The organism is Terriglobales bacterium (genome assembly GCA_035651995.1).
In the GTDB taxonomy this organism is placed as follows: domain Bacteria; phylum Acidobacteriota; class Terriglobia; order Terriglobales; family Acidobacteriaceae; genus DASRER01.
The window spans coordinates 1-57,050 of sequence record DASRER010000046.1 but is presented as its reverse complement, the minus strand read 5'-3'; the positions used below and the strand labels follow the sequence as shown (position 1 = coordinate 57,050).

The 57,050-nt window shown below is 65.1% G+C and carries 53 protein-coding genes (1 of these 53 running past the window's edge); 23 read left to right on the top strand and 30 right to left on the bottom strand.

Annotation, left to right across the window (positions count from 1 at the left end; all coding sequences use genetic code 11):
• The 9 genes from VFA60_15585 to VFA60_15545 form a co-directional block, all read right to left on the bottom strand.
• Window positions 1-641: the 5' portion of a type II CAAX endopeptidase family protein gene (locus VFA60_15585; protein ID HZQ93214.1), read on the bottom strand. The gene continues 265 nt to the left of window position 1, outside the view; 641 of the gene's 906 nt are visible here — the first part of the coding sequence; its start codon is at window positions 639-641; the stop codon falls past the left edge of the window.
• A gap of 104 nt (window positions 642-745) precedes the next feature.
• Entirely contained in the window at window positions 746-1,765 is a 1,020-nt protein-coding gene (locus VFA60_15580) for a hypothetical protein (protein HZQ93213.1), read from the bottom strand.
• 149 nt (window positions 1,766-1,914) lie between these two features.
• Complete coding sequence (locus VFA60_15575) at window positions 1,915-2,904, bottom strand: YncE family protein (protein ID HZQ93212.1); 990 nt, start codon at window positions 2,902-2,904, stop codon at window positions 1,915-1,917.
• A gap of 84 nt (window positions 2,905-2,988) precedes the next feature.
• Window positions 2,989-4,578 (bottom strand): ATP-binding protein, encoded by a 1,590-nt coding sequence (locus VFA60_15570; GenBank protein HZQ93211.1) that lies wholly within the window; start codon window positions 4,576-4,578, stop codon window positions 2,989-2,991.
• Window position 4,579: 1 nt separating this feature from the next.
• Window positions 4,580-5,026 (bottom strand): response regulator, encoded by a 447-nt coding sequence (locus tag VFA60_15565; protein ID HZQ93210.1) that lies wholly within the window; start codon window positions 5,024-5,026, stop codon window positions 4,580-4,582.
• Between the two features lie 8 nt (window positions 5,027-5,034).
• Window positions 5,035-7,269 carry an ATP-binding protein gene (locus VFA60_15560; GenBank protein HZQ93209.1) on the bottom strand — a complete coding sequence of 745 codons (2,235 nt, stop codon included), beginning with the start codon at window positions 7,267-7,269 and terminating at the stop codon, window positions 5,035-5,037.
• A gap of 395 nt (window positions 7,270-7,664) precedes the next feature.
• Complete coding sequence (locus VFA60_15555; GenBank protein HZQ93208.1) at window positions 7,665-8,669, bottom strand: D-2-hydroxyacid dehydrogenase; 1,005 nt, start codon at window positions 8,667-8,669, stop codon at window positions 7,665-7,667.
• 495 nt (window positions 8,670-9,164) lie between these two features.
• Window positions 9,165-10,769: a 2,3-bisphosphoglycerate-independent phosphoglycerate mutase gene (gpmI, locus tag VFA60_15550; protein ID HZQ93207.1), complete on the bottom strand. Its 1,605-nt coding sequence runs from the start codon at window positions 10,767-10,769 to the stop codon at window positions 9,165-9,167.
• Window positions 10,770-11,070: 301 nt separating this feature from the next.
• The gene (locus VFA60_15545) at window positions 11,071-12,111 is read right to left on the bottom strand and encodes an ATP-binding protein (GenBank protein HZQ93206.1); all 1,041 of its coding nucleotides are present in this window, start codon (window positions 12,109-12,111) and stop codon (window positions 11,071-11,073) included.
• 278 nt (window positions 12,112-12,389) lie between these two features.
• Between VFA60_15545 and gap the strand changes: the two genes are divergently transcribed.
• From gap to tpiA, 3 genes are all read left to right on the top strand, one after another.
• Complete coding sequence (gene gap, locus VFA60_15540) at window positions 12,390-13,397, top strand: type I glyceraldehyde-3-phosphate dehydrogenase (GenBank protein HZQ93205.1); 1,008 nt, start codon at window positions 12,390-12,392, stop codon at window positions 13,395-13,397.
• A gap of 126 nt (window positions 13,398-13,523) precedes the next feature.
• The gene (locus VFA60_15535) at window positions 13,524-14,735 is read left to right on the top strand and encodes a phosphoglycerate kinase (protein HZQ93204.1); all 1,212 of its coding nucleotides are present in this window, start codon (window positions 13,524-13,526) and stop codon (window positions 14,733-14,735) included.
• A 93-nt stretch (window positions 14,736-14,828) separates the two neighbouring features.
• Window positions 14,829-15,581, top strand: a complete 753-nt coding sequence (gene tpiA / locus VFA60_15530) for a triose-phosphate isomerase (GenBank protein HZQ93203.1) — start codon at window positions 14,829-14,831, stop codon at window positions 15,579-15,581.
• A 141-nt stretch (window positions 15,582-15,722) separates the two neighbouring features.
• Here tpiA and VFA60_15525 read toward each other — a convergent pair whose 3' ends face one another.
• Window positions 15,723-17,390 carry a CCA tRNA nucleotidyltransferase gene (locus VFA60_15525; GenBank protein HZQ93202.1) on the bottom strand — a complete coding sequence of 556 codons (1,668 nt, stop codon included), beginning with the start codon at window positions 17,388-17,390 and terminating at the stop codon, window positions 15,723-15,725.
• Between the two features lie 395 nt (window positions 17,391-17,785).
• Here VFA60_15525 and VFA60_15520 point away from each other — a divergent pair, with 395 nt between their 5' ends.
• The 5 genes from VFA60_15520 (at window position 17,786) to VFA60_15500 (ending at window position 21,791) form a co-directional block, all read left to right on the top strand.
• Window positions 17,786-18,265 carry a hypothetical protein gene (locus VFA60_15520; protein ID HZQ93201.1) on the top strand — a complete coding sequence of 160 codons (480 nt, stop codon included), beginning with the start codon at window positions 17,786-17,788 and terminating at the stop codon, window positions 18,263-18,265.
• Between the two features lie 132 nt (window positions 18,266-18,397).
• A complete protein-coding gene (lpxD, locus tag VFA60_15515) occupies window positions 18,398-19,405 on the top strand; it encodes a UDP-3-O-(3-hydroxymyristoyl)glucosamine N-acyltransferase (protein HZQ93200.1) in 1,008 nt (335 codons plus the stop codon).
• Between the two features lie 93 nt (window positions 19,406-19,498).
• Window positions 19,499-20,332, top strand: coding sequence for a response regulator (locus VFA60_15510; protein ID HZQ93199.1), 834 nt, complete (start codon window positions 19,499-19,501; stop codon window positions 20,330-20,332).
• 83 nt (window positions 20,333-20,415) lie between these two features.
• Window positions 20,416-21,273: an ABC transporter substrate-binding protein gene (locus tag VFA60_15505; protein ID HZQ93198.1), complete on the top strand. Its 858-nt coding sequence runs from the start codon at window positions 20,416-20,418 to the stop codon at window positions 21,271-21,273.
• A 113-nt stretch (window positions 21,274-21,386) separates the two neighbouring features.
• Window positions 21,387-21,791 (top strand): (deoxy)nucleoside triphosphate pyrophosphohydrolase, encoded by a 405-nt coding sequence (locus VFA60_15500; protein HZQ93197.1) that lies wholly within the window; start codon window positions 21,387-21,389, stop codon window positions 21,789-21,791.
• Window positions 21,792-21,954: 163 nt separating this feature from the next.
• Here VFA60_15500 and VFA60_15495 read toward each other — a convergent pair whose 3' ends face one another.
• Both VFA60_15495 and VFA60_15490 read right to left on the bottom strand, forming a co-directional pair.
• Complete coding sequence (locus tag VFA60_15495; GenBank protein HZQ93196.1) at window positions 21,955-23,205, bottom strand: divalent metal cation transporter; 1,251 nt, start codon at window positions 23,203-23,205, stop codon at window positions 21,955-21,957.
• Between the two features lie 272 nt (window positions 23,206-23,477).
• A complete protein-coding gene (locus tag VFA60_15490) occupies window positions 23,478-24,722 on the bottom strand; it encodes a CBS domain-containing protein (GenBank protein HZQ93195.1) in 1,245 nt (414 codons plus the stop codon).
• Window positions 24,723-24,976: 254 nt separating this feature from the next.
• On the opposite strand from VFA60_15490, the gene VFA60_15485 reads away from it, so the two are divergent.
• The 3 genes from VFA60_15485 (at window position 24,977) to VFA60_15475 (ending at window position 26,339) form a co-directional block, all read left to right on the top strand.
• Window positions 24,977-25,435, top strand: coding sequence for an ATP-binding protein (locus tag VFA60_15485; protein ID HZQ93194.1), 459 nt, complete (start codon window positions 24,977-24,979; stop codon window positions 25,433-25,435).
• Window positions 25,432-25,779, top strand: a complete 348-nt coding sequence (locus VFA60_15480; protein HZQ93193.1) for an STAS domain-containing protein — start codon at window positions 25,432-25,434, stop codon at window positions 25,777-25,779. The genes VFA60_15485 and VFA60_15480 overlap by 4 nt, the downstream gene beginning before the upstream one ends.
• Before the next feature lie 125 nt (window positions 25,780-25,904).
• Window positions 25,905-26,339: a hypothetical protein gene (locus VFA60_15475; GenBank protein ID HZQ93192.1), complete on the top strand. Its 435-nt coding sequence runs from the start codon at window positions 25,905-25,907 to the stop codon at window positions 26,337-26,339.
• Between the two features lie 43 nt (window positions 26,340-26,382).
• Here VFA60_15475 and VFA60_15470 read toward each other — a convergent pair whose 3' ends face one another.
• The 3 genes from VFA60_15470 to VFA60_15460 all read right to left on the bottom strand — a co-directional run bounded on the left by VFA60_15470 (window position 26,383) and on the right by VFA60_15460 (window position 29,040).
• Window positions 26,383-27,591, bottom strand: coding sequence for an MFS transporter (locus VFA60_15470; GenBank protein HZQ93191.1), 1,209 nt, complete (start codon window positions 27,589-27,591; stop codon window positions 26,383-26,385).
• A gap of 51 nt (window positions 27,592-27,642) precedes the next feature.
• Window positions 27,643-28,041, bottom strand: a complete 399-nt coding sequence (gene queF, locus VFA60_15465) for a preQ(1) synthase (GenBank protein ID HZQ93190.1) — start codon at window positions 28,039-28,041, stop codon at window positions 27,643-27,645.
• A gap of 114 nt (window positions 28,042-28,155) precedes the next feature.
• A complete protein-coding gene (locus VFA60_15460; protein ID HZQ93189.1) occupies window positions 28,156-29,040 on the bottom strand; it encodes a YihY/virulence factor BrkB family protein in 885 nt (294 codons plus the stop codon).
• A gap of 328 nt (window positions 29,041-29,368) precedes the next feature.
• Here VFA60_15460 and VFA60_15455 point away from each other — a divergent pair, with 328 nt between their 5' ends.
• From VFA60_15455 to VFA60_15430, 6 genes are all read left to right on the top strand, one after another.
• Window positions 29,369-30,619 (top strand): efflux RND transporter periplasmic adaptor subunit, encoded by a 1,251-nt coding sequence (locus VFA60_15455; protein ID HZQ93188.1) that lies wholly within the window; start codon window positions 29,369-29,371, stop codon window positions 30,617-30,619.
• A complete protein-coding gene (locus VFA60_15450; GenBank protein ID HZQ93187.1) occupies window positions 30,619-31,575 on the top strand; it encodes a tetratricopeptide repeat protein in 957 nt (318 codons plus the stop codon). Before VFA60_15455 ends, VFA60_15450 begins: the two co-directional genes overlap by 1 nt.
• A gap of 223 nt (window positions 31,576-31,798) precedes the next feature.
• Window positions 31,799-33,052, top strand: coding sequence for a TolC family protein (locus tag VFA60_15445; GenBank protein ID HZQ93186.1), 1,254 nt, complete (start codon window positions 31,799-31,801; stop codon window positions 33,050-33,052).
• Between the two features lie 303 nt (window positions 33,053-33,355).
• Entirely contained in the window at window positions 33,356-34,879 is a 1,524-nt protein-coding gene (gene hpnJ / locus VFA60_15440; protein HZQ93185.1) for a hopanoid biosynthesis associated radical SAM protein HpnJ, read from the top strand.
• Entirely contained in the window at window positions 34,876-35,304 is a 429-nt protein-coding gene (locus VFA60_15435; protein ID HZQ93184.1) for an EamA family transporter, read from the top strand. Before hpnJ ends, VFA60_15435 begins: the two co-directional genes overlap by 4 nt.
• The gene (locus VFA60_15430) at window positions 35,291-35,677 is read left to right on the top strand and encodes a hypothetical protein (protein ID HZQ93183.1); all 387 of its coding nucleotides are present in this window, start codon (window positions 35,291-35,293) and stop codon (window positions 35,675-35,677) included. The genes VFA60_15435 and VFA60_15430 overlap by 14 nt, the downstream gene beginning before the upstream one ends.
• 122 nt (window positions 35,678-35,799) lie before the next feature.
• Here VFA60_15430 and VFA60_15425 read toward each other — a convergent pair whose 3' ends face one another.
• The 11 genes from VFA60_15425 to recN form a co-directional block, all read right to left on the bottom strand.
• Window positions 35,800-36,780, bottom strand: a complete 981-nt coding sequence (locus tag VFA60_15425; GenBank protein ID HZQ93182.1) for a phytoene/squalene synthase family protein — start codon at window positions 36,778-36,780, stop codon at window positions 35,800-35,802.
• Window positions 36,777-37,808: a phytoene/squalene synthase family protein gene (locus VFA60_15420; protein ID HZQ93181.1), complete on the bottom strand. Its 1,032-nt coding sequence runs from the start codon at window positions 37,806-37,808 to the stop codon at window positions 36,777-36,779. The genes VFA60_15425 and VFA60_15420 overlap by 4 nt, the downstream gene beginning before the upstream one ends.
• 21 nt (window positions 37,809-37,829) lie before the next feature.
• Window positions 37,830-38,867 (bottom strand): zinc-binding dehydrogenase, encoded by a 1,038-nt coding sequence (locus tag VFA60_15415; GenBank protein ID HZQ93180.1) that lies wholly within the window; start codon window positions 38,865-38,867, stop codon window positions 37,830-37,832.
• Window positions 38,868-38,898: 31 nt separating this feature from the next.
• The gene (locus tag VFA60_15410) at window positions 38,899-40,038 is read right to left on the bottom strand and encodes a zinc-dependent dehydrogenase (GenBank protein HZQ93179.1); all 1,140 of its coding nucleotides are present in this window, start codon (window positions 40,036-40,038) and stop codon (window positions 38,899-38,901) included.
• The gene (locus VFA60_15405) at window positions 40,038-40,760 is read right to left on the bottom strand and encodes a hypothetical protein (GenBank protein ID HZQ93178.1); all 723 of its coding nucleotides are present in this window, start codon (window positions 40,758-40,760) and stop codon (window positions 40,038-40,040) included. The genes VFA60_15410 and VFA60_15405 overlap by 1 nt, the downstream gene beginning before the upstream one ends.
• A complete protein-coding gene (hpnA, locus tag VFA60_15400) occupies window positions 40,753-41,742 on the bottom strand; it encodes a hopanoid-associated sugar epimerase (GenBank protein ID HZQ93177.1) in 990 nt (329 codons plus the stop codon). The genes VFA60_15405 and hpnA overlap by 8 nt, the downstream gene beginning before the upstream one ends.
• Window positions 41,743-41,870: 128 nt before the next feature.
• Window positions 41,871-42,317 carry a hypothetical protein gene (locus tag VFA60_15395; GenBank protein HZQ93176.1) on the bottom strand — a complete coding sequence of 149 codons (447 nt, stop codon included), beginning with the start codon at window positions 42,315-42,317 and terminating at the stop codon, window positions 41,871-41,873.
• Between the two features lie 3 nt (window positions 42,318-42,320).
• Window positions 42,321-43,415 (bottom strand): adenosyl-hopene transferase HpnH, encoded by a 1,095-nt coding sequence (gene hpnH, locus VFA60_15390; protein HZQ93175.1) that lies wholly within the window; start codon window positions 43,413-43,415, stop codon window positions 42,321-42,323.
• 54 nt (window positions 43,416-43,469) lie between these two features.
• Window positions 43,470-45,485, bottom strand: coding sequence for a squalene--hopene cyclase (gene shc, locus VFA60_15385; GenBank protein ID HZQ93174.1), 2,016 nt, complete (start codon window positions 45,483-45,485; stop codon window positions 43,470-43,472).
• Between the two features lie 5 nt (window positions 45,486-45,490).
• Window positions 45,491-46,471 (bottom strand): 4-hydroxy-3-methylbut-2-enyl diphosphate reductase, encoded by a 981-nt coding sequence (ispH, locus tag VFA60_15380; protein HZQ93173.1) that lies wholly within the window; start codon window positions 46,469-46,471, stop codon window positions 45,491-45,493.
• 248 nt (window positions 46,472-46,719) lie between these two features.
• A complete protein-coding gene (gene recN, locus VFA60_15375; protein ID HZQ93172.1) occupies window positions 46,720-48,444 on the bottom strand; it encodes a DNA repair protein RecN in 1,725 nt (574 codons plus the stop codon).
• A 279-nt stretch (window positions 48,445-48,723) separates the two neighbouring features.
• Between recN and VFA60_15370 the strand changes: the two genes are divergently transcribed.
• The 6 genes from VFA60_15370 (at window position 48,724) to VFA60_15345 (ending at window position 54,034) form a co-directional block, all read left to right on the top strand.
• The gene (locus tag VFA60_15370) at window positions 48,724-49,431 is read left to right on the top strand and encodes a MotA/TolQ/ExbB proton channel family protein (GenBank protein ID HZQ93171.1); all 708 of its coding nucleotides are present in this window, start codon (window positions 48,724-48,726) and stop codon (window positions 49,429-49,431) included.
• 113 nt (window positions 49,432-49,544) lie between these two features.
• Window positions 49,545-49,970, top strand: a complete 426-nt coding sequence (locus VFA60_15365; protein HZQ93170.1) for a biopolymer transporter ExbD — start codon at window positions 49,545-49,547, stop codon at window positions 49,968-49,970.
• Between the two features lie 10 nt (window positions 49,971-49,980).
• Window positions 49,981-50,772, top strand: coding sequence for a TonB family protein (locus VFA60_15360; GenBank protein HZQ93169.1), 792 nt, complete (start codon window positions 49,981-49,983; stop codon window positions 50,770-50,772).
• A gap of 50 nt (window positions 50,773-50,822) precedes the next feature.
• Window positions 50,823-52,187 (top strand): Tol-Pal system beta propeller repeat protein TolB, encoded by a 1,365-nt coding sequence (tolB, locus tag VFA60_15355; protein HZQ93168.1) that lies wholly within the window; start codon window positions 50,823-50,825, stop codon window positions 52,185-52,187.
• A gap of 108 nt (window positions 52,188-52,295) precedes the next feature.
• A complete protein-coding gene (gene pal / locus VFA60_15350; protein ID HZQ93167.1) occupies window positions 52,296-53,030 on the top strand; it encodes a peptidoglycan-associated lipoprotein Pal in 735 nt (244 codons plus the stop codon).
• Between the two features lie 170 nt (window positions 53,031-53,200).
• A complete protein-coding gene (locus VFA60_15345; protein HZQ93166.1) occupies window positions 53,201-54,034 on the top strand; it encodes a tetratricopeptide repeat protein in 834 nt (277 codons plus the stop codon).
• A 220-nt stretch (window positions 54,035-54,254) separates the two neighbouring features.
• Here VFA60_15345 and VFA60_15340 read toward each other — a convergent pair whose 3' ends face one another.
• The 4 genes from VFA60_15340 to VFA60_15325 form a co-directional block, all read right to left on the bottom strand.
• Complete coding sequence (locus tag VFA60_15340; GenBank protein ID HZQ93165.1) at window positions 54,255-54,569, bottom strand: 2Fe-2S iron-sulfur cluster-binding protein; 315 nt, start codon at window positions 54,567-54,569, stop codon at window positions 54,255-54,257.
• 333 nt (window positions 54,570-54,902) lie between these two features.
• A complete protein-coding gene (locus tag VFA60_15335; protein HZQ93164.1) occupies window positions 54,903-55,046 on the bottom strand; it encodes a hypothetical protein in 144 nt (47 codons plus the stop codon).
• 282 nt (window positions 55,047-55,328) lie between these two features.
• Window positions 55,329-56,375, bottom strand: coding sequence for a 2-oxoacid:ferredoxin oxidoreductase subunit beta (locus tag VFA60_15330; GenBank protein ID HZQ93163.1), 1,047 nt, complete (start codon window positions 56,373-56,375; stop codon window positions 55,329-55,331).
• 3 nt (window positions 56,376-56,378) lie between these two features.
• Window positions 56,379-57,050: 2-oxoacid:acceptor oxidoreductase subunit alpha (locus VFA60_15325; GenBank protein HZQ93162.1), on the bottom strand; the 672-nt coding region annotated here is incomplete at its 5' end.

Sequence of the window (57,050 nt, the reverse complement as noted above, 5' to 3'; positions counted from 1 at the left end):
CAGGGCAGCCAGAGGGCGCGGGTGCGCAGGTAAGCGATGGAGGCGAGCACGCCGAAGAGCGCGGTGTTGAGCACGCCCCAGGTGGTGGCGTGCGGATTGGAGGCGTGCATTCCACCGAAGAGCAGAGACACGAAGACGAGTGCGGGCGCAACGCCGACGGCTTCGATGAGGCGCTGGAAGGGGTATCCACGGAAGACGACTTCTTCGCTCAAAGCGCCAAAGGCCAGCAGGGCGAAAACAGCCGCCGCGCGGACCAAGTTGCGCGCTGAGAGATTGTAAAGCGTCGAAGAAACCGAGCCGATGACGACCAAGATGAGGAACGCGACGACCACCAGCAGCGCGCCCATCGCGAATCCGGTGAAGGATTCACGCAGCCATGGGCGGCGCAGGGTGAGTCCCATGGCGGAGAGCGGCGGGCCTTCGACACCGTCCACGATGATAAGCAGAAAGCTGAAGCCGGCGAGCAGCAGCGCGAGGTCGAGAAACTCAAATACAAGGTTGAACAGGAGCGGACGGCGTCCGGGGACAAACGAGGCGAGAGCGGCCGCCAGGTATTCGGCCGCGAAGAAGACCAGCAGGGCCAGCAGGAAACGCCAGATGGGGCGGAGGCGCTGGCCGGGGGTGAAGAAGATGGAGGGCACGTTCGAGTGGAGGATAGGGCTTGCCGCAATGAACTGCAAAAGCTAACCACAAAGGGCACGAAGGAGGCACAACGGACACAAAGGAAGCGCGGCAGTTTGCGCAGCTAGCGGCGCGGGCTGATGACGGTTAGGCCGTCGCGGGCGACGCGGCAGTCGAGAATTCTGGCGCCGTGGCGGCGCAGCGCGGTGGAGACGCGCTGCTTGGCGTCGGGCTCGACGAGGAAGACAACGCATCCGCCGCCGCCGGCGCCGCAGGCCTTGGCGGCGCGCGCGCCCTGCTTCATGGCGGCGGAGACGAGGCGGTCGATGAGCGGCGTAGTGATGCCGGGGGCGTTGGTGCGGCGCAGCTTCCACTCGGCGCGGAGCAGGCGCGCGGCCTCGGTCCAGTCGGCGCGGGTGAGCGCGTCGCGCATGCCGCGGGCAATGGCGGCGATTTGCTCGAAGTTGCGGTGAACGCGGCGGTCGCCGTTCACGTGCGCCTTGAACACTTCCCAGTTGTTGATGCCGCTCTGGCGCGGCGCGCCGGTGTAGGCGAGGACGAAGCGCGCGTCGAGATCTTCGGGCGGAACGGGCAGCGCCCGGCGATGAATGCCGTCGGGCTCCAGGTGCAGCGCGGCAACGCCGCCGAAGAGCGCTGGATAGTAGTCCTGGCATCCGGTCGGAACCTGGATGAGCTGCGCTTCCACGTTCTGGGCGAGCGCACGGAGCCGCTCGCGGGAGAATTTGCGCCCGGTGTAGCGGGCGAGGGCGGCAGCGGTAGCGACCATCAGCGCGGATGAGCCGGAAATGCCGGCGCCGGCGGGCGATTCGGAGCGTGTCTCGATGAGCACGCCGCCTTCCGGGGCGAAAAGCCGCACCAGGTGCGCGGCCAGCGCGTGGCGATAGCCGCGGGCACAGGCGAGATCTTCGAGCGACCGGAAGCGGTCTTCGCGGCGCGTGTCGAGCGAGCGCAGATGGATGCGCTTGCCGGAGAGCGGCGCCACGCGGCAGCTGGTGAGCACGGTGACGGCGAAATTCACGGTCACTGCGCCGGGATGGAAAAGGTAAAGCGGCCAGAGATCGAGCGTGCCGCCGGCGAGATCAACGCGGCATGGGGCCTGGGTGAGGACCGAGGGTCGGGGCATGGCGGGATTGTAAAGCGTCGCTGGCCGTTGGCCGTTGGTCGTCGGCGACGATCAGGATCAACAGCTCAGACACAAATGACACGACGGAACACAAAGGGCACGAAGGAGTGCCGGCGGGGGAGGACGCCCGCCGCTGCACGGTCTGGTCGTCAGCGCAGCGCGGTTTGTGGCGGGCGGGAGTGAGCGGGGTTGTCGAAGCGCCTGAGGATGACGAGCTTGCTGCGGCCGTCGCGTCCGCCGGGGACGTAGATGAATTGGCGCTCGGCGTCGAAGGCGAGAGTGTGGCCGCGGACTTCAGTGACCAGCTCCTGCTCGACGAAATAGCGGGCGCCGTCGCGGCGGATCACGCTGACGATACCGCCGTTGGCAGCGGTGTAAAGCGACTGCGACGAATCGTCGTACCAGAGCATGTCGGTGCCGGCGGGCATGGGCACGCGGGCAAGTTCGGAACCGCTGTCGAGGTCGAGGACGACGACCGCGTAACGGACCGCGATGAAGAGCTTGCGGTTGGCGGCGTCGAGCGCGACGCCGGTGGGCAGCGAGCCGGCGAGCGGAAATTTTCCGCGCGCGTTGAGCGCGGAATCGGTGATCAGCACGTAGTTGCGGCCCTGGACGGTGATGTAGAGGCGATGGCTGGCGGGATCGAAGAGCAGGTCGGCGGGGCGTCCGCCGACGGCGACGGTGCGGGCCTGGCCGGTGACCGGGTCCACGGCGGAAACGGAGCCATCGTGCCAGTTGGTTGCGTACAGCATGTTGGCGGCGGGCGCGAAGAGCAGCGCGTCGGGCGAACTGGAGAGCGGGAACTGGTTTTCGACTTTCCAGGTGTTGGTGGAGACGGTGGAGATGGTGCGGTTGCCGGCGTCGGCGATGAAGAGCCGACGGCCGGGTTCGTCAACGGCGAGTCCGCGCGGATGATCGAGATTGCCGATCTGGGCGACGAGGCGGCGGCGGGCGGGATCGAAGATGTCGACCGTGCCGGCGCCGGCGTGGGCGATGACCACGCGTCCGCTGGCCAAGGCGATGGCGTCGAAGCCCGGGCGGCCGGGGAGGTCGAGGATCGCAACCTGGCGCAGTTGCGCCGCGGTTGCGGCCGACCACAAGACGAGGACCAGGGGAACAATAAGCAGCTTCAGGCGCATTGGGATCCCGCAGGACTGCCACGCGATAAGATGCCCTTGGCTGGATTCCTGCTGCCTGCCGCGGCGGGGCTTCGATGCTCGGTACTAGGAGGCGCGGCTGCGGCGCGGAGGTTTACGCGCGTTTCCGCCCTTCGCCTTGGCATCGGTGGGCAGGAAGATGGAGAACACGGTGCCGGAAGCGCCGGGGCGGGTGCTGCTGCGCATGCGGATGTTGCCGTCATGCTTGCGGATGATGCCCTGCGAAACCCAGAGTCCGAGGCCGGTTCCCTTCTCGCCCTTGGTGGTGAAGAAGGGCTCGAAGAGGCGGGCGCGCGCGGCGGGGGCGATGCCGGGGCCGTTGTCGGCGATCACCACGCGCACGCCGCGGCGCTGCGGATCGACGGGATGCGCGGTTTCGTAGACGTGCAGCCGGAGGCGGCCGCGCAGCGGCAGGGCCTCGATGGCATTGATGATGAGATTGGAAAACACTTGGCGGATTTCGCCGGGAAAAGCGAAGACATCGCCGTCGGATTCGTAGCGGCGCTCAACCCGAATTCCCTGCCCGCGAATGCGGCGGTCGTAGAGGGCGAGCACGCCGTCGAGCACCTCGGTGAGCTGGATGGGAACGGCGGTTGTCGTGTCGCGGTAGAAGCCGAGCGTCTGTTTGACGATCGACGCGATGCGCGTGAGCTCCTGCTGCGCGATGGTCACATACTGCGCGGCAGCGGGAGGCAGATCAGGCGTGCGGCCGAGCAGATAGAGCACGTTGGTGACGGCCTCGAGCGGGTTGTTGATCTCGTGGGCGATGGTGGCGGCGAGGCGTCCGACGGTGGCGAGCTTTTCGCTGTTGCGCAGCGCGGCCTCGGTGGCGCGGCGTTCGGTGATGTCCATGAAAGCGGCGACGGCGCCACGAATGCTGCCCTGGTCGTCATGCAGGGGCACAGCGGAGCCGAGCAGGTGGGCGCTGGTCCCATCGGGGCGCACGACCTCGAGTTCATAGTGGTCCACCGGGCGGCCTTCGCGGGCAGCGCGGTGCACGGGCAGCTCTTCGGGGCGCAACTCGCGGCCATTCACGAGGTAGCGCAGCGGTGGACGATCGGCGTTGCCGTCGTTGGGTGAAGCATTCAGGTCAGGCGGAATGCCGAGCAGATCGGCGAGGCGGCGATTGATGCGGATGCGGTCGGCATGCGGATCGTCGGAGATGGCGATGCCGATGGGCACGATGTCGAGCAGGGTTTGCAGTTCGCTGAGGCGGAGCTGAAGGTCGCGGTTCAGCTCGCCGATGTAGCGTTCGGCGCGGCGGCGCTGGCGGCGATTTTCGGCGTCGCTCATCTCGCGCTCGATGGCGGGGCCGAGGCGTCCGAGCGCGTCTTTCATCACGTAATCGTGGGCGCCATACCGCATGGCCTCCACCGCTTTGCGCTCGCCGACCGCTGCGGAAACGATGATGAACGGCAGGTCGAGGTGGCGCTGGCGGAGCAGTTCAAGGGCCGTGGCGATGTCGAAGTTCGGCAGGTAGTAGTCGCTGAGGACGATGTCCCAGGAGTCCTGTTCGAGGGCGGCGATCATCTCCTCGCGGCGAGCGACGCGGCGGACCTGGGGATCGTAGCCCTGGCGCCGCAGCTCGCGATTGAGCAGCAAAGCGTCGTCTTCGGAATCCTCAATGAGGAGTACCCGCAGGGGTTTGCCGGCCATTTCAGGGCTGCCTCGAAAGGGGAGATTCATTCAACGTGAGCCAATAGACACCGAGCTGCCGTGCCGCCTCCATGAACTCGTCGTAGTCGACCGGCTTGCGGATGTAGCTGTTGGCGCCGTTTGAGTAACTGGAGCGCACGTCGCGAGTTTCGTCCCACGAGGTGAGGACCACGACAGGAATCAGACGAGTGGCCTCTTCGGCGCGCAGCCGCTTGAGCACCTCAATGCCGTCGAGCTTAGGAAGACCGAGGTCGAGCAGGATGAGGTCGGGATAGGAGCGCTGGGCTGACGAGGGACCGAACAGGCGCTCCAGCGCCTCGGCGCCGTCGCGGGCGACAACGATGTTACGGATGGCGGCGTGCCGCCGAAGGGCGCGCAAGGTGAGGGCTTCGTGGTCGGGATTGTCCTCAACCAGCAGGACCGTCTTGGCCGGCAGAGCGCTCTGCATTCCGTCCGTCACCCCAAAGTGAAGTAGAAGGTCGCTCCCTGCCCCGGGTCGGATTGGGCCCAGACGCGTCCGCCGTGGCGGGCAATAATGCGCTGAACGATCGCCAAGCCGACACCCGTGCCTTCGAACTCGCCGGGCGCGTGCAGCCGCTGGAAAGGCTGAAAGAGTTTGCCTGCGTACTCCATGTTAAACCCGGCGCCGTTGTCGCGAACGAAGAAAGCGCGCTCACCCAGGACAGACGTCTCACCAAATTCGATGCAGGCTTGGGGCTTCCCGGCTGTGAACTTCCAGGCATTTCCGAGCAGGTTGGCGAGAGCGGCTTCCAGCAGCCGGGGATCGCCGCTGGCGGTCAGGGACGGTTGAAGTTTTACTTCAATGTCTCTGTCATTGTCATTGTCCTGCAACTCTTTAACCACCAATTGAGCAAGGGCGGTCAGATCCACCGGGTCGCGGGTGAGCTCGGCGCGGGAGAGCTGCAACAGGTCGTCGATAAGGCGTCCCATGCGGCTGCTGGCGTTGCGCACGCGCCGCAGGTCATCGCGCGCCTGCAGGTTGAGCTCGGGGCCGTAGTCTTCCAGCAGCATCTGGCTGAAGCCGTCGATGCTGCGCAGCGGGGCGCGCAGGTCGTGCGAGACCGAGTAGCTGAAGGCCTCCAGCTCGGCGACGGCGGCCTGCAATTCGGCGGTGCGCAGCCGGACGCGCTCTTCCAGCTCGAGGTTGAGTTGTTCGACTTCGCGGCCCTTCTGCTCGAGCTCGCGCGCGGCCACCACCTGTTGGTGGTAAAGGTGGGCGTGCTGAATGGCGGTGGCGATGCGGTCGGCGGCGTACTGCAGGAGGTCGCTCTCTTCGGGAGCGAACTGCCGCGGCTGGCGGCTGCCAACGTGAACCACCCCGATCACGCGTCCCTCGGCGATCAGCGGCGCGCCGAGCAGGGAGACGACGCCGGAGTTGCGAAGCACGTCGCTGAACCCTTCGACGGCGGTGAGATCTTCGATCGCCACCGGGCGCGGTGAAGAGGCGATGCGCCCGGCCACACCGCGTCCCCATGGAATCCTGACTTTCTGGACGACCTCCTGCTCGAGGCCGACAGCGGCGCGAACCACGAACTCGTCTTCGTGCTCGTCGCGCAGAAGAATGGCAATGGTGTCGCCATCGAGCAGCCCTTGCAGGCGGGAAACCAGTACTTTCAGCAGGTCGGGCAATTCCAGGTGTGCGAGCGCGGCCTCGGTGATGGTCTGGAGGCGGCGCACGCTTTCCACCGCCTCTTCGGCGGCGCGGCGGGCGCGCTGCTCGCGCTCCAAGAGCTCGGCGCGCTCGCGCTCCACGCGCTTGTGCTCACGCAGATCGAGGGCGAGCGCGATGGCGCGCTCGGAGCCGGGCTCGTCGAGCAGCGCGGCGGCGAGCACCGGAACGCGCTCGCCGTCTTTGCGAACAAGTTCGCCCTCGCGGGGCGCGAGCGAACCATCCCTGATGAGGTGAACAAATTCCATGCGGCTGGATTCCACGCGATCGGGCGGGATCAGTTGCGGCCAGCGCACCGAGGAAAGTATTTCTTCGCGCGTGTAGCCGAGCATTTCAACGGCGGCATCGTTGATCTCGGTGATGTTACCGTCCAGCTCGACGGTAAGGATGCCCATGATGTTGGAGTCCACCAGGCGCCGGAAGCGGGCCTCGCTGGTGCCGAGCAAGTACCCGAGCTTGCGGTTGGACTCCTGAAGGTCTTCATACGTGGCCTCGAGCGCGGTGCGGCGCTGCTCGGCCAGTTTTTCGGCGCGAACGAGCGAGAGCGTGCGCGGAACCAGCGGCGGCAGCGCAACCGCGGTAAATGCCGAAGCCAGCGCGGTAATGACTTTGACCTCGCCGCTCAGCCAGTAGTACGGCTTGAAGACGGTGAGCACCTCCATGAAGTGGGTAAAGCCGCAGGCAACGATGAACAGGCCGAAGGCGACGAAGATCCATCGGAAGGGTATTTCCCGGCGGCCGCGATACACCAGATATCCGAGGGTGAAGGAAATGGCGACGTAGGAGAGGCCGATGACGACGTCAGCGGTAATGTGCAGATACGCGAGCGGACGGTTGCCGAGGTAGCAGTACCAGTGCGGCAGAAAGTCCGTCGCCAAAAGATGCCGCAGGGCGGGCCAGAGAGCGAGGGCCGCCAGGAAGGGCAGCGTCCAGAAGACGATGACACGTTGGGTGTGATTGGCGGGCAACGAGGGAGGAGTGGCTGCGTCGGAAACGGGCATAAGGTGCGGACCTCAGGACGGAATAGCGGGCGCGCAGAGAGGACAGCGTTGCAGGGGATTCTAGCACCGGATTTCCGGAGCTGAACTTCAGGATGAGTTTCCAGGGAGGGCCAGTTCGCCAGCAAGGTCTCTGTAGCCCGGAAAGTCATGAGATGTGGCGTGCCGGGCGAGAGCGCCGGCCGCCGCAACGTTGAACTCGGGAGCCGTGGTAGCAAGCTCGCGGACGAGGGCGTCCGCGCCACACGGTCCGTGGTGGCGTGCCGGGCGAGGGCGCCGGCCGCTGCAACATTGAACTCGGGAGCCGTGGTAGCAAGCTCGCGGACGAGGGCGTCCGCGTTACACGGTCCGTGGTGGCGTGCCGGGCGAGGGCGCCGGCGGGCGCGTGGTGCGGCGCGTCAGTAGCCGCGGGATTTGTCGACCAGGTTGAGCAACGGCCGGCCAGCGAGGAAGCGGCGCATGTTTTCGGCGATGAGCGCGTAATGGCGCTCCCAGAGTTTCTCTGTTACGGCGGCGGTGTGCGGGGTGATGAAGACGTTGGGCAGGGTCCAGAGGGGCGAGGAAGCGGGGAGCGGCTCTTCGTCGAAAGTATCGAGGGCGGCGCCGGCGAATTGGTTGCGGCCGAGCGCGTGGGCAAGAGCGGCGGCGTCGATGAGCGGGCCGCGAGCGACGTTGACGAGGTAGGCGTCTTTGCGGAGGCGCGCGAGGCGATCGGCGTTGAACAACCGCAGTGTGCGCGGCGTGAGCGGCGCGGCGAGGACGACGTAGTCGGCGCCCGGGAGCAGCGAATCGAGCTGGTCGAAGCCGTGGACCTCGTGCGCAGTTTCGGCGCCGCGAGCCGGATTTTCGCGCACGGCGGCCACGCGCATACCGAGCGCGGCGGCGCGAGAAGCCACTTCCCTGCCGATGTTGCCCAGTCCGATGAGCAGCAGGTTAGCGCCGGAGACCTCGCGCGGGCGCGGCTCGGTGTCCCACATGATCTGCTGCGCCCAATTTTTTTCCTGCTGATAGCGCATGGCCCACGGGAGGCGCTTGGCCAGGGCGAGGATGAGCGCGATAGCGTGCTCGGCGACCACCGGGCCGTGGATGGTGGCGGCGTTGGTGATCATGACGTCGCTTTGCGCGATGGAGGGCACGAGCAGGAGCTGGTGCACGGCAGCGGCGGGAGAGTGGATCCAGCGGAGTCTTTTGGCGAGCGCGAATTGCTCGGCGCGAAGCGACCACCCGATGAGGGCGTCGGCCGACGCGATGTGGTCTTCGACGTTCTGGTAGCTGGGGAGCTGGGTGGCGTGGACCTGCGGAAAATCGCTCCGGAGGCGCGTGCTGAGCCAGTCGGGCGCGCGCCAGAGGGAGAAGGGATGGTAGACCACAGCCAGAACGTTGATGCGATGGTTGTCGGTCATGCGAAGGTCAAAGCTTAACGGCAAAGGACACAAAGATACACAAAGGAGTGGTGTGCGCGGAGCGCTGAACGCCGCTGATCGTTGTGGTGCGAACAGCAAATGCAGATCCCTCGCGCAAGGAACGCGCTCGGGATGACAATTCCTGAGGGTTCGTCGTGACTTGCCGACGGGCGAGGGCACCCGTCGCTACAACGTAAAGGGATTGACCTTCGCGCAAAGAACGCGCTTGGGATGACAATTCCTGAGGGTTCGTCGTGACTTGCCGACGGGCGAGGGCGCCCGTCGCTACAACGTAAAGGGATTGACCTTGGCAGCAGTGATGGCAAGTTCGCGGACGAGGGCGTCCGGGCCACACGGTCCGTGGTGGCGTGCCGGCCGGCGAGGGCGGGCGCGCCGCTACAACGTTGGAAATACCAGCGCGGGGCGAGGTCGCCCGCGTCCACACGGGCCGTGGTGGCCGCGGGAGACGTAGCAAGCTACGTCTCTACGGCTTCCCTACGGTTTCACCCGCAGGTCGCGGCCGGTCATCTCTTTGGGCTGCGGGATTCCGAGGACGCCGAGAATGGTGGGCGCGATGTCCTGAAGGGCGCCGTCGGGGCGGAGGGAAAAGTTCTTGCCATCGTTGCCCGCGATGATGAGCGGCACGGGGTTGGTGGTGTGCGCGGTGTGCGGGCCGCCGGTGGCGGGATCAATCATCATTTCGGCGTTGCCGTGGTCGGCGGTGACCAGCACCGCGCCGCCGTGCGCGCGCACGGCTTGCAGAATGCGGCCGAGGCAGGCGTCCACGGTTTCCACGGCTTTGATGGTGGGCGGGATTTTGCCGGAGTGGCCCACCATGTCGGCGTTGGCGAAGTTCACGATGATGACGTCGAAGGCGGTATCGTTCACGGCCCTCGTGACCACGCCGGCAATTCCCTCGGCCGACATTTCCGGCTTCAGGTCGTAGGTCGCAACCTTCGGCGAAGGGACGAGGGTCCGCTCTTCGCCGGGAAACGGCTCTTCGACACCGCCATTGAAGAAATACGTCACGTGCGCATACTTTTCGGTTTCCGCGACGCGCAGGTTGCGGAGGCGCTGCTGGCCCATGACGTTGGCAAGGATGTTGTCGAGCGACTCGGGCGGCACGACGTAGGGCAGGGTGAACTGCTTGTCATAGCGCGTCATGCAGATGTAGGTCAGGTTCTTCGGGACGCGATCGCGCGGGATGGTGGCGTCGAGGTCGGCGGCGCCGGGGAGTTCGCGTCCGGCTTGCGGGGTGAGTCCGCTCTCGCGGGCGAGGGCGCGGGTGATCTGGCGGGCGCGGTCGGCGCGGAAGTTGAAGCAGATGCAACTGTCGTCGTCGCGAATTGTGGTGACGGGCCCGCCGCGATTGTCGGCGACGACAAAGGGCACGATGAACTCGTCGGTCACGTCTTTGTTGTAGGAATCCTTGATTCCCTGCACCGGGTCCACGTAGCGCGCGGCCTCGCCGTCGGCACGGACGATGGCGTTGAACGCCTTCGCGACGCGCTCCCAGCGGCGATCGCGGTCCATGGCGTAGTAGCGGCCGCTGACGGAGGCGACGCGGCCCACGTTGTACTCGCGCATCTTCTGCTGGAGCGCCTGCATGTATCCGGCGCCGGAGGTGGGAAGCGTGTCGCGACCGTCCATGAAAGCGTGGACGAAGGCGCGATCCACGCCCTGCTGGCGCGCCATCTTCAATATTGCGAACAGGTGGTGGATGTGCGAGTGCACGCCGCCATCGGAGAGCAGGCCGAAGATGTGCAGGCGGCGGCCGCCGGAGCGCGCGTTCTTCATCGCCGCGAGCAGCGCGGGGTTGGAGAAGAAGTCGCCGGACTGGATCATCAGGTCGATGCGGGTGATGTCCATGTAAACGATGCGGCCGGCGCCGATGTTGAGATGGCCGACTTCGCTGTTGCCCATCTGCCCGTCGGGGAGGCCGACGAAATGGCCGCTGGTGTGGATGAGCGTGTTGGGGAAGTCGGCGAGCAACTTGTCGTAAACCGGCTTGCGGGCGAGCGAGATGGCGTTGGCGGGCGAGGGCGGGGCGTATCCCCAGCCGTCGAGGATGACGAGGACGAGTGGCTTCGGGCGCGGCATCGGCGGCGATTGTAAACGAAGGCCAACCGCGGAGACGCGGAGGCGCGGAGCAGACTGCCGAAGGGCCGAATTGCGGAACTGCGGAATTGAAAAGCAAGAGGCCGTCACACCAGGGACACGAAGGTTGCACGAAGGACACGGCGAGAAATCGAGCGTGGTTGAGATTCCCTCGGGCAGCCCAGACGGCGCCTTCGGTCGCGGGGTCCTTCGACTGCGCACGCGATCCCGCCGTGGCGGAATCGCACGCTTCGCTCAGGATGACTTCGAGGGAGAGTGGCCGCAATTGTGAGACGGCAGCCTATCAGGCAGGCCGTTTCACGCGGACGACGGTGATTTTGCTGAAGCCTTCGTCAAAAGTCGGCGGCTTCAGCTTGGCGGCCATGCGCTGCATGACGTCTTCGGGGACAACCCGCTCGCGGCGGCGGTTGCGCTCCAGGCAGACTTCGAGCGGGACATCGAAGAAAACCGCGTGCACTTCGTAGCCGAAGCCGCGGGCCATTTCGATCCACTGCTGGCGCTCGCGCGGGTTGAGGTTGGTGGCGTCGACGTAGTTCCACGGCATGCGGGCGATGAGGCGGGCGCGCAGCATGGCGCGGAGCACGCTGAAGACCAGGTGCTGAAAGCGCTGCTCGGTGATGTTGTCGAACAGCACCGTGCGCAGCAGGTCGCTGGAGAGCGGTGTAACGCCGCGGCGCTTGAACCAGGTGGTCTTGCCCGAACCGGGCAGGCCGATGGCGAGCACGACGACGCCGCGCGGCGCGCGTGGCGGCGCCGGCGCGCCTGAGGGCGTCAGCTCGGGCGCGAAGGGCGTGGTCGGGCCGGAGGTGGGCTCGTCGAGTTCGGCGTCGGAGGGCGCGAAGTCATTGGTCATTTGCCCGGCGCCGCTGGATCCACCGTAACCGGCGGCGAAATCGGGACGGAGGGGCGTGGGAGCGGAACCGGAAGGCGAAGGGCGCTGTGCGGCGCGCTGCTCGGGTCGCGACGAAGTGTCGCGCGCGCCCTGCCCGGCTTGCTCCTGCTGCTGCGGGCGTGCGCGGCCGGCGCCTCCGCGGCGGCCACGGCGTCCGCGACGGCGGCGCGAGCGGCGGCCTGCGGGCGCGGCGGCGTTGGATGCGAACGCGGAATCAACGTTGCCGTTCACTTCCGGCGCGGCGGGCCCGTCGAAGCCGGGCTGCGCGTCGTCGTCGGACGGCGCAGGCTCGTGACGCGGCGCGCCGAAGCGCTCGTCGGGATAGCGCGGTTCCAGAGGTGGAGGCCCCTGCTGCGGCGGCTGGCGGTCGGTGTTTGCCGCTTCGCCCGATTCCGGGCGCCGCTTCTTGCGGCGGCGTGGCCATTTTCCCATGCATGCGCTTGTAACACAGCGCGGCGGTGGGCGGCAAACGGGGACCAGGAGCTTGAACGCAGGGGACGCAGCGGGGCGCCACGGGCGCGGAGGATCCGATATCTGCATCGCGCGCCAGGAAAGGAGAGCCTGGCGTGACGGCGATGGTTTTGCATTGCGCGTAATCCGAGTGCTAGCATCGGTGGTTTGTTTGGCCAGACCCTTACGCGCCGTGTAGTGCGCGCGCGGCGAGAAGCAGCAGGCTTACGTCTCTACGGACATCAGGAGAAGGACGACGCATGGCGATCAAAGTTGGCATCAACGGCTTCGGGCGCATCGGGCGGAACATTTTTCGCACGGCGATCAACGACGGCAACCTGGACTTCGTGGCGGTCAACGACCTGACCGATCCCAAGACGCTGGCCCACCTGCTGAAGTACGACTCGATCCTCGGCAACCTGACGCACAAGGTGACTGCCGGGCCGGACTACATCGAGGTGGACGGCAGGCGGGTGAAGGTGTTCGCCGAAAAAGATCCGGCGAAGCTGCCGTGGGAGTCGGTGGGCGCGCAGGTGGTGGTGGAGTCGACCGGTCGCTTCACCGACGCGAACGACGCGAAGAAGCACCTGCGCGGGCCGGTGAAGAAGGTCATCATCTCGGCGCCGGCGAAGAACGAAGACGTGACCATCGTCCTGGGGGTGAACGACGGCGCGTACGACGCCGCGAAGCACCACATCATCTCGAATGCGTCGTGCACCACGAACTGCCTGGCGCCGATCGCGAAAGTGGTGAACGACGCGTTCAAGATCCAGAGCGGGACGATGACCACGATCCACTCGTATACGAACGATCAGGTGATTCTCGACTTTCCGCACAAGGACCTGCGGCGCGCGCGCGCGGCGGCGATCAACATGATCCCGACCAGCACCGGCGCGGCCAAGGCGCTGCACCTGGTGATCCCCGAGCTGAAGGGCAAGCTCGACGGCTTCGCCATGCGCGTGCCGACGCCCGATGTGTCGGTGGTGGACCTGGTGGCATTCGTGGAGAAGAAGACGACGCCGGAAGAAGTGAACGCGGCGCTGAAGGCGTGCGCCGAGGGTGGGATGAAGGGCATCCTGGGATACGAGGAGCAGGAGCTGGTGTCGAATGACTTTCGCGGCGACTCGCGGTCGTCGATCGTGGACGCGACGATGACGCGGGTGGTCGCCGGCAACTGTGTGAAGGTCATCTCCTGGTACGACAACGAGTGGGGATACTCGTGCCGCGTGCGGGACCTGATCAATTTCCTCGGTAAAAAGGGGCTGTAAAAAAACCGCTTCACGTTTCGCGTTTCACGTTTCGCGAAAGGGCAAAGACAAGAGCGTTTCACACGAAGGTCGCGAAGGGCGCACTAAAGACACGAAGGGCAGGAAGCGCGCATGAAAGCCGAGACCATGGCGAAATTGTCGATCCGCGATCTGGACCTGACCGACAAGCGCGTGTTCATGCGCGTGGACTTCAACGTTCCCCTGACCGAAGACGGGCGGGTGGCCGACGACACCCGCATCCGCGAGACGCTGCCCACGATCGAGTACGCGCTGCGGCACGGGGCGCGGGTGGTCCTGGCGTCACACCTGGGGCGGCCCAAGGGAAAACCGAATCCGAAGATGAGCCTCAGGCCGGTGGCGGAGCGCCTGCGCATTCTGCTGGACGAGAAACTGGACCGCGGCGAGAACGTTGGGTTCTGTCCCGATAGCGTGGGGCTGGAGGCGGAGGAAATGTCGCGGCAACTGGAGAAAAGCCAGTCGCTGCTGCTGGAGAACCTGCGCTTTCATCCGGAAGAAGAGAAGAACGACGAGAAGTTTTCCAAGGCGTTGGCCAGGCTGGCCGACATTTACGTGAACGACGCCTTCGGAACGGCGCACCGGGCGCACGCTTCGACGGTGGGGATCACGAGGTTTGTTTCGAAGGCGGCGGCCGGGCTGCTGCTGGAGAAGGAGCTGGAGTACCTCGGGAAGGCGCTGCACGAACCGGCGCGTCCGTTTGTGACTATCCTGGGCGGCGCGAAGGTTTCCGACAAGATCGGCGTGATCAAGAACCTGATCGAGAAAGTGGACGCGCTGCTGATCGGCGGCGGCATGGCGTACACATTCCTGAAGGCACGCGGGCAGGAAGTGGGCAAGTCGCTGCTCGAGCCGGACAAGATCGAAGACGCCAGGCAGATGCTGCGGCGCGCCGAAGAGCGCGAGATGCGGCTGCTGCTGCCGGTGGACCACGTGGCGGCGCGCGAAGCGTCGGCCAATGCGAAGGCGCAGGTGATCGCGCCGGGGCAGCCGATTCCGGCGGACATGATGGCGCTCGACATCGGTCCGCGCACGATTGACCTGTTCGTGGAGGAGATCGAGACCGCGAAGATGATCGTGTGGAACGGGCCGATGGGTGTGTTCGAGCTGCCGCCGTTCGCCAAGGGCACGGTGGCAATCGCCGATGCGGTGGCCGGGAATGCCGCCGCGACCTCCATCGTAGGCGGCGGCGACAGCGTGGCCGCGGTGCAGCAGGCGGGCGTGGCCGACAAGATCACGCACATCTCAACCGGCGGTGGAGCGTCGCTGGAGTTTCTCGAAGGGCAGGAGCTTCCCGGAGTCGCGGCGTTGAGCGACAAATAAATCGCTCTGGGCTCTTGGCTCTTGGCTCTGGGCTGACCCGGTTTTGGTTTGGCCAACAGCCAGGAGCCAATAGCTAAGAGCGCCTTTCCTAAGATGCGTAACAAACTCATCGCGGCCAACTGGAAGATGCACAAGACGCCGGCGCAGGCGCGGGAGTTTGTGCGCGCGTTGCTGCCGCTGGTCCAAGGCAAGACGGAAAACGACATCGTGCTCTGCCCGCCGTTCGTGGACATTCCGTCGGTGGTGGAGGAGACGCACGGGTCGCGCGTGGCCGTGGGCGGGCAGAACCTGCATTGGGAAAAAGAAGGCGCGTACACCGGCGAGGTGTCGGCGCAGATGCTGCTGGCGGCGGGATGCAAGTACGTGATCATTGGACACTCGGAGCGGCGGCAATACTTCGGCGAGACCGACGAAATTGTCAACGCAAAGCTGAAGACGGCCCTCGCGGCGGGATTGAAACCGATTGTCTGCGTCGGTGAGGTCTGGCCGGAGCGCGAGGCCGGACTGACCGAAGACGTGCTGCGCCGGCAGTGCTCGCTGGCCTTTCGCGAGGTTTCCGGCGATGAGGCAGGCCCGATCGCAGTCGCGTACGAGCCGGTATGGGCGATCGGGACGGGGAAAACGGCGACGCCGCAGATGGCCGACGATGCGCATGCAGTGGTGCGGGCCGTGGCCGCCGAAGCGATGGGCAAAGCGGCGGCCGGCGCGATGCGAATTCTGTATGGCGGAAGCGTGAAGCCCGAAAACGCGCGGGCGCTGATGGAGCAAGGACACATCGATGGCGCGCTGGTGGGCGGGGCGAGTTTGGATCCGAAGTCCTTCGCGGCGATCGTGGCGAGTGCGTAGAAACGCAGGTTTCACGTTTCCCGGTTCACGTTTCACGTTTCCCAAAAAAGCAGGACCATGCCCCCCGAAGGCCTGCCGCGGACGACGCGGATTAAGACAAGAGCTGCCCACAAAGGAGACGAAGGTCACAAAGAAGCGCGATTAGCGCTTCTTTTTCTTTGCAACCTTCCTGGCTGGTTTTGATTTGGCGGGCTTGCCAGACTTCTTGGATGCGGGCTTGGAGGCGGGCTTGGCTGCCGGTTTGGCCGCCGGCCTGGGAGCAGAGGCCGGCTTTGCGGCCGCGGGTGGTGCGGGCTTCGCGGCGGCGCCGGGCTTCGCTTCAGCCTTCCCTTTTGCCGCGCCTTTGGCCGGAACGGCTTCGGGCGCGGGTGCAGCCGGAGCCGGAGCAGCGGGTTCGGGGGCCTTTCCCTTCTTCTTTTTTGAAACCGCTGGAGGTTTTGCTCCAGCAGCGGGCGCGGGGGCCCCTGCCGCGACGGCGGGCGCTTCGGCAGCCTTGGCGCGTTTTTTGGTTGGCGGCGGCGGCGGTGGCGGCGGCGGCGGCTCGTGCGGCTTGAGGAACTTCAGAATTTCGTTGTGCGAGCGGAGCTTGCCGTCGAGCAGCAGCAGGAACGCGTCGTCCATCAGCTTGGGATAGACGGGCAGGTCAGGCGTGATGCGCAGCTCCGCCATTTCCGGGAACGGCAGCTTGGTGGCGCGCACCTGGCGCCATTTGCCGAGGAAGTTGCGGATCTTCTGCTGAACCGCCGACTGGCGGCCGGTGATCTCCAAAAAGATGATGGTTTCGGGCCTGGACTGGGTGAGCAGCGTCCACGCCTTGGAGGGCGTGGCGGCTTCCTTGCCCGCCAGGCGATGCGAGAGTTCCCTGGCCTGGTCTTCCAGATTGCGCCAGGCGGCGACGAATTCCTTGTGCGGGATGAGGCGCTGCATCTCGGCGATGTCGGAGCCGCTCATATTGCTGGTGAGGAAGTACATCACCGCGGGGGCGAGGTCGAGCGTATAGCCGAGGTTGATGAACTGCTCGCGCAGTTTGGCCAGCTGGTTCAGCGCCTGCGTGTCCACCTTGTTGGTGCCCCAGCGCGGGTGCAGCACCTTCATCCAGTTTTCTTTTTCCAGCGCGCGCATGATCTGCAGCGGGTCGTCTTCGTGCGCGATCTGCTCGATTTCCGCGCCGATGGCGCGGTTGGAGATGTTGTCGATGTAGCGGCCTTCGCGGGCGGCGTCGAAGCGCGCCTGGGTACGCTCCTCCAGCGTCCAGTGGAAGCGGGCCATGAAGCGCACCGCGCGAATGAGGCGCGACGGGTCCTCGTAGAACGAGTAGTTGTGCAGAATGCGGAGGAGCTTGCCCTCCACGTCGGCCACGCCATTGGCGGGATCGAGCAGCAGGCCGCGCGAGGCGGGATTCAGCGAGAGCGCCATGGCGTTGACCGTGAAGTCGCGGCGGCGCAGGTCTTCGATGATGGTGCCGGCGGCGATGATGGGCCTGCCCGGCTTCTCGTAGCGCTCCGAGCGCGCCATCTGAATTTCAGCGCGGACGCTGGTGGGAAACAGCAGCGAGAGCGTGCGCGTTTCTTCGTCAACCGAGCGGACGGTGGCGCCGGCTTTTTCGAGGTCCTTCTGCAGCCTGAGGGGATTGCCCTGGACGGTGAAGTCGAGGTCACGGATGGGGAACCCGGTCATCAGGTCGCGGACCGCGCCCCCGGTGAGATAAACATTGAGCCCCTGTGCCTGCGCCGCTTCCTGGACTGCGGCGGCGGCCCGCTGCTGGTCGGGCGACAGGCGGGTCTCCATCATGTAGATGTAATCAGCCATTCAGCTTGAGGGGGAATCCACCTCCCGGGCAAGAAGCCAGGTTGTGAGGGCCCGGTAAGTCTTACTTCGGCAATGGCTTAGCGCCAAAGACCGGAGGACACCAAAACATGTCAAATTACCACAAGGTTGCTCATTTTGGCTACAGCGGCGATTCGCAGGCGGATTGGCGGCGAAAAAGATGCGAAACTAACCCAGTACCGAGTGGCGAGTACCCAGTTGAGCTGGCGGCTGCGCCGCAACTTGTGCATCGTGCACGGCAGGTGAACTGAAGCGTCAGGAATTCCGCGAGCGGTGCTGGGGTCCTTCGACCCCGCCCGCGAACGACGCGGGCCGCGTCCGGGATCACTCGCAAAGGACCCGGTACCCAGTACTCGGCACTCGGTACTGCTTGGAAAATGTCTTCGACACACAAAAAGGTAATTGTCCGCAAGCTGGACCGCGACGCGGTGCAGGGCTTCGTTGCGCCGGCGAACTTCGTGGTGGACGGCAAGGTGGAGCTGCTCAACACCGCGGGCAACGTGGTGAGCATTGAGTTGCGCGACATCAAGGGCGTGTACTTCGTGCGCGAGTTTGGGGAGGACGATACGGCCTCGCGGAAGACGTTTGTGACGCGGCCGCGGACGGCGGGCTTGTGGGTGCGGCTGCGCTTCAAGGACAACGAAATCCTGGAAGGCATGATGCCCAACGACCTGGCGCAGGCGGGCGCGGACGGTTTCCTGATCAACCCTCCTGACACGCGATCGAACACGCAGCGGATTTTTGTGCCGCGCACCGCGCTGGCACAGCTCACCGTGCTGGCCGTGATCGGCGGCGCCGCGGGGCGCAAGCGGCAGCCACCCGAGGCGGACGAGCGGCAGGTGGCGATGTTCGAGTGACCCGGTTCTCGTTTGCCGGTTCCCGGTCCTCGGTTCTCCTCGCGTATCCGATACATCGAAAGCCCGGCCGAGGGCCGGGCCCCATCGGAGTCAACCTGTGAACTGTGAAGCGCAAACGGTAAACTTCCCTGCATGAAGCTCACAGAGATTGCATCCAGGCTCGGTGCGCGCGTGGAGCCGGCGGGCGCGCAGGCGGAAATTGCGGGTGTTGCCGGGATTGAAGAAGCCGGGCCGGGGCAGCTCACGTTCGTGGCCAATCCGCGGTATGCGGCCGCGGCAAAGACGACGCGCGCCGCGGCAGTGATCGTGGCCGACGATTTCCCTGCCCTGGCGATACCGACATTGCGCATCAGGAACCCGTACCTGGCGTTTGCCCGCGCGGTGGATCTGTTTTACGCGCCGCCGAAGTACGCGCCTGGCGTGCATCCTACGGCCGTGGTTGAAAAGTCGGCGAAAATTGGCCCTGGCGGGCACATCGGGCCGTACGTGGTGGTGGGCGAGAACGCGGAGATCGGCGAAGGCGCGGTGCTGCTGGCGCACGTGGTCATCTACGCGGGCGCGCGCATCGGGAAGAATTTTTTCGCGCACGCGCACAGCGTGGTTCGCGAGCACTGCCGGCTGGGCGACAACGTGGTGCTGCAGAACGGCGCGGTGGTCGGCGGCGACGGTTTCGGCTACGCCAAAGACGGCGCGCGCTGGCTGAAGATCACGCAGTCGGGTCCAGCGGTGCTGGAAGATGATGTTGAGGTGCAGGCCAACGCGTGCGTGGACCGCGCCAGCGTGGGCGAGACGCGCGTGGGACGCGGCACGAAGGTCGATAACCTGGTGCAAGTCGGGCACGGGTCGCGCGTGGGCGAGAACACGCTGCTGTGCGCGCAGGTGGGCCTGGCGGGATCGACGCGGGTGGGCAACAGCGTGATCCTGGCCGGGCAAGTTGGCGTAGCCGGACACTGCACGCTGGGCGATGGCATGATCGCAACCGCGCAGAGCGGCATCCCAAATGACGTGCCGGCGGGGATGACGGTGAGCGGGTATCCGGCGATCGAGAACAGGCAGTGGCTGCGCTGCGTGGCCGCGTTCAATCGGCTGCCGGACATTGCCAAAGCGGTGAGGCAGCGGGCAGCGGCGAAGTCGGAGTGAACCGGCAGCTGGCCTTTAGCAATTGGCATTGGGCCGTCAAGGTCCGCGCCCAAGCGCGAGGGCCAAGTGCCAATTGCTCAGCGCGAATTGCCGATGTCTGACGAAACCAAAGCGCGTGGGCCGACCCTGATCGGCGGCAAGGGCGGCGCGAAGCCGCCGGCGGAGAAGCCTGCGCCGAAGAAGCCGATCCGCGTGCTGCTGCTGGACGATCGCGAGGAGAACCTGCTGCTGCGGTCCACCATCCTGCGGCGCAACGGGTATGAGGTGGTGAGCAGCTCGTCGGTGGACGATGCGCGCGCCAAGCTCGCCGCCATCGACATCGCGGTGCTCGACTATCACCTTGGCGCGGGCAAGTTCGGGACCGAGGTGGCCGAGTCGCTGCGCGCGGAGCGTCCGCACGTGCCGATCATTATTTTGTCGGCCACGCTGGAGCGGCGCTTCGGCGGCATTGCCGACATGCATCTGCTGAAGGGCTACAGCTCGGTGGATGACCTGCTGATGGCGCTGCGCAACTTCGAGGCGAAGCGGCGCGGGCGTCCCGTGGTGGTCGACGCGCGCGATTTCTACTACTCGCGCATTGCCATGGCCATGGGCGACGACGTGGTGCTGGAAATCCTGGACCGCGACGGCAATTGGCAGTACGTGAACGATTATTTCGCCGGGCTCTTCGACCAGAAGCGGCCGTGGTTCATGGGAAGGAACATGTTCGAGAGTTTTCCCGAACTGGGCGAGGAGTGGCGCGAGATTGTGAGGACCGTGGCCGATACACGCGAGACGTACATCGATCGCAGCTTCCGCGGACTGCCGAACCTGCCCAAAACGGACGCCCGGCGGGTGTGGAACGTGCTCGCGTTTTCGCTCAAGCTGCACGACGACCGCAACGGGTTGGCGCTGACGGCGAGAGTGATTGAAAAAAGAAGTTTCTAGCAGTTTCCAGTTTCGAGAAAAATCCGCAAAAAAAACGTACCGCGGATCCAGACCCAGGGGCTCTCACACGAAGGAAACGAAGGGTGCACGAAGGGCGCGAAGGAAATCTTGAGCGCGAAAGCGCCAGCGGGCCGCGGCGGGTTGTGTCGTTGCAGCCGAGCGTGACGCTTACGCTGGCGCGGCTGGGGACGCTGGACCGGCTGGCGGCTTGTACGCGGTATTGCCGGGATGTGTGCCCGGAGGCGGCCGAGGGCGGGCGGCGGATCGTGCAGGATTCGTGGAGCGCGACGGCGGAGGAGATTCTGGCTGCGAAGCCGGACCTGGTGATTGCGTCGGTGCCGTATCGGGCCGAGGCGCTGGCGGAAATCCTGAAGGCCGGCGTGCCGTTCCTGGCGCTGGCGCCGCATTCGCTCGACGACGTCTTTGCGGACATCGCGCTGATTGCCGGCGCGATGCAGGTTCCCGAGCGCGGCACGGCGTTGATCGCCGAAATGCGGCGGGAGATTGCGGAAGCCGGCCAGCGGGCGCGACGGGCAGTGCTACGGCCGCGGGTCTTCTGCGAGGAATGGGGCAAGCCAGTGATCCACTCGCAACGCTGGGTGAAGGAGCTGGTGGAAATCGCAGGCGGCGAGTTCGTGGGCGAGCCGGGCAAGCAGGCGCCCGCCGACGCGGTGCGCGATGCTGATCCGGAGGTGATGATCTTCGCCTGGTGCGGGGCCGGCGATCGCGTGCCGCTGGAAAAAGTGATCCGCGAGCGCCGCTGGGACGAAACGAGCGCGGCTCGAACGGGGCGCGTCTTCTGTCTGCGCGACGAGCTGCTGAACACGCCGGGGCCGAGCCTGGTGGACGGGCTGCGCGCGCTGGCGTGGTGCGTTCATCCGGAGATTTTTGCTGCACCAGAATCGGGCGTACGAGGGCTGAAAGCGCTTGTGATTAAATGAAACCGCATGCACGGGCAAGAGCGAACACCTGCCACAGAGTCACCGAGACACAGAGCACAGCATTTCTTCCTGCCGCAATCCGGGCGAAACCAATCCAGCGAGATACGAATCGCGTGACGCCGACCATCAAAGTGGTCGCGGCGCTCATGGTGCGCGACGGCAAGCTGCTCATCTGCCAGCGAACCCGGTATCAGACCATGCCGCTGAAGTGGGAGTTCCCCGGCGGCAAGATTGAACACGGAGAGTCGGCCAAGCATGCGCTGGTGCGCGAACTCGACGAGGAGCTGGGCATTCAGCCTGACGTCGGCCCGGAGGTGGCGCGCCTGCGGCACCGGTATCCGCGGGGAAAGCGCACGGTGGAATTGATTTTCTTCCTGGTGAAGGACTGGGAGGGTGAGGTGGACAACCGCATCTTCCGCGACGTGCGCTGGGTGTCGCGGCGCGAGCTGCCGTCGTACGACTTCCTGGAGGCCGACGTCAAGCTGGTCAAAGAGATCGCGGCGGGAAAAGTGGTTTAAAGGCAGTTTCAAGTTTCACGTTTCAAGTTTCACGTTTCACGTTCTTGCGCGCGCGGTTGTGGCCGGCGCAAGCGGCAATGATGGCGCAGCGCGGAATGCAGGTCCTTCGCCACGCACGGGATGACAATTCCTGCGGCAGACTTTCTGAAAATCACCGCGTTGTTTACTGCATCAGCAGAAGGGCGGCAGTGAGGGTGATCATCACGATGGTGGTGGTCCAGGCGATGGCGTTGAACAGGCGGCTGTTCACGAACGTTCCCATCAGGTCCCGCTTGTTCACCAGCAGCAGCATGAAGATGAGCACGAAGGGCAGCAGGACCCCGTTGATGACCTGGGAGAGCACGGCGACCTTGAGCAGTGGAAAGTCGGGAAAGAGCACAACGCCGGCGCCGAGCACGATCAGGATGGTATAGAGCCAGTAGAAGAGCGGCGCTTCGCGGAAGGGCTTGTCGAGCCCGGATTCGACCCCCAATCCTTCGCAGACTGAATACGCGGTCGAGAGCGGCAAAATGGATGCCGCGAACAGCGACGCGTTGAACAATCCCGCAGCGAAGAGGATATAGGCATACTGGCCGGCCAGTGGGCGGAAGGCCTGGGCGGCGTCGGCCGCGTCGTGGATCTGGTGGTGTCCGGCGGCGTAGAGCGTGGCGGCGCAGGCCACGACGATGAACCAGGCGACGACGTCGGTGAAGATGCAGCCGAAGATGACGTCGAGGCGTGAGGCGCCGTATTGGCGCGGGGTGACGCCTTTCTCCACGATGGATGCCTGCAGGTAAAACTGCATCCAGGGGGCGATGGTGGTGCCGATGACGGCGATCATCAAATAGAGATAACTGCGGTCGGCGAACAGCTCGAAGTCCGATGGCCTGACCGTGGCGATAAGGGCGGCGGTCCAGTCGGGGCGCGCGAGAAAGCCGGCGATGATGTACGCCACATAAAAGAACGACGCGGTGAGAAAAACCTTTTCCACCGTCTTGTAGTTCCCTTTCACCACCATCAGCCAGACAACAACGGCGCAGATTGGCACGCTGATGTACTTGGAGACGCCGAACAGTTCAAGACTGCTGGCGATGCCGGCAAATTCGCCCACCACGTTCCCGTAGTTGGTCAGGATGAGCGCCAGCATCAGGAAAAACGTGGTGCGGAAGCCGAACTCTTCGCGGATGAGGTCGCTGAGGCCCTTGCCGGTGACGGCGCCCATGCGCGCCGACATCTCCTGCACGATGATGAGGGCGATTGTGACCGGAATGAGCGTCCAGAGAAGGCCGTATCCGAAGCGCGCGCCGGCGTCGGAATAGGTGAAGATTCCGTTGGGGTCGTTATCGACGTTGGCGGTGATGAAGCCCGGCCCGACCACCGCGAAGAGCATGAGCACGCGGAGCCGCCAGAGATTCCATTGTTTGCGGATCTTCATTGGACCGCAGGCAGAATAAACGTGAGGCGAGGAATTCGGGAAGGATTAACGGAGGTTCGGCGCTTCCGGGAAGATTGCTTCGCAAGAGGTGAGGCGCGTGGTGGCTTTCAGCCCGCCCACGCTAGCGCCGCAAAGAAGGCGGCGCGAAACGCGGGGCACCGCCGGGCTTCGAGTTTCGCTGGGGCGACCGTGGTCGCAGTGGCGATCCTTCGACTCCGGCCGCGATCCCGCAGAGCGGGCCCGCAGCCCCCGCCCAGGATGACAAACCAGACTTATTCCTTTTGGCGGAGGAGGTTGATGACGTCGTCGGCGGTGATGACGCCGGCGAGCTTGCCCTGCGGGTCGACTACGGGCAGCGACAGCAGGTTGTACTTGTCGAAGGTCTCGGAGACTTCTTTTTCGTTGGCGCTGGCCGGTACGGAGATGAGCGGATCGGTCTTGAGTTCGGCGAGCGGGGTGGTCAGATTGGCCAGCAGCAGGCGTGAGAGGGGCACGACGCCGGCGAGCTTGCCGTCGGATTCGACGAGGAAAATATTGCTGACGCTTTCGACGCCGCCCTCGTAGTTACGCAGCTGATTGATCGCGTCGTTGACCGTGGCGATGGGCGAGAGCGAAAGATAGTCGGTGGTCATGCGCCCGGCGGCGGTGTTTTCTTCGAAGGTCAGCAGCTCTTCGACTTCGCCGCGCTCTTCGGGCTCCATCTCTTCCAGGATCTGCTCGGAGCGCTCCGGCGGCAGGTCGCCGAGCAGGTCGGCGGCGGCGTCGGGGTCCATCTCCTGCACGATGTCGGCAGCGGTCTCGGAGTCCAGCCCGGAGACGATGGAAACCTGGAGCTTGGGGTCAACTTCTTCGAGCGCGTCGGCGGCGACGTGCTCGTCGAGGGTTTCGAGCACCGCTTCGCGCTCGGCGGGCGCGAGCTCTTCGATGATGTCGGCGATGTCGGCCGGGTGCAGCCGCGCCAGGCGGTCGTGCGAAATCTTCAGCTTCACGCGGCGGGCGGGGTCGGTCTCGATGAGGTCCACGAACTCCCAGGGGATGGTGCGCGGCGGGAACTTCTGCAGCATGCTGTGCAGCAGCGCGCGAGGCACAAGTCCCTTGAGCAGGCGGCGGATGGCGCCGCGCGCGCCCACGTCAACCGTCGCCATTTTCAGCACGGGCGCGCTGTCGGAGCTTTCTTCCTCGAGTTCGGCGTCGTTCACGCGGACGACCTTGCGGCCGTGCACGTCAATGATCTGCTGGTCGAGCAGGTCGCGCTCCAGCAGCAGCAGACCTTCCGACGAGTTGAACGGCGTCCAGTCGTCCCGCCGAGTGGCGCTGCGGACGCCGTGCAGGTCAACCCACTTCAGGGCGGATGCAGGCAGGATGTAGTCGCGGCGGCGCGAGCGGACGACGAACAGGGCAATTCTTGCCGGGTCCTCCTGCGGGGCGATGGCAGCCTCGCGCACACGTCCGCTAACCATGCCGGTGACGTCGAAAACCGGCGTGCCGAGCAGCTCGGTGAGCGAAAGATTGGGCACGAAGGCAGGATACTCGCGCGCGGCGGTGCGAAGGAAGCCGCTTGCCAGGTTCGTAATCGCTGGCGGGGGACCTGTTCCAGGTTTGCGGAACTCAGCAGGCCCAAGCGGTGTCTGAAGCGCGGAGCGATGGGTGAGAAAATAACGGTAAGCGCAGGGTGGCCCTGGGTTTGACATTTCCCCGGGCGGCAGGCAAACTGCGCAATTCACACCGGCAGGCCGGCGCGAACAGGGATTTCGGCGCGCGGCGGGTGCGAATGCCCATTTTGAAAACCACCGGTAAACGCGTGTGGTACACGCTGGACTCCACCCTGGAGGCGGTGAACACGGTGGAGCAGATCGCGGAAAAGTTTGCCACGGACGCGGGCTTCGACGAGGAGGAGCTGCACAAGATCACCATGGCGGTGCGCGAGGCGGCGGTGAACGCCGTTCTCCACGGCAACGCCTATGATCCGAGCAAGAAAGTGACGGTCGGCCTCGATTCAACCGGCGATTCGCTGGTGATCAGCATCGCCGACCAGGGGGCGGGACTCGACGAAACCAACATCCCCGACCCGCTGGCCCCGGAGAACCTGCTGCGGCAGTCGGGACGCGGAATTTTCCTGATACGCGCATTCATGGACGAAGTGCGGTTCCGGCCGCTGAGTCCGGGCACCGAAATTACGTTGGTCAAGCACCGCGGCAAGGCCGCGGACAGCAAGGAGGGTTCACAGTGACGATGAAAACCAGCACGCGGCAGGTCAACGGCGTAACCGTGGTTGACCTGAGTGGCCGCATCACCCTGGGCGAAGGCAGTGTGATTCTGCGCGACACCATTCGCGACCTGGTGGGTAAGGGCGACAAGAAGATCCTGCTCAACCTGGGCGACGTCTCCTACATCGACAGCTCGGGCATTGGCGAGCTGGTGAGCGCCTACACCACGGTACGCAACCAGGGCGGCGAGCTGAAGTTGCTCAACCTCACCAAGAAGGTGCACGACCTGCTGCAGATCACCAAGCTGTACACCGTGTTCGACGTGAAGGACGACGAGGCCACGGCGATCAAGGCCTTCACGGCATAGTGGCATCGCCTGGACGCGCGGATGACGCATGATTGCGTTTCCGCGCGCCGGCGGGCGGGGTTTAACTTTAGCCCGCCATGCTGCCCATTCTCTCCCGCAGTCTCCTGCTGACCCGAGGCGCGGCCGTGCTCGCCCTGTGCACGATGGCCGCGGCGGCCGAGTGTTTTCCCATCGAAGAAGCCCCGAAGCGCATCGGGCAGATGGCCTGCATCACCGGCAAGATCTACAGCGTGAAGCACGGCAAAAACATCTGGTACCTGGATTTCTGCGAAGACTACAAGACGTGTCCCTTCACCGTGGTCGTCTTCGACCGCGACCTGAAAGATCCGGAAAAACTGGAGGCCTTCGAGGGACACACCATACGGATCTACGGCCCGATCGTCAATTACAAGGGCCGCGCCGAGATGGCGCTGAAGCTCGAACAGCAACTCAGCGGAGAGCCTGGCGGCTACGCCAACAATCTGGTTCCGAAGCAGAAGGCGCAGCCGCACGCGCCGCGTCCGCAGGGGACGGGCGGGTTCGAGCATGGACGATGGCCGGCGAAGAAGAGGCCGCGGTGAAGCAGCACTCAGCATTCAGCATTCAGCATTCAGCACTCAGCATTCAAGAGCGCTGAATCCTCGGCGCGTAGCGCATTCCATACAACAGGATGATGCAGGACAGGGCGCACGCAGCGATGGCGGTGCCGAAGGCGGCCTCCAACGAGCTGCGGTCGGAGATCCATCCCATGAGGGTGGGCGAAAAGGCGTCGCCGAGCAGGTGGATGATGAACACGTTGAGCGCGATGGCGGTGGCGCGGATGGGGGCCGAGACCGAGTTGACGATGGCGGCGTTGAGCGGGCCGTTGTTCAAGAAAAGCACGAACTCTGCCAGGAAAATCGCTGGAAACATGACTGGTCCGGCGACGTAGATGGCCAGCGCCATGAGCGGGACACCGGCGCCCATGGCGAGTCCGGAGAAGCGGTAGTAGGCGGCGTGGTCGCGGCGCAGCATGTGGTCGCCCCAGTATCCGCCGATGAGCGTGGCCACGATGCCGTTGATGCCGGTCATGGCGCCGAAGATCAGGTTGGCGCGGTCGAGCGGGATGTGGCGCACGCGCGAAAGAAACGTCGGCATCCAGACGGAGATGCCGCCGAGCGCAAACGTGAGCATGGCCATGCCGAGCGTGGCGCAAAGGAAGGCGCCGTTGCGGGCCAGCAGCGTGACCTGTGTGCGCTCAGGCGTCGCTGCGAGGGTGTCGTGCGCGCCCCGCGCGGGCTCGGCGATGAACCACATGGCGACGGCGAGCAGGAAACCGGGAGCGGCGGCGACGTAGAAGGGCGCGCGCCATCCGAAGCGGTGTCCCATGTAGCCGCCGATCATGTATCCGGCGGCGGTGCCAACCGGAATGGCGACGTAAAAAATGCTGAGGATCTTGCCCCGCTTCTCTTCCCCGAACAGATCGGCCAGAAAAGCCGGCGCAATGGTGACGAAGCTGGCTTCGCCGATGCCGACCAGGGTGTGGCGAATCAGCAGTTCGGTGAAGTTGTTCGTCACCGCTGTCAGCAGCGTGGCGGCGCTCCACACGATGGCGCCGGCGGCGATGAGCATGCGGCGCGGATAGCGGTCGGCGAGCATACCCATGAAGGGCGCGGCGATCATGTAGCAGAAGAAGAAGGCGGTCGTCAGCAGGCCGAAGTCGCGGTCGCTGCGCTGGAATTCCTGCTGCACCAGCGGCTGCACCGCGAAGAGCACCGAGCGGTCAATGTAGTTGAAGAAATTGAGCGCGGTAAGGATGACCAGCGCGAGTCGGGGATGCGGGCTCGGGCGCATTTTGCCGGGGACTATAGCAGATGAGCAACGGAGAAGAACGAGTTCATCTGATTACTTCCTCGGCCTCGGCCACTTGGCTTCAACCACGGTTGAAATCCCGCCGCGCGGGCGGAAGTCACCTTTGACGACGGCCCACACCGGCCTGGCGGCGCGGACCACGTCTTCGAGGATGCGGTTGACGGCGTTCTCCTGGAAGATGCCGAGATTGCGATACACGAACAGGTATTCCTTCAGCGACTTCAGCTCGAGGCAGCGCTGGCGCGGCATGTAGCGGATGGTGATGTGTCCGAAATCGGGGAGGCCGGTCTTGGGACAGACGGAGGTGAACTCGGGATCGTCGATGAGGACCTCGTATCCGGGAAACTGGTTGGCGAAGGTTTCGATCTCGGGAAACCTGGCGTCGAGGCCGGCGACGGCGTGCTGGTCGGTGTAGCGGGGAGACTTCGGCATTGGTGTTTATTGTAGCGGAGAGGCTGACTGACCGCGGAGGCGCGGACAAAGCCCAAAGCGTTCCCACGAAGGACTACGTAAGGATGCATGAAGGTCCAAAGGAAAGGCCGGGTTCTACGCGGCGCGCGGCACTTCTTCCGGCTCTGGCCCGGTCTTCACGTGCGGAGGTTCGGCGCCGGCGGCCTTGAGCAGCTCGGAGTTGACTTCCGCGCCGATGAGGATGAAGAGATTGGTGACGTAGAACCACACCGGCAGCGCGATGGCGGCGCCCAGCGTGCCGTAGGTTTTGTTGAAGTGGGCGAAGCGCTGGATGTAAAGGCCCAGCAGATACGACGCGCCGATCCAGACCACGACGGCGAAGGTCGCCCCGGGCAGCGTGCAATCGAATTTCTGGCGCACGTTGGGGGCAAGGTAGTAGAGCAGTTCGACGCCGAGCACGGTGAAGGCGATGGCCACGGCCCAGCGGGCGTAATTCCAGGCGAAGCGCCATACGGCGTCGAGACCGAGCTTGTCGGCGAGCCACGCGCCGAAGTGTGGTCCAACAATCATCGCCGCAAGAGCCACCACAAAAAACGTTCCAATAACTACAGTGAGGAGCGCCGCTAGGGCATGGGTGCGAAACCACGAGCGCGTTTCGGGGACGTCGTAAGCAACGTTGAGGGCCTCGATCATGGAGGAGAAGCCGCCCGAGGCGGCCCAGAACGTGCCCAGCAAACCGACGGAGAGCAGGCGCGGGTGTCCGCTGCGGAGCACGTCATCGAGCACGCGGCGGACCACGCCCATGGCGTCGGCTGGGACGACGCGCGACATCGTCCAGAGAGCGCGGTCCCAGAGATCGGGCACGGGAAGGAACGGCGCTACGCTGGCCAGCACGACCAGCAGCGGGAACAGAGAGAGCAAAAAGTAGTAGGCCAGGCCCGCCGCCATCAGAGTGGTGTGGCTGTTGTTGACGCCGGCATAGGCGGCGCGCAGAGCGCGGCCGAATTGTCGGATGGTCATTCGCGGGCCCGTCTTGCAGGGAACGCAAGGTACGATGGCGGAAGTCGGCGCGCGGGTTTGCGGGGAATGTGTGCGACGTGCCAAGACGAGAGGCATCTAAGGGGGGACGCTCTTTTGCAGCAGTGCAGGCGGCCCGGGCGGCCAATCCGGGCGGCGGTGTGCGCACGTAATCAGTGGGTTACCCGCGCAAGATGTGAGGGATAGCTTGATAGAATCACCCAGCACCGTTACAGCACCTTCAGCTCCGCGGCGGGAGCCTGGGCACGGTTCCGGTTCGGCCGGAACGCGGCGGACGAGCGGCGGCCTTTTTCCGGGCTTGATTCCAAGGATGGCAGAGAACAACAAAGCTCCGTTCTGGCAGCGGCATCGGCTGATGATCATCGCGGCCGCGGTGATCGCGGTGGTGCTGCTGGCGTCGTTCAATCCGTTCAAGCGGAGCGAGCTGCCCGTGCGGGCGGCCAAGGCGGAGCGCGGGCCGATTGCGAGCACCATTTCCACCAACGGCAAGATCGAGCCGGTGGAGAACTTCGAAGCGCACGCGCCGGCGCCCACCACGGTGAAGCGCGTGCTGGTGCACGAAGGCGACTGGGTGGTCCCGGGACAACTTCTGCTCGAACTTGACGCCGCCGACGCGCAGGCCCAGGCGGCACGCGCGCTGGCGCAGTTGAAGTCGGCGCAGGCGGACTTGCTCGCGGTGCAGAAGGGCGGGACGCAGGAGGAGATCCTGACGTCGCAGGCCGAGTCCAGCAAGGCGCGCGCGGAGCTGGACGCGGCGCAGCGCAACCTGACCGCGATGCAGAACCTGCAAAAGACGGGCGCGGCTTCCGCCGCGGAAGTTCAGGCGGCGCAGGTGCGGCTGGAGCAGGCGCAGGCCCAGGCGCGGCTCCAGGAGCAGCGGCAGACCAGGCGCTTCTCCAGCGAGGAAGTGGCGCGCACTGAAGCGCGCGTGGCCGAAGCGCAGGCGGCTTACCAGGCAGCACAGGACCTGCTGAAGGACTCCCATGTGCGGGCGCCGCGGCGCGCGCTGGTGTATTCGCTGCCGGTGCGGCCGGGAGTGTTTGTCAATACCGGCGACCTGCTGGTGCAGGTGGCCGACTTGCACACGGTGAATGTGCGGGCGTTCGTCGACGAGCCTGATATCGGCCGCCTGACGCGCGGACAGGAAGTGCACGTCACGTGGGACGCGCTGCCCGGGCGGTCATGGACCGGCAGGGTAACTACCGTCCCCACGACGGTAACGTTGCGCGGCACACGAACCGTTGGCGAAGTGATGGTGGAGGTCAATAATCAGGACCTGCGCCTGCTGCCCAACGTCAACGTGGGCGTGGTGGTGATGACCGCGCAGAACAACGACGCGCTCTCGGTGCCGCGCGAGGCCGTCCACCAGGATGACGGCAGGCGGTTCGTCTACGTGGTGAACGACGGCGCGCTGAAGCGCCGCGAGGTGCAGACGGGATTGAGCAATTTGACGCGCATTGAAATAACCAAAGGACTGGAACCCGGCGCGGTGGTGGCGCTGGGCACGGTAAACAACCGTCCGCTGGTGGAGAACGCTCCGGTGCGGGTGGTGCAGCCGTGATGCGCCGCGTGGTGGTCTCTCTCCTGCTGCTTTTACTTTTCTCGGCGCCGATGCTGGCCGACGGTCCTGAAGCGCTGCTGGCCGAGGGAAGGGCCGATGAAGCCTTAGCTCTGCTGAAGGAGCGGGTGAAGCAGGAGCCGCGCGACGCGGGGGCATGGCATTTGCTCTCGCGCGCCTACTTCGGCATGGAGCGTTGGGGCGACGCGGTGAACGCCGGCGAGAAAGCCGTGAGCCTGGAACCTGGCAACGCGCGCTTCCACCTGTGGCTGGGCCGGGAGTACGGCGAGAAAGCGGAGCACTCGATCTTCTTCACCGCGATCGGGCTGGCGAAAAAGACGCGCGCCGAGTTCGAGAAGGCGGTGGAGCTGCAATCGAACGACCTCGACGCGCAGTCGGACCTGGCGGAGTTTTTCATCGAGGCGCCGTCGTTCCTGGGCGGCGGAAAAGACAAGGCCGAAGCGCAGGCGCAGAAGCTGGCCAGTGTCGATCCGGCGACGTCGCACTGGATCCGGGCGCGCATCGCCGAAAAGGATTCGCGGCCTGACGAAGCCGAGCTGGAGTACAAGGCGGCGATCGCGGCAAGCAACAACAAGGCCGGCTACTGGCTGAACCTGGCGTCGTTCTACCGGCGCACGAAGCGGTTCGCGGAGATGGAGTCGGCGATCAATAAGGCGGTGGCGGCCAACCGCTCGCATGACGACGTGTTCTACGAAGGCGCCGAGCTGCTGTTCAAGGCGGGGCGCAACTTCCCTGTCGCGGCGCAGTTCCTGCGCAAGTACCTCAGCTCGAACGACAAAGTGGAGCAGGCGCCAACCTACCAGGCGCACTACCTGCTGGGCTCGATCCTGGAAAAGATGGGCGACCGCCAGGCAGCGGCGGTGGAGTATCGCGCGGCACTCTCGCTGGCGCGCGACTTCGGCCCGGCGCAGGATGCGCTCAGGCGCCTGGCGCCATAGCCGAAGTTCCAGGTTCCCGGTCCTCAGTTCTCAGAAACCAGTTCACAGTTTACAGTTCACAGTTCAAGGCCGCGGCCCGCAAAGAGCGGGGCGCCGCGGCGTTCCAATGTGAGCGGCAACCTGTGATTTTTTCGGGCGGCAGCCGACAATGTATTGCTGACAAATGCTATTCCGAGGTCGCGCGATGAAGCATTCTTCCCTGCTGAAGTGTTCTCTTCTGACGATGTTTGTCCTGGCACTGTGCGCCGGCGCCTCCGCGGCACGGCTGGATTTTCGCCAGGCGATTGAGCTGGCGGTGAAGCGCAGCGGCACGATGGCGATCGCCGCGGCCGACCAGTTGCGCGCGCGGCAGGCGTACATGGAGGCGCGCAATCAGTACATCCCCCAGGTGACGTTCGGCTCGGGGATCGCCTATTCGGCGGGGTTTCCGCTGAGCCTGGAGGGATCGGCACCCTCGGTGTTCAACGTGAACACGCAGTCGTTGCTGCTGAACGCGCAGCAGCGGGAGTTCATCCGCGCGGCCAAGCTGGATTGGATGGCGAGCAGCACCTCGACCGGCGACAAGCGCGACCAGGTGATCCTCGACACGGCGGTCGCGTACACGCAACTGGACACGCTGGCCTCGCAACTGGCCCTCATGGAACAGCAGCAGCAGGCGGCGGACAAGCAGCAGCAGATCGTGTTACAGCGTGTGGACGCGGGCGTGGACAACGCCATGGAGCTCACCAAGGCAAAGCTCACGGTGGCGCGCGTGCGCATGCGGCTGGCCGAGTTGCACACCGCCGCGGACGTGCTGCGCTCGCGGCTGGCGTCGCTGACCGGAATCCCCGCGGGAGAGCTGGAGACGGTGACCGAGTCGGTGCCCGATCTGCCGATGCCGGCTGAAACCGATCTTGTCGGCAAGGCGCTGGAAAACAGCGCCGCCCTGAAGGCGGCGGACCAGCAAGCGCAGGCGAAGGAGATCCGCGCGCGCGGCGAAGGCAAATACTGGTATCCGTCCATTGACCTCGTGGGCCAGTACGGGCTGTTTTCGCGCTACAACCACTATGACGAATTCTTCCAGAAATTCCAGCGCAACAACGTGACCTTCGGCGTGCTCATACGCTTCCCGCTGCTGAGCGCGCCGCTGAAGGCGAGGGCGGAAGGCGCGTCGGCTGAGGCGCTGAAGGCGCGCAAGGAAGCCGAGGGCGTGCGGCAGCAGGTCTCGGAGGAGACGCTGAACCTGCAAGGCGCCGTGCGCCAGCTGGCAGCCGCGCGCGACGTGGCCAAGCTGGAGTACGAGCTGGCGCGCGGGCAGGGCGAAGCCATGCTGGTCCAGGTGCAAGCGGGAGCGGCCAACTTGCGCCAGCAGCAGGAGGCGGTGCTCAACGAAAACGAAAAGTACAACGTTCTCCTCGATGTGACCTTCCAACTCGAGAAAGCGCAGCTCCAGCTGCTGAAGGCCACGGGCGAGCTGGCAAAGTGGGCAATGAAGTAGGTCCGACATCTTCAACGCAGAGGGCGCGGAGGAATCCGGCGAAAGACCGATATCGTACGGCGACAGGGCGGGAGGGGGCCTCCGGCCGCCATCCAGAAGAATGAGTCGAGCCGAGGGCGGCGCGAATGTTGCGAGTGGCTGCTCGCGCGAGGAGGGAGCTACTGCCGTCCCAACGATGGTGGATTTCAGGCTGCCCGATGCAGGGATTTACCACTGGCTGCTGTTGACTCGCTGGTTCATACCGAGTCCATTACACTATCGTGTTTTAGCCCGGAAGTGTTAGGATAATCGGACTTTAACGCGATGCCACTGAAAACCCTTTTTCTCAACCCACCTTCGTTTGAGAACTTCGACGGCGGCGCGAGTTCGCGCTGGCCTGCTACTCGAGAAATTGAGTCGTACTGGTATCCGGTATGGCTGGCGTACCCGGCAGGAATGCTGGAGGGATCGCGCCTGCTGGACGCTCCTCCGCACCACGTCTCGGTGCAGCAAACCATTGATCTGGCAAAGGATTACGAGTTCCTGGTGCTGTTCACGTCCACCCCCGGCTTCAAGGGCGATTGCAGGCTGGCCGAGGCAATGAAGCAGGTGAATCCGGCGCTGAAGATCGCCTTCGTGGGCCCGCACGTGACCACCCTGCCAGCCAAGGCGCTGAAGGATTGTCCGGCGATCGACTTTGTGTGCCGGCGCGAGTTCGACTACTCGACGGTGGAGTTCGCCCAGGGCAAGCCGCTGGAAAGCATCGCCGGAATTTCATACCGCAACGGTAACCAGGTGGTCCACAACCCGGACCGTCCGTCGGTGGAGAACCTGGATGCGCTGCCGGACGTGACCGATGTCTATCACCGCGATCTCGACGTCAAGCGGTACAACGTGCCCTTCCTGCTGCATCCGTTCGTGTCGTTGTACACCACGCGCGGCTGCCCGGCGCAGTGCACGTTTTGCCTGTGGCCGCAGACGCTGAGCGGACATCCGTGGCGCAAGCGCTCGGCCGACAAGGTTGCGGCCGAGATGGCCAAGGCGAAGGAATACTGGCCGTGGGTGAAGGAATACTTCTTTGACGACGACACGTTCAACATCCAGAAGGCGCGCACCATCGAGCTGTGCTCGAAGCTGAAGCCGCTCGGCCTGACCTGGTCGTGCACTTCGCGCGTGACCACCGACTACGAAACGCTGAAGGCGCAGCGCGAAGCCGGCTGCCGGCTGCTGATCGTGGGATATGAATCGGGCGACCAGCAGATCCTGAAGAACATCAAGAAGGGCGCCACGGTGGAGCGGGCGCGCGACTTCACGCGCGACTGCAAGAAGCTGGACCTGGTGGTGCATGGCGACTTCATCATCGGGTTGCCGGGCGAGACGCGCGAAACCATCCGCCGCACGATTGACTTTGCCAAAGAACTCGACGTCGAGACCATCCAGGTCTCCCTCGCGCACGCCTATCCCGGCACTGAACTCTACGACTTCGCCAAGGCGAACGGCTTCATCACCAACGAGCAGCAGATGGTGGATGAGGGCGGGCACCAGCTGGCGCAGATCGAATACCCCGCGCTGCCGCGCGAAGAAGCGCTGGAGGCGGTGCACCGCTTCTACGACGAGTATTACTTCCGCCCGAAGGCGATCTTCCGCATCGTGCGCAAGGCGGTGTTCAACAACGGCGAGCGGAAGCGGCTGTACAAGGAAGCCAAGTCGTTCATGAAGCTGCGCGCGCAGCGCAACCGCTACGTGAAGGAGCAGAAGGCGGGCGGAATGGCGCCTCCGAATGAGCGGCGTCCGGCGGCGGGCGCGGGCGACGCGGCCGAGCCGGTGAACGCGTTCGAGATCGTGTGACGCTCCGCCGATACCTGCTGCTGGCCACCATCGTCCTGCTGGGCGCGGTCGGCGACACGATGCTTTCGCGCGGCATGAAGGACGTTGGCGCGATCTCCCTCCACAACCTGGGCAGCGCGCTGGGCGCTCTGCTCAACCCCTGGGTGGCCGGCGGCACGCTGCTGCTCATCGGCTTTCTCTCCGGATACACTTCCGCGCTTTCCTGGGCCGACCTGACGTTCGTCCTGCCGGCAACGTCGTTCGGCTACGTTGTCGTGGCGCTGCTCTCGGTCTTCTTCCTCGGTGAAACGGTGACCGTGACGCGCTGGGCGGGGATTTTGCTGATCACCGCCGGGGTGGGCTTCGTTGCCGGAGGACCTTCCTACACCACCAAGCACGAGCGGGCGCGCATCGCCGCGGGCGAGGAGCTGCATGGACGTCCGTGACGCGTATACGTGGGGCGGAATCGCCGCCATCGTGCTCTCTTCGACGGCGGGCGAAATCCTGATCGCCGGCGCGATGCAGCAGGTGGGCGACATGGGCGAGATCACGCGGGCACGCGGCGTGCTCGGCGCGGCGCGCGCGGTCGTGAGCAACGCGCGCTTCTGGATGGGCGTGGGGTTCCTCGCCATCGGATACTTCAGCCTGTTGCTGGCGCTGTCGTGGGGCGACGTGTCGCTGGTGGTGCCGGCCTCGGCGTCGCTGACGTTCGTCACCAACGCGGTGGCCGCCCGCATTTTTCTGCACGAGCGCGTGGACGGCCGGCGGTGGATGGCGGCGGCGTTCGTGGCGGGCGGGGTGGCGCTGCTGGCGCGGTAGTTCTCAGTTCTCGGTTCACAGTAAGGCTGGAACTGGCGGGGAGACGGCGAGGATGGCCGCGTTCAGCCGGCCCAACGCCCCCGTTCGCCCAGGATGATACGCAGGGAGCGTGTGATCTGTTTCTACGCAAGGCGCCGCCACAGCAGAGGAAATGGCGCCGCAAGCAGCGACCTGGCAACAATCGCCCGCACTTCGCCGCGTGAGATCTTCACGCGTTCCCTGATCTGCGCAACGCTCGAGGCGCGCAGCTTCTGAATGGTCTTCAGTCCTATCAAGATGGGCCAGGCGCAGGCCAGGCGGACGCGGAATTGGCCGTAGGGCAGCGTGGTGGTGTAGCGCCAGCCGGCGCTGAGGTGCTGTTCGGCGATGTCGAGATGGCCGCGGTAGAGCGGCACAAACTTCGCTTCGTTCTCCGGCGCGAGCAGGGTCGCGGGCTCCAGACCAGCGGCGCGAAGAGATTCGCGCGGCAGATAACACCGGCCATTCGCGAGGTCGGCGGGCAGGTCGCGCAGTACATTCACAAGTTGCAGGCCCTTCCCGAAGCGGACGCCGTCGGCAATGAGCTGTTCGTCATTGAGCGGCGCGCGGGGAAACAGGTGCGCGCGGCAAAGCCTGGTCCAGAACTCGCCCACGCAGCCGGCGACGCGGTAGGTGTAGTCGTCAAGCTCGGCGTCGGTGTCGAGAGCGGCGCCGGCGCCCCCTTTGTTTGCGCCGAAGCGCAGCAAGTCGAGTTCCTGACCGCTGATGATGGTGGAAAGGACTTCGCGAATGAGTTGCTGGTCCGGCTGTGAAAGGCGGGAAAGCGCGGCGAGCGCTTCGGGCGGACGTTGCAGCAGGGTCTTCTCTGCTTGCGAGGCTTGCTGGGCGGCAAAGCTGTCGAAGCTGTGAGGCGGCGCGGAATCCAGGATCGCTTCGCGAAACTCGCGCAAGGCGGCCAGGCGCTGGTCGAGGGGCAGAGCGTCGGTGTCGGCGATGGTGTCGGCGGTGCGGGCGAGCAGGTACGCGAGGCTGATCTGGGGACGCACGGCGGCGGGCAGCACGCGCAAGGTCAGGTAGAACGAACGCGAGGTCCCGCGCAGCAGTTCATTCAGCGCCGCGGTCATGCCGAGGGTCGCGGCGCCGGCGTGATCGCCCAGCGCGTGAGCCGCAGCCAGAGGCCGCGCAGCAGCAGCAGGCCTTTTTCTCGCGCGGAGAGCCGGATGCGATCGGTGAAGACGTCGTAGTTGCGGGCCACGATCTTCTCCAGCAGGCGGCGATAGATCTCCACCAGCACCCAGAGGGCGGGCCGGGAGTCTTCGTCGATGAGGGGCAGGAGCTTCTGCGCGGCCTGGTAGTGATCGCGCGCGCGGAAGGTCTCCAGTTCGAGCACGCCGCGGAAGCGCGACGCATCGAAGCCGTTGCCCGGCGCCGCCGGCGCCAGTTCCGCGGCCGTGCGCTGGAAGCGCGCCAGGTCGTCGGCCGGGATGTAGATGCGGCCCATCAGCGCATCTTCTTTCACGTCACGGATGATGTTGGTGAGCTGGAAGGCGATTCCGGTTTTCTCCGCGAGCGGTTCGGCGGCGGGATCGCGGTATCCGAAGATCTTGATGCAGACGAGTCCGACGACCGAGGCCACGTGGTAGCAGTAATTGCGGAGTTCGTCGAAGTTCCTGTAGAGGACCGTGGGTTCTGTTGTGCCAGCCGCCGGATTTCCCGCCCTTTCCGGCGCAACGTGCGCGCCGGAAGAGGGTGGGGCGCCCACAGCTTGGTTGGGTGGGGCGCCCACGGACCCGGACACATCCATCGCGGTGCCGGTGATGAGCTCGTCGAGGCGCTGGATGGGGATTTCGAAGCGGCGCTGGGCGTCGGCGAGCGCGAACAGCACCGGATCATCGGTGGCTCCGCCGTCGAGGACGCGATGCAACTCGGCGCGCCAGGCCTCGAGGCGCGCGGCTTTTTCCTGCGGCGGCAGCGTGGTGTCGTCGGCGATGTCGTCGGAGTGCCGCATGAAGGCATAGACGGCGGCCAGCGCGTCGCGCTTCTCCGACGGGAGCACGAGAAAGGCCCAATAGAAATTCCGCGCGTTGCTGCGGGTGATGCCTCGGCACACCGAATACGCGGCGGCGAGCTGCAATGGCGGGGGCTGCCTCATGCGTATCGCCACTGCTCCCACTCAGTGGCCCGGGATGATGGCGGTCTTGATTTCGCCGGTGCGCTTGAGCATGGCCTGCAACACCTGTTGCAGGCGCGAGAGCGGCGCCTCGCCGGTGATGTAATCGTTGCTGCGAATTTTCTTCTCCGCCAGCAGCGCGAAGGCGCGGCGCACGGTGGCGGGCGTGTGGTGGAACGTTGCTTTCAGCGTGATCTCGGAGTAGTGCAGGCGGTTGGTGTCGAGATTGACCTTGGTGCCGCTGGCGCATCCGCCGAAGAAGTTCACCGTGCCGCCCTTGCGGACCATGTCCACGGCCATCTCCCAGCCTTGCGGGCGGCCGATGGCTTCGATGACGACGTCGGCGCCGCGGCGCTCGGGCGTGAGCGAGCGCACGGCGGCAATGGGGTCTTCGATCTTGGTGATCTGCACGACGTCGTGCGCGCCCATGCGCTTGGCGGCGCTGACCTGCTCGTCGTGCTTCACGACCGCCACCACGTTGCAGCCGGCAAGCCGGGCGACCTGGACAAACATCAGTCCGACCGGTCCGGCGCCGATCACCGCGACGGTGTCGCCGATCTGGGCGTGCGTTTCTTCCAGGCCGCGGACGACGCAGGCCAGCGGCTCGACGATGGGCGCTTCCTCCATGGACATCTGCGGAGGAATCACCAGCATGTTCTTCTCGACGATGCGGCGCGGAATCTTGATGAACTCGGCGTAGGCGCCGTTGTTGAACAGCAGGTCTTCGCAGAGGTTTTCCTGGTGGCGCGCGCAGTAGAAGCACATGCCGCACGGAGCCGAGTTGAGCGCGACCACGCGCTCGCCGCGGCGGAAGTTAGTGACCCCATGGCCGGTTTCCGCAACCACGCCGGCCAGCTCGTGCCCGAACAGCGCGGGAGGAACGATCATGCGCGCGTGGTAGCCGCGCTGGTAGACCTTCAGGTCGGTGCCGCAGGTGAGGGCAACTTCGACTTTGACCAGGACCTCGCCGTCTTCGACGCGAGGAATGGGGACGCGCTCAATCTTTACGTCCTCTTTACCGTAGAGGACGGCTGCGGTCATCTTCTTGCCGTTCAAAATAAGTGCCTTTCAATTACGGTACGACACTCAAGGAAGGCTGGATGACTACCTTCATCGAGTCCGGCCGCGGATGCGCAGCCAACTCCAGGGCCTGTACCGCCTGCGCCAGCGGGAAGCGGTGGGTAATCAGCCGCTCCAGGTCGAGTTCGCCGCTGAAGACCAGGCGGGCCGACTCTTCCTGCAAGTCCACCGACGCGCTATAGGAGCCCAGCAGCGTCTTCTCGTCCACGCAAACGGCAGCCGGATCGAAACGCGCTTCGCTGCGCACCGTCTGGGCAAACAGCATCACCCGCCCGCCCGGACGCGCCGCGTCCAAGGCAACCGGAATCAAGCTGTTACCGGCGACGGCGAGCAAGACCGCGTCGGCGCCGCGTCCGCCAGTCAGTTCCCTCACGCGGTCGACCACGTTGGCGCCCGAGGCGTCGATGGTCGCCTGAATGCCCAGCGATGCAGCTATTTTAAGCCTTGGGACGAACAAATCGGAAGTGATTACCTCGCCTCCGGCCCGCCGCGCCAGCAGGGCCAGCAGCAGGCCAATGGGGCCTTGTCCCATGACCAGAACGCTCTCACCACGCTGAAGTTGCAGCTGTTCGATTGCCTTCAGGCAGGTATTGACCGGCTCCACGAACGATGCCTGCTCGAAGCTGACGCCGTCAGGGATGCGCACCACGCCACGCTGTGGCATGCGCTCGCCGACATCTCCCACAATCCAGGGCAGGACGCGCACGTATTCGGCGAAGCCGCCGCCCGAGGGCTCAAAGCCGGCGGTGACGCCGACCTTCTTGTACGTGGGGCACTGGGCGAAAACTTTCTTGGAGCAGTAGTAGCAGCGCCCGCAGGGGATGTGGTGGAAGACCATCACGCGATCGCCCGGCCGAAAGGCCGTGACACCTTCCCCTACAGCGGCAATGGTTCCAGCGGTTTCGTGACCAAAGATGCGCGGGGCCGAGTGCGAGCCGGTCGAGATCTTCTTCAGGTCCGTGCCGCAGATGCCGCAGGTGTGCACGCGGATGAGCACCTCGCCGCGGCCGATCTCGGGAACGGGAACGGTCTCGATGCGCACGTCATTGACGCCGCGATAGACGGCGGCGGTCATGGTGGCCGGGATGGCGCGCGAGGCGGCGCCCGCTCCGGGTTGGGTGATGGTGGCCATCAGCTGCTTTGCGCCGATACAGAATTGTAGCTGCTGCGCGGGCCGGCGTGGGTGTCGCGAATCATCGTGGTGAGCAGCTCGGCGAGGGCCTCGGCGGCGGCGGCGCTGTGGCGCTTGAGTTTCCAGATGAGCGGCCACCACGCCGGGCGCACGGCGGCGTGGAGGGTGAAGCGGGCGGCCTGGAAGCGGCCGTCTTGGTCCACGAAAGGCTGGAGCGGCGGCAGCGGAAAGTCGAGCGCATCGGACACCGCCTTTGCAGCCAGCAGGGGGATGCCGTGCTTCGCGGCGACCGAGGCGATGGCTGCGCCCTCCATGTCCACGATGTCGGCCGAGAAACGCGCGGCGAGTTCGCGCTTGAGTTCGACGCCGGCGATCACGCGCGAGCTGACCACGGTCCCGGCGCCGCGCAGCGTGGCATAACGCTGGCCGGTAGCTTCTTCGATAATGATGGCGGGGGTGAGCGTCTTGCCGAGCGTCCACTCAGGCTTGAGCCCGCCGGCGAGGCCGGCAGCGATGATCAGGTCGGGACGCGCGTAGGCGATGGTGGCTTCGGCGGCGCGCTGCCCCGCTTCGTAGCCGATGCCGCCGCAGAGCGCAACCTCGTCGCCGTGCTCGTAGAACTCGTACCGGCGCCCGGCATGCTCGAACTCACGCTGCTCCCATCCGCGGATGAGCGGCCAGATTTCGGTGGGCATGGCCGTCACGATGGAGACCCTAGGCATAGCCGTGCTCCCGGAACCAGGCGATGGCGCGGCGCAGGGCGTCGTCGATCGGGCCGGCCTTCCATTCCAGCTCCCTTTCCGCCTTGGCCGATGACGCCCACATCTTCTTGCGGCCCATGCGCACGGCTTCGCGCGTGGCGCGCGGTTCGCGCTTGCGGATGCGGCCGGTGAAGGTCTCGTCGAACGTCGCGAAGGCCATGGCAACCCCATGCGGCACGCGCACCTTGGGCGAAGGCAGGCCGGTGATGGCGGCGAGCCGGTCGAGGAGCTGCTTCAACGTAAGGTTTTCGCCTCCCAGGATGTAGCGTTCGCCGGGCCTGGCCCGCTCGCAGGCGGCGAGGTGTCCGCGGGCGACGTCGGCCACGTCCACCAGGTTCAGCCCGGTGTCCACGTAGGCGGGAAACTTGCGCTTGAGGAAGTCCACGATGATGCGGCCGGTGGGCGTGGGTTTGATGTCCTGCTCGCCGATGGGCGTGGTCGGGTTGACGATGACGACGTTTGCGCCGCTGCGTCCCGCTTCGAGCGCGACCTGTTCGGCGAGGAACTTGGAGCGCTTGTAGTGGCCCACCATGTCGGCCACCGAAACCGGCGAGTCTTCGTCGGCGATGCGGCCGTCGGAGCCGAAACCCATGGTGGCGACGCTTGACGTATAGACGATGCGGCCCACACCGGCGACCAGTGCAGCCTCGATCAGGCGGCGCGTGCCTTCCACGTTGGCCAGGTACATGGCTTCGGGATCGCGCACCCACAGACGATAGTCGGCGGCCACGTGGAAAACGGCGTCGCATCCGGCGAGCGCGCTCGCGTAGGTTTTGGGATCGGTGAGGTCGCCGATGACGCGCTCGGCGTTCAGGCCTTCGATGTTCTGCGTGCGTGAGGACGAGCGGACGAGCAGGCGCAGTTCGGCGCCTTGCGCGGCCAGGGCCTGCGCGACGTGGCTTCCCACGAAGCCGGTGGCACCGGTGATGAAAACTCGTTTCAAGTTTCCCGTTTCACGTTGCGCGTTTCGGCGATTGTAAGGCTTACGCGGGACTGCAGTGGCGAAGTAGGGGTCCTTCGACTGCGTGCGCGTCGCGCGGAGCGCATCGCGCACTCGGCTCAGGATGACGTTCAATCCAGCGGCTCGGGGTGCAGCCCGATGTTCTTCTCGCCGGCTGCCTTTTTCTCTTTGTACTTCTTCACCCAGGCTTCGAAGCTCTTGCCGGCGGCGGTGTCTTTGCCGAAGGCGAGGGCGGCGATGTCGCTGTAACGGACGTTCACCTTGGCGCGCTCGTTCTTCGGAATGACGCGGGCGATGCAGTCGGCCAGCGCGGGCGAATCGGCGCGGCGGTCGAAGACGTAGCCCTCGATCTTGGTCCCGTCCTTGAGCGTGATGACGAGGTCGCCGCGATAGTCGAAGGCTTTCTCGAGCGCCACACGGACCTCGTCTTCGGTGGCGAGCGCCGGAATCCAGCCTTCCAGGTTCTCGTGCTCGACGCCTAACTTCTCATCCTCTTCGGACGCGGCTTTCGCGGCGGTCGAGTTCGGATGCAGGTTGGAAGCTTCACGACCGGACATTGGTTATGCCTGAGGCGTAGAAATCTGCACGAGCGGGCCGTGGCTCGCAGCGGGTGCCGGCGGCGGGCCGACGTCGGGGTCGCGATAGCTGTTGAACAGCGAGGCGCGCACTGTGGCCAGGAAGCCGCGCAGCGAACCGAACGTGTCGTTGACCGCGCTGGCCTCAAAACCAGAGTGGACCATGCAGTTGGCACACTTGGGATTGCCGTGCTCGGCGCCGTAGCGCTCCCAGGCGGTGGTCTCGAGCAGCTCCTGGAACGTGTCGGCGTAGCCGTCCTGCATGAGATAGCAGGGTTTCTGCCAGCCGAAGATGTTGTACGTGGGCATGCCCCACGGCGTGCAGTTGTAATCGCGCCGGCCCATGAGGAACTCGAGGAACAGCGGGCTCATGTTGAACTTCCAGCGCGGGCTGCGGTTCGACAGGATGTGGCGGAACAGGCGGCGGGTCTTCTTCTTGCTGAGGAAGTGCTCCTGGTCGGGCGCCTTGTCGTAGGTGTAGCCGGGCGAGAGCATCATGCCCTCGACGCCCAGGTCCATCATCTCGTCAAAGAATGCGCGCACCGATTCGGGATCGGCGCCTTCGAACAGCGTGGTGTTGGTGGTCACGCGGAAGCCGCGCTCCAGCGCCGCCTTGATGCCTTCGTAGGCCTTGTCGTATCCGCCTTCCAGACAGACGGAAAAGTCGTGGTGCTCGCGCTGGCCGTCCATGTGGACAGAGAAGGTGAGGTACTTGGTCGGCGTGAACAGGTGGAGTTTTTCTTTCAGCAGCAGCGCGTTGGTGCACAGGTAGATGTACTTCTTGCGCGCGACCAGGCCGGCGACAATCTCAGCGATCTGCGGGTGAAGCAACGGCTCGCCGCCCGGGATGGCGACGGTTGGCGCGCCGCATTCGTCAACCGCGCGGAAGCACTCTTCCGGGGTGAGCTGCGACTTGAGGATGTGGGCCGGATACTGGATCTTGCCGCAGCCGGCGCAGGCCAGGTTGCAGCGGAACAGCGGCTCCAGCATCAGGGTGAGCGGGTACCGCTTGCGTCCCGCCATACGCTGGCGCAGGACGTAAGTGGCTACCGTCCACATCTGTGAAATCGGGACAGCCATTCAGCTCCCTGCCGGGGCTAAAGCCCCGATGCAATCTCTTCGTATTTCACCGGGCTAAAGCCCGGTGCTTCCACCGGCTTCCGCGCTCCCCAGCGCTTTCGCGTATGCCGTGAGCGCCAGCAGCGGGAAATAAATCTCGTACAGGTGGTACTTCAAGTAGAAGACGCGGGGGAAGCCGGTGCCGGTATAGTCGGGCACGCGCCAGGCGCCGTCTTTCTTTTGCGTCTTCAATAAATATGCGACGCCGCGGGTGATCGAATCGCTGCGCGTGTCGCCGGCGGCGAGCAGCGCCAGCACCGCCCATGCGGTCTGCGAGGGCGTGCTCGGGCCTGCGCCTTTAGTGTTTGGATCGTCGTAGGAGCCGCAAGTTTCTCCCCAGCCGCCGTCGTGGTTCTGCACCATGCGCACCCACTCGGCGGCCTGCTGCACGAACGGCTCGTGGTGGTCTACGCCGATGGCGTCAAGCCCGCGCAGCACCTGCATGGTGCCGTAGAGATAGTTCACGCCCCAGCGCCCGAACCACGAACCATCGGACTCCTGCTGCTTGCGAATGAAGGTGAGCGCGCGCTCGATCTGCTTCTCGTCGCGGTTGTGGCCGTAAGCGGCCAGCATTTCCAGCACGCGGCCGGTAATGTCGACCGTGGCCGGATCGAGCATGGCGTTGTGGTCGGCGAACGGGATGTGCTGGAAGACCATGCGGTCGTTGTCTTTGTCGAACGACGCCCAGCCGCCGTCCTTGCACTGCATGGCGTAGATCCAGGCGATGGCGCGTTGCGCCACCTCGTGCTGATAGCGTTCGCGCGGGTTGTCCACGCGCTCCAGCGCGAGCAGCACCATGGCGGAGTCGTCCACGTCGGGATAGAACTCGTTGTTGAACTCGAAGTACCAGCCGCCCGGCTCGACGTTGCGCGCCTTCACCGCCCAGTCGCCCTTGTGGCGCACTTCCTTGCTCAGGAGCCAATCGGCAGCCTTGAGCAGGCGCGGATCGCGCGAAGAGACGCCGGATTCGGCCAGCGCGAACAGCGCGTAGGCCGTGTCCCACACCGGCGACTTGCACGGCTGCATGCGGAAGGTGGGCTCGCGGCGCGCTTCGTCGGATGCGGCGGGATCGCCCGGCTCTTCGATGCCGAGGTTCTCGAATTCATCGAGCGCGCGGATGAGCTGCGGATCGTCGAGCGAGTAGCCCAGGCAGCGCAGCGCGATGATGGAATTCATGATGCCCGGGAAGATGGCGCCCAGGCCGTCAGACATTTCCATGCGCTCGAGCATCCAGCGCTCGGCGACCTTCAGCGCGATCGAGCGCAGCGGCCGCACGTGCACGCGCTCGAACATGTGCGTCATGCGGTCGGCCACGAGGAAGAAATTCCGCCAGCTGACGAGCTTCTTGTCCCACGGCAGGCGCATGCCGCTGCGCGTGCGCGTTCCGGGGCGGTAGAGCTCTTCCACGCCCATCTCGTCGGGAATCTTCTTGAACGGCTTCTTGGCGTAGGCGATGGCCAGCGGCACCAGAATGGCGCGCGACCATGACGAGATTTCGTACAGGTTGAACCAGAACCACTTGGGAAACAGCACGATCTCCGGCGGGATGGCCGGGACGGCGTCGTAGTCGTACTGGCCGAAGAAGCAGAGATAAATCTTGGTGAAGGTGTTGACCTGCGTGACGCCGCCCAGTTCCAGCACTTTTTCGCGGGCGCGCCCGAGCGCCGGATGATCGGCCTTGTAGCCGGCGAGCTTGAGCGCGAAATACGCCTTCACCGATGCGCTGATATTCGAGGGGCCGCCCGGGTAAAGGCTCCATCCGCCATCGGTGTTCTGGTGCCGGAGGATCCAGTTCGCCGCGGCGCGCATGCGGCCTTCGGCGCCGGTGCCAAGCAGCGTGTGCAGCAGGATGTAGTCGGATTCCAGCGTCGCGTCGGCTTCCAGTTCGCCGCACCAGTAGCCTTCCTCGGACTGGAGCGAGAAGAGGAAGCGGCGCGAGGCGTCGGCGGCAGCCGCCACGCGGCTGCGCATGTCGTCAATCTTGCCGAACAGGATTTCCGCCGGCCGGCGGGTCAGCGAGCTGTCGTCCATTCCGTTCATTCCGCGGTGGCGACTGAGGGCGCGGCGGCGATTGCCTCCACGATCTCAGGGGGGAGACCGAACCGCACGTGCTCGGGCATGACTTCGAGCTCGCGCAGGTTGGTGTAGCCGGCGCTACGAAGGAACTCGACAACCTCTTCCACCAGGCACTCGGGGGCGGAGGCGCCAGCGGTCAATGCAATGGTCTTCACGCCTTCGAGCCACTGCGGCTTGATGGCGCGGTAGTTTTCGATCAGGTACGAACGCGTGCCCAGGTTCTGCGAGACCTCGACCAGGCGGTTCGAGTTCGAGCTGTTGTCGGAACCGACGACCAGCACCAGTTCGGCCTCTTCGGCGACGTGCTTGACGGCCACCTGGCGGTTCTCGGTGGCGTAGCAGATGTCCTGCGCGGCGGGCCCCTTGATGTTGGGGAACTTGCGCTGCAGGGCCTCGATCACGTCTTTGGCTTCGTCGAGCGAAAGCGTGGTCTGGGTGAGGTAGGCCACGCGGTTCGGGTCGGGGACGCTGATGGCGTCCACTTCCTCGGGCGAGCCGACCACCTGGGTCACGGCGGGCGCTTCGCCCAGAGTGCCGATGACCTCGTCGTGGTCGCGATGGCCGATGAGGATGAGCGAGTAGCCTTCGCGGGCGAACTTCACCGCCTCGACGTGGACCTTGGTCACGAGCGGGCAGGTGGCGTCAATGACGCGCAGCTTGCGCGCCTGGCTTGCCTCGCGGACCTCGGGCGAGACCCCGTGCGCGCTGTAGATAACGCGCTCGCCGTAGGGCACCTCGGCCACGCTGTCAACGAAGACGGCGCCCTTGGCGGTCAGCTCCTCAACCACGTAGCGGTTGTGGACGATTTCCTTGCGGACGTAGATGGGCGGGCCGAAGGCGTCGAGGGCGATGCGGACGATATCGATGGCACGGACCACCCCGGCGCAGAAGCCGCGGGGCTTGAGCAACAGCAAGGTCTTAGCGTCGGGAGAGGGAGTCATCCGTGCTCCAGTATATGGGAACCGCCCGGCTCTGGGGAAGCTCGAAGCATACCCGTAACCCCTTGGATAATGGAACCTAAGCGACTGGAATGGCGGGAATTAGCAGCGAATGGCAACCATTGACCATTGAATACCGGGTCATCGGGCCTCACATTGTATATCGGGCGATCGGGTCATTGAAGATTGGGCCGAACACCAAAACGCAAGGCCCAATGACCCAATGACCCGATGACCCGATGACCCGATATTCAATGCCTCAGCATCTGCTCGGCGTGCTTGAGCGAGGTATCGGTGACCTTCTCGCCGCTGAGCATGCGCGCGATCTCGCGGCGGCGCTCCTCGGCGTCGAGCGGGCGGATGCTGGTGCGGGTGCGTCCGCTTCCCTCTTTCTTCTCGATGGCGAAGTGCTGGTCGGCGAAGGCCGCGATCTGAGGCAGGTGAGTCACGCAGAGGACCTGGTAGCGGGCGGCAAGCGCTTTGAGTTTTCGGCCCACGGCTTCGGCAGCGCGTCCGCCGATGCCGGTGTCGATTTCGTCGAAGACGAGCGTCGTCGGTCGCTGGTCGTCGGTCGTCGGCTTATGACCTGAGCTCCGCGAGCGCCCGCCATTGGATGCTGCGCCCGCGTGCTGCACGCTGACTTTGAGGGCGAGCATGACGCGCGAGAGTTCGCCGCCTGAGGCGATCTGCTCCACGGGGCGGAGCGGGTCGCCGGGGTTGGTGGCGATCAGGTAGCGTACCTGGTCGAAGCCGGATGACGTCCAGCGCTCGGTTGAAGCTTCGTCGGCGGTGATTTCTGCGCGGAATTTCACTTTCATCGCGAGGTCGTTGACCTCGGCTTCGACGCGTTTCTCCAGGTCTTTCGCTGCGGCGGCGCGGCGGCGGGAGAGTACGCGGGCCGCCTCGCGGTACTTCTCTGCTGCGGCGCCGAGGCCGGCCTTGAGGCGGCGCAGGGCCTGGTCGCGGTCCTCGACTTCGTCGAGCTTGCGGGCCACATCTTCGCCGAAGGCGATGACGTCGGCGAGCGTAGCGCCGTACTTGCGCTTGAGCTTGTCGAGCAGCGCGAGGCGGTCTTCGACTTCGGCCAGCCGCTCGGGCGAGGCCTGGATGCCGGCGGCGTAGTCGCGCAGCATGATGCCGAGGTCCTCGGCGGCGATGCGCGCCGACTCGAGTTGCGCGATGGCATCGCGGAAGCGGTCGTCGAAGCGCTGAAGCTGCTCCAGCGGTCGCGCGGCGGCGCGCAGCGCGGCGGCCGCCGAGTGCTCGCCGTCATAAAGAAGGTCGAACGCCGTGTTCGCGGCTTCGTACACGCGCTCGGCGTTGGCGAGCACGTGCTTCTCGGTTTCCAGGCGTTCGTCTTCGCCGGGCTCGAGCGCGGCGCCGAGAATTTCCTTTTTCTGAAACGACCACAGGTCCACCAGGCGCAGGCGGTCCTGCTCGTTCTGTTCGAGGTCAGCGAGGCGGGCGCGCAGGTCGCGCCAAGCGTCAAAGGCGGCCGCGACGGCAGACGTATCAAGCACGGCGAACTGATCGAGCAGGGCGAGCCGCGCGGCGGCGTCGAATGAGAGGATGCTTTCGCTCTGCGCATGAATCGCCGCCAGGTGCGGCGCCAGTTGCCGCAGCACAGCGACGGTGGCTGGCTGGTTGTTGACGAACACGCGGCCCTTGCCGCCGGGGGCGATCTCGCGGCGGATGATCACCGGCTCGCCGGCTTCCGCGCTCAGGCCATTGGCGTCGAGGATCGCAGTGGCGTGCTTCTCATCCGCCGGTTGGAAGACTCCGGCCACGATGGCGCGCTCGGCGCCGTGGCGGACCACGTCGCTCGAAGCTTTTTCTCCGAGCAGGAGCGCGAGCGCGTCCACCAGGATGGACTTGCCGGCGCCGGTCTCGCCGGTGAGCAGATTCAGGCCGGGAGCGAACTCCACCGCCAGAGTGTCGATGACAGCGTAGTTTTCAACCCGCAGCTCAAGGAGCACGAAGTCGTCCCGGTGAGGAGTTGGGCGAAGAATAGCACGGAGAACAATTTGCTATTGGTGAATGGCCATCTGCTATTGGTTATTGGTGACTGATGCGAGTCCTGGTGGGCCCACGCGGGTCAGGCTGGTCCGGGTAGGGATCCTTCGACTTCGTCCGGTTCCGCGTGCGCCGAATCGGACTTCGTTCAGGATGACGGCGTGACGAACACGGAGCGTTCCGGATCAACCGAAAATCCGCAAGAAGGGGTGGACTATAATGAGAGCGCCGCGACTGACACGATGACCATCTTCCCTTTCTCTGCATACGTGATCGGAGGCGAGATCGCCAACCTGATCGAGCAATCAGGCGCAGTGGCGAAAATCGTTCTCCTGATCCTGCTGGCCTTCAGCGTTCTTTCCTGGGCGATCATCCTGAGCAAGTGGGGCCTGCTGCGGCGCGCGCGCGTGCAGAGCGGCCGCTTCCTGCGCGCCTTCCGCAAAGCGCAGCGCATACAGGACGTGGCCGCCGTGGCCGAGCAGTTCAAGCCGTCGCCGCTGGTGGCCGTCTTCGACCATGCCTACGAGGAACTGCGCAAGCAGGGCGGCGCGCCGCGCAACATCATCGCCCTTCAGCGATCCATACAGATAGGCGCGTCGGAGGAGCTGACGCGGCTGGAGCGCCGCCTGCCCTGGCTGGCAACGACCGGCGCGGTCACGCCGTTCATCGGGCTGTTCGGCACGGTGTGGGGCATCATCGACGCCTTCCACGGACTGGGCGACGCCGGCGCGGCAACGCTGCGCGCGGTGGCGCCCGGCATCTCCGAGGCGCTGATCACGACGGCGGCGGGCTTGTTCACGGCAATCCCGGCGGTGATCGCCTACAACCTGCTGACCAACGGCATCCGCGAGTTCGGCTCCCGCATGGACGACTTCGGGCTGGAGTTCCTGAACGCGGTGGAGCGGGCGCCGGCGGCGCGGGCCGCTGAAACGATGGAAGTGGGGAGATAACCCGCTGCCGGCTGCTAGCGGCTGGCTGCTAGCTCAAGCAAAATCGCCTGTCCGCCAGCGGGCGGCAGCGGTACTTGGTTTTGGCCAGGAGCCAGCAGCGGGCAGGCGCTTTTATGGCATTTACGAACAACCAGGGACGCACGCAAACTTCGCTCTCCGAGATCAACATCACGCCGTTCGTGGACGTGGTGCTGGTGCTGCTCATCATCTTCATGGTGACGGCGCCGATCCTGCAGTCGGGCATCGAGGTCGCCGTGCCCAAGACGCGCACGGTGAAGGAGATCACCGAGGAGCGCGTGGTGATCTCCATCGACAAGGCGCAGCGGGTTTACCTGGGCAACGATCCGGTGAACATCAACGAGATCGCGGCCAGGCTGCGGACCAAGATTCGCGATCCGCAGAACCAGTCGATCTTCCTGCGGGCCGATGAGAACGTGCCCTTCGGCGCCTTTGCCACGGTGATGGACGCGGTGAAGCAGTCAGGCATTTCCAACGTGAGCATCGTCACCCAACCGCTGCACGAGGGCCCCGCGAGGTAAGCCGCCTGCGATGCCCGCGACTGCCGACATCTTCGAACAGCGCGACGACATCAGGGTGCCGCTGGGCGCCAGTGTGGCGCTGCACGCCATGCTCTTCGGCGGAATCCTGCTCTACGCGGCTGTGCGCGGCGGATTGCACCGCGAGGACTGGGGCGGAGGAGGATCGGGATCGGGCGCGGCCATGAGCGCCACCCTGGTAAGCGCCGTGCCGCTGCCGGCGCGCGAGGCGCCCGCGGAGAACGTGCTGGCGAACGAGTCGAAGGGTGTGTCGCAGTCGTTGCCCAGGCAGGTGGAGCAGGCGCCGCCGGAGACCCTCGCGATTCCCGATCGGGAAACGAAAAAGGTCAGGAAAGACACCAAGACCGCCACCAATCCGAAGCCGCAGCCGGTCGAACAGGCCTCGAACGTAGTTCCCTTCGGACAAGGCGGACCGGTGAGCGCTCCATTCACCACCTTCAACGCGGGCGCGGCGACCGGCGGCCTGAGCTTCGGCGGAGGCGGCGGCGACTTCGGCAGCCGCTACGCGTGGTACGTCGACAAAGTGCGGCGCGTGGTCTCGGAGAACTGGCTGAAGTACGAGGTTGACCCGAACGTGGTCAACACCAAGCGCGTGTACCTGACCTTCGACATTCAGCGCAACGGCGCGCCGTCGAACGTGCAGGTGGAGCAGTCGAGCGGCATTCCGTCGCTGGACATTTCGGCCAAGCGCGCCTTGCAGCGCATTGACACGTTTGGGCCGCTGCCGCCGGATTATCGCGGCGACAAAGTTTCCGTTGAGTTCTGGTTCGATTACCGGCGGTAGAGCAAGTGCCGAGTGCTGAGTACCCAGTCCCGAGTTCAGGAGCGTACCGAGTGCGAAGTACTGATTGGCGAGCGAGACGTAGCAGGCTACGTCTCTATGGAGCGCTCTTTGCGGCGCTCGTCGTTTTCAACGCAGCGGCGGCGGCCCAGGATTGGATTCGCACCGGCACCGGCCTCGGCGTCGAAAGGGTCCGGCTGGCGGCGGCCGACTTCAAGTTGGCGACGCCGGCCAACGGGCAGTCGGTCGAGCTGCTGAAGACGTTCAACGACACGCTGTGGAACGACCTGGAGAGCGCCGGCATCTTCGATATGGTGTCGAAGAGTTTCTATCCGCTGGCGATTCCCGGCGCGCCGCAGGAGATGAAGCTCGACGCCTGGGGCAATCCGCCGCCCAATGCCGGCATGGTGGCGTTCGGCAACATCGGCGTGGCCGACACCAACCTTGCCATGCAGGGCTGGCTGTTCGATGCCAAGAACGCGAACTCGCCGCAGGTGCTCGGCAAACAATATCGCGACACGGCCACCACCGAAGGCGCGCGCCGGGTGGCGCACAAGTTCGCCAACGAGATCATCTTCCAGCTCGGCGGCGGAATTCCCGGCATCGCCGAGAGCAAGATTTATTTCATCAGCGGGCGCAGCGGGAGCAAGGAAGTGTGGGCCATGGACTACGACGGCTACGGCCAGCACCAGGTGACCAAGCTCGGCTCCATCGCGCTTTCGCCGCGCGTTTCGCCCGACGGCACGCGGGTGGCGTTCACGTCGTTCATCAACGGCAAGCCGGACGTGGTGATGTACTCGCTCGAATTAGGGCGGCTGGTGAGCTTCCCGCGATTCTCCGGGACAACCTCGTCGCCGGCCTGGTCGGCCGACGGCACCAGGATCGCGTTTTCGTCGTCCCTGCCGGGTGATCCGGAAATCTACGTGGCCGACGCGAGCGGCGCGGGCGCCAGGCGAATTACGGCCGTGCACGGCCCCGACGTCTCGCCGGTGTGGAACCCCAAGACGGGAGCGCAGATCGCTTTCGTGAGCGGACGCAGCGGGCTGCCGCAGATCTACATCATGGACGCCGACGGCACCAACCCGCAGCGCATCACCGACCAGGGATACGCGGTTTCGCCCTCGTGGTCGCCCAATGGGCAGTTCCTGACCTTCGCCTGGAACCGCCACTATGGGCCTGGCGCGCCGGGCGGGCTGGACATTTACATCATGGACATTGCCAGCCGGCAGTGGGTGCAGCTCACGCACGATTCGGGAGTGAACGATTATCCGTCGTGGGCGCCGGACGGGAGGCACATCGTGTTCCAGTCCACCCGTTCGGGCAGCCCGCAGATATGGACGATGCTGGCCGACGGCACGCAGCAGAAGCCGCTGACCAGCGGTGGCGCCAACATGATGCCGAACTGGAGCGCGAGGTAGCCGCCGGCTTGCTGACAAGCCGGCAACTTTGGATGTATTCTCAGCAGTTCCGTTGGACAGACGCAGTTGAAGTGCAGCAATGGCGCACATGCGCATCGGGAGGATGAGGTGAAGCACCGCAACGCGAAGTGGACTCTGATTGTTGCCCTGGCCGGTCTCCTGCTGGTTACCGCCTGCAAGAAGAAGGAAGCCGCGCCGCCGCCCCCGCCGCCTCCGCCGCCGCCGGCTCCGACGGCCAGCATCAGCGCGAACCCGAACACGGTGCAGCGCGGGCAGTCCACCACGCTCACCTGGCGCACCGAGAACGCCACCGACGTGAACATTGAGGGCGTCGGCAAGGTTGACCTGAGCGGATCGCAGCAGGTCACGCCCAGCGACTCCACCAGCTATCGCCTCACGGCCAAGGGCCCGGGCGGAACGCAGGAGGCAACCGCGCGCGTCACGGTGGTCGCGCCGCCGCCACCGCCGCCGGCCGCGGTCAGCGTAACGCTGGAAGAGGACTTCGCGCGCAACGTGCGCGACATTTTCTTCGACTATGACCAGTACGACGTCCGCGCTGACGCGCAACCGGCGCTGCAGTCCACGGCGGCGTGGCTGAAGGCGCATCCGGGCGTGAAGGTCACCATCGAAGGACACTGCGACGAGCGCGGCTCCACCGAGTACAACCTGGCGCTGGGCGATAACCGCGCCCATGCCGCCCTCACAGCCCTGGGCCAGATGGGCGTTCCCAACGGCGCCCTCAACACGGTCAGCTTCGGCAAGGAAAAGCCGTTCTGCACCGAGTCGAACGAGCAGTGCTGGCAGCAGAACCGCCGGGCACACTTCGTGCTGGCGGGCCGCTAGTCCTTCAGCACCGGGGTTCCCCACCCTTCGTCACACAACGGCGAAAGGGTGGGGCGCCCACAGCCGGGCAACTTGCGGCGTTGCGGCCCGCCTGTCCCACAGCGGTTTCCTCCCGGAGTACTAGACTTCAAATCGCCCGCTGGCATCTAATCTGACTTATGCGAAACAGAGTGCTTGCTCTTCTGATCGTGGTCGTGGCTGCCGCACCCGCGCTGGCCGCCAACAAGGAAATGGTGCAGCTGCAGACGCAGGTGCAGGCGCTGCAGGACGCGATGGCGCGCATGCAGCAGTCGTTCGACGAGCGCATGGGCGTGATGCGCAACCTGATCGAGCAGTCCACCGATACCACCAACAAGCTGGCCTCCAGCGTGACCGCCCTGCAGCAGGAATTGCAGAAGCAGCACGCCGACACCGGCACGCGCGTGGACCAGGTATCGGCGCAGATCCAGGCGCTGAACGATTCCGTGGACGAGCTGAAGGCGCGCATGGCGAAGGTCACCAAGCAAATGGACGACCTGGCCGCGGCGCAGCAGAACCTGCCCGCAGCCGGCGCGCCAGCCGGACAGCCCGCCGCCGGTGGACCGGCCGCCCCGCCGCCGCAGCCGCAAGCGCCCCCGGCTGACGTGCTCTACAACAACGGCCTGCGTGACTACAACTCCGGCCGCTACGACCTTGCGGTGCAGGAGTTCAACGATTACTTGAAGTATTACGCAACCACCGATCTGGCCGGCAACGCGCAGTTCTACCTGGCCGACATCCTCTACCGGCAGGGCAACTACGACGGCGCGGTGGCGGGATACGACAAGGTGCTGGAGCAGTATCCCGGCGGAAACAAGACGGCGGCGGCGCAACTCAAGAAGGGCTTCGCGCTGCTCGAACTCGGCCAGCGCCAGGCAGGCGTGCGCGAGCTGAAGAACCTGATCGCGCGCTATCCGCGCTCGATCGAGGCGCAGCAGGCGCGCGACCGGTTGCGGAAGCTGACGCCGGCCTCGAGCAGGCGGTGAGTTCCTGCCGCGGGATGACGCGGATGAACGCCGACTAGAACTCAGGCCGTCCCCGCGGGACCTGCCTCCTTTTCTCACGCTTAGCCGGCAATTCGCGCTGGGCCACACTCAGTCGCGCTTCGCGCTGGTGCCGCATCCGCGACGCACTCCCGATTGATTGAATCGCGACTTTGATTTGAATCCGCGTTCAGCCGCGTCCATCCGCGTCAGGAAGTTCCCGCTACTTCGGAATTCCCAACTCACGCAGGCAATAGCGGATCTCGGTCGCCATGTCGGTAACGCGCATGCCCTGCGCGACCATGAGCTTGCAGGAGAGCCCGACGTGCGACTTGGTGCCTTCGCCCATGTCGTAGGTGACGCGGCAATACTGGCAGTCTTCGTTCCAGCAGAAGCGGCCCATGGAGATGTTCTCCGGCGCCAGGTATTGCAGGGCCCGCAGCAGCATGTTGCCCTCAGGCACGGAAAACTCCTTGCCCTTGATGCTGATCTGCACCAGCTTCTCGAAAGGCTTGTAGAGCGGGCCGGGCGAACTCATGCCGGGATTTTAGGGTGGAATGCCGCGCCGGGAAAGGCTTTTGCGGCTCCGGGGATGACGGCGGTAACTGCGGAACCACGGCTGCGTGGAGGTCCCTCGGCCGTCACGCGACTGACGGGCCTTGCTCCGCGCAGCCGTGACAAGTACTGCGACCTTTTCGAACCCGGCGGCCTGGAGAAAGTTGCGCGGGCAACGGCGCGGCGACATCTGATTGCGAAGCAACATCTTTGGCGGACGTGGCCGCGCCCGCCGAGCAGCGTGGTCGCCGCGATGACGATGCCCTTGTGCTCCGGCGGAGGCGAGGTGGGACGTGAAACTTTAAGACCTGTTTCGTTAAAACCATTCGCTGCGGAAGGCGATCCACCAGCTCACCCAGAGCGCCGGGATGTTGGCGGCGACAGCCCACCAGAATGGCAGCGTGAAATCGGCAATGAGCCCGAGGACGGCGTAGATGAGCCAGAACATGCGCTTCTGCACGGCGGGATTGTAGCGCCTCGCTCACTGCCGGAGCACGCGGCGACTGTCTTCCCGACTTCGGGACTGGTTCCCATGCGCTGCTCCCACACCGCCGCGGGGCGAAACGCGCAGCGCGCCTGACACGCTTCTTGCCTAAGATGCCGTCGCGCCTGAGCTGGCTTTCCGGGGGTGCGTGCTTCCGGCGCAGCGGGTAACTCTTTAGAGGTGAGCTGCAAACAGAAAGGCCCCGCGCGGCGGCGCGGGGCCTCTTTTCACTTTTCACTATCCACGATCCAGTGTTTCTTACGTCAGCTCTTCCATCACCGTGTCGAGCGCCGACTTCGGCGGGCGCGTCAGCGATTCGGGCAGCGTGGCCAGTGGCGCGTCCGTCAGGTTCAGCAGGTCGAGGAAGTTCGGCTTCTGCGTATTGACGTAGAAGACGCCGGTGAGTACCTCGCCCTTCTCGTGCGCCTCGTGCAGGCGTGTCATGGCGCCGATCCGGTTGGTCGGATCGTAGTCCTCTTCGAGCTTGCGCAGGCGCAGGCGCGAGCCGTCGTGCATGGTGACTTCGGTGGTCGAGCCGGGCTCGTAGTCCACGGCGATGTCTTCGAAGAAGGGCACGAAGTTCACGTCGTGGATGGGCTCGTCATGGTCCTTCATGTACTTGTACGACTTGGTGGAGCCCTCGTGGTCGTTGAAGGTCACGCAGGGCGAGATCACGTCGAGCATCACGGTGCCGTTGTGCGCCAGCGCGGCTTTCATCATGGCCGAAAGCTGCTTCTTGTCGCCGGAGAAGGAGCGCCCGACGAAGGTGGCGCCGAGTTCGATCGCCAGGGCGCAGGTATCAATCGGCGGTAGGTCGTTGATGACACCGGTCTTCAGCTTGGAGCCAAGATCAGCGGTGGCGGAGAACTGTCCCTTGGTCAGGCCGTACACGCCGTTGTCTTCGATGATGTAGATGATGGGCAGATTGCGGCGCATGAGGTGGACGAACTGGCCCATGCCGATCGAGGCTGTATCGCCATCGCCGCTGACTCCGAGCGATAGCATGCTGCGGTTTGCCAGCACTGCGCCGGTGGCGATTGAAGGCATGCGTCCGTGGAGGGAGTTGAAGCTGTGCGCGCGGCTCACGAAGTACGCAGGCGTCTTCGAAGAGCAGCCGATGCCCGAGAGCTTGAGCACTCGCTCTGGCTGCACACCCATCTCGTACAGCGCGTCGATTACGCGTTCCGAAATGGCATTATGGCCGCAGCCGGCGCAGAGTGTGGTCTTGCCGCCGCGATAATCGAGGACCTGCAAACCAAGCCGATTCGTCTTGGGGGCGGGAACGGAGGTTGGAGTCGAGGCCATGAACTACTTACCTTCCTGAGAGATGATGTCGTCGGTTACGGACCGCGCGTCTATGGGAAGTCCATTGAAATGACGCACGCTGCGAAGTCGGGGACTGTGCGACGGATTGATATCTAATTTCAGCAGGCTGAGCATTTGGGAGTCGCGATTTTGCTCGACCACGTACACGCGATCGTGCTTCTCGATGAACTCGTGCACCTCGCGGCTGAATGGGAAGGCGCGAATGCGGAGGTAGTCGATATCGAGACGATACTCGCGCTTGAGTTGGTCGCGGCTTTCGCGTACCGCAAAATCGCTGCTACCGTAGGCGATCACGCCGAGTTTGACGCCGTTATTTGCGACTACTTCGGGCCGCGGCACAATCGATCGCGCCGTCTCAAACTTACGTGCCAGACGCTCCATGTTGTTCTGATAGTCATCCGGACGCTCGCTGTATTGCGCCTTTTCGTTATGTCCGGAGCCGCGCGTGAAGTATGCGGCGGCTGGGTGATCGGTGCCAGGCAGCGTGCGGTAGGGAATGCCGTCTTTATCTACATCTTTATAGCGCGCGAAACCGCCAAGCCGATTCAGGTCTTCGGCGGTGAGCACCTTGCCTCGCTTGAACGGTTTGTCCGGATATGGGAATGGATCAGACATCCAGTTATTCATTCCCAAATCGAGATCTGACAGCACGAA

Excerpts from the sequence above, each read along its gene's own strand:
- VFA60_15580 (HZQ93213.1), bottom strand. The coding sequence starts at position 1,765 with ATGCCCCGACCCTCGGTCCTCACCCAGGCCCCATGCCGCGTTGATCTC.
- VFA60_15575 (HZQ93212.1), bottom strand. The coding sequence starts at position 2,904 with ATGCGCCTGAAGCTGCTTATTGTTCCCCTGGTCCTCGTCTTGTGGTCG.
- VFA60_15570 (HZQ93211.1), bottom strand. The coding sequence starts at position 4,578 with ATGGCCGGCAAACCCCTGCGGGTACTCCTCATTGAGGATTCCGAAGAC.
- VFA60_15565 (HZQ93210.1), bottom strand. The coding sequence starts at position 5,026 with ATGCAGAGCGCTCTGCCGGCCAAGACGGTCCTGCTGGTTGAGGACAAT.
- VFA60_15560 (HZQ93209.1), bottom strand. The coding sequence starts at position 7,269 with ATGCCCGTTTCCGACGCAGCCACTCCTCCCTCGTTGCCCGCCAATCAC.
- VFA60_15555 (HZQ93208.1), bottom strand. The coding sequence starts at position 8,669 with ATGACCGACAACCATCGCATCAACGTTCTGGCTGTGGTCTACCATCCC.
- gpmI (HZQ93207.1), bottom strand. The coding sequence starts at position 10,769 with ATGCCGCGCCCGAAGCCACTCGTCCTCGTCATCCTCGACGGCTGGGGA.
- VFA60_15545 (HZQ93206.1), bottom strand. The coding sequence starts at position 12,111 with ATGGGAAAATGGCCACGCCGCCGCAAGAAGCGGCGCCCGGAATCGGGC.
- gap (HZQ93205.1), top strand. The coding sequence starts at position 12,390 with ATGGCGATCAAAGTTGGCATCAACGGCTTCGGGCGCATCGGGCGGAAC.
- VFA60_15535 (HZQ93204.1), top strand. The coding sequence starts at position 13,524 with ATGGCGAAATTGTCGATCCGCGATCTGGACCTGACCGACAAGCGCGTG.
- tpiA (HZQ93203.1), top strand. The coding sequence starts at position 14,829 with ATGCGTAACAAACTCATCGCGGCCAACTGGAAGATGCACAAGACGCCG.
- VFA60_15525 (HZQ93202.1), bottom strand. The coding sequence starts at position 17,390 with ATGGCTGATTACATCTACATGATGGAGACCCGCCTGTCGCCCGACCAG.
- VFA60_15520 (HZQ93201.1), top strand. The coding sequence starts at position 17,786 with ATGTCTTCGACACACAAAAAGGTAATTGTCCGCAAGCTGGACCGCGAC.
- lpxD (HZQ93200.1), top strand. The coding sequence starts at position 18,398 with ATGAAGCTCACAGAGATTGCATCCAGGCTCGGTGCGCGCGTGGAGCCG.
- VFA60_15510 (HZQ93199.1), top strand. The coding sequence starts at position 19,499 with ATGTCTGACGAAACCAAAGCGCGTGGGCCGACCCTGATCGGCGGCAAG.
- VFA60_15495 (HZQ93196.1), bottom strand. The coding sequence starts at position 23,205 with ATGAAGATCCGCAAACAATGGAATCTCTGGCGGCTCCGCGTGCTCATG.
- VFA60_15485 (HZQ93194.1), top strand. The coding sequence starts at position 24,977 with ATGCCCATTTTGAAAACCACCGGTAAACGCGTGTGGTACACGCTGGAC.
- VFA60_15470 (HZQ93191.1), bottom strand. The coding sequence starts at position 27,591 with ATGCGCCCGAGCCCGCATCCCCGACTCGCGCTGGTCATCCTTACCGCG.
- queF (HZQ93190.1), bottom strand. The coding sequence starts at position 28,041 with ATGCCGAAGTCTCCCCGCTACACCGACCAGCACGCCGTCGCCGGCCTC.
- VFA60_15460 (HZQ93189.1), bottom strand. The coding sequence starts at position 29,040 with ATGACCATCCGACAATTCGGCCGCGCTCTGCGCGCCGCCTATGCCGGC.
- VFA60_15455 (HZQ93188.1), top strand. The coding sequence starts at position 29,369 with ATGGCAGAGAACAACAAAGCTCCGTTCTGGCAGCGGCATCGGCTGATG.
- VFA60_15450 (HZQ93187.1), top strand. The coding sequence starts at position 30,619 with ATGCGCCGCGTGGTGGTCTCTCTCCTGCTGCTTTTACTTTTCTCGGCG.
- VFA60_15445 (HZQ93186.1), top strand. The coding sequence starts at position 31,799 with ATGTTTGTCCTGGCACTGTGCGCCGGCGCCTCCGCGGCACGGCTGGAT.
- hpnJ (HZQ93185.1), top strand. The coding sequence starts at position 33,356 with ATGCCACTGAAAACCCTTTTTCTCAACCCACCTTCGTTTGAGAACTTC.
- VFA60_15430 (HZQ93183.1), top strand. The coding sequence starts at position 35,291 with ATGGACGTCCGTGACGCGTATACGTGGGGCGGAATCGCCGCCATCGTG.
- VFA60_15425 (HZQ93182.1), bottom strand. The coding sequence starts at position 36,780 with ATGACCGCGGCGCTGAATGAACTGCTGCGCGGGACCTCGCGTTCGTTC.
- VFA60_15420 (HZQ93181.1), bottom strand. The coding sequence starts at position 37,808 with ATGAGGCAGCCCCCGCCATTGCAGCTCGCCGCCGCGTATTCGGTGTGC.
- VFA60_15415 (HZQ93180.1), bottom strand. The coding sequence starts at position 38,867 with ATGACCGCAGCCGTCCTCTACGGTAAAGAGGACGTAAAGATTGAGCGC.
- VFA60_15410 (HZQ93179.1), bottom strand. The coding sequence starts at position 40,038 with ATGGCCACCATCACCCAACCCGGAGCGGGCGCCGCCTCGCGCGCCATC.
- VFA60_15405 (HZQ93178.1), bottom strand. The coding sequence starts at position 40,760 with ATGCCTAGGGTCTCCATCGTGACGGCCATGCCCACCGAAATCTGGCCG.
- VFA60_15395 (HZQ93176.1), bottom strand. The coding sequence starts at position 42,317 with ATGTCCGGTCGTGAAGCTTCCAACCTGCATCCGAACTCGACCGCCGCG.
- hpnH (HZQ93175.1), bottom strand. The coding sequence starts at position 43,415 with ATGGCTGTCCCGATTTCACAGATGTGGACGGTAGCCACTTACGTCCTG.
- shc (HZQ93174.1), bottom strand. The coding sequence starts at position 45,485 with ATGGACGACAGCTCGCTGACCCGCCGGCCGGCGGAAATCCTGTTCGGC.
- ispH (HZQ93173.1), bottom strand. The coding sequence starts at position 46,471 with ATGACTCCCTCTCCCGACGCTAAGACCTTGCTGTTGCTCAAGCCCCGC.
- VFA60_15370 (HZQ93171.1), top strand. The coding sequence starts at position 48,724 with ATGACCATCTTCCCTTTCTCTGCATACGTGATCGGAGGCGAGATCGCC.
- VFA60_15365 (HZQ93170.1), top strand. The coding sequence starts at position 49,545 with ATGGCATTTACGAACAACCAGGGACGCACGCAAACTTCGCTCTCCGAG.
- VFA60_15360 (HZQ93169.1), top strand. The coding sequence starts at position 49,981 with ATGCCCGCGACTGCCGACATCTTCGAACAGCGCGACGACATCAGGGTG.
- VFA60_15340 (HZQ93165.1), bottom strand. The coding sequence starts at position 54,569 with ATGAGTTCGCCCGGCCCGCTCTACAAGCCTTTCGAGAAGCTGGTGCAG.
- VFA60_15330 (HZQ93163.1), bottom strand. The coding sequence starts at position 56,375 with ATGGCCTCGACTCCAACCTCCGTTCCCGCCCCCAAGACGAATCGGCTT.